This is a genomic window from Bremerella sp. JC817, from assembly GCF_040718835.1.
GTDB lineage: Bacteria > Planctomycetota > Planctomycetia > Pirellulales > Pirellulaceae > Bremerella.
On record NZ_JBFEFG010000281.1, the window covers coordinates 692,060 to 749,730 of the forward strand.

Below are 57,671 nucleotides of genomic sequence, written 5' to 3' on the forward strand. Positions count from 1 at the left end.
GCACTTCGAACCATGAACACATTCGGAGCGTTCAAAACCGAGTCCGGTCCATCGAGCCGCCCTTCCGACAAGTCGAAGTCCTCCGCAAAGTCGCGGAAGATTTCAGTCGCATCGACCGCCATCGGGCTGTCGAGATAGATAGGAATCTCAGGGATCCGGCCGGAGTGCATCAACACCCGCAGCAGATAAATCAACTGCTGAGCGCGACCAACCGCGAACGACGCCATCAGCACAACGCCGCCTCGTTCGATCGCTTCGTTCATGGTGATTTCCAGCATATCGAGCACGTCTCCATCCGGATGGTCTCGATTGCCGTAGGTACTTTCGCAAATCAGAAAGTCACAGCGAGGCGGTTCGTGCGGGTCATGGTAAAGCGGAGAGTCGTAACGGCCGACATCGCCAGAGAACAGAAGCCGCAGCGGCGGGTCCTGGTTGCGGATCTCGACTTCAATCATGTTCGAGCCCAGCAAGTGGCCGGCGTCATGAAAGCGAATCCAGATCGGTCCGGCGGCGTGATGCCATTCGCTGCGAGGCTTCGCCGTGAGCTGCTTGATCGCTTTGCGGGCATCCTTCGGATCGTACAGCGGCAAGGCGGGCTTATGCTTCGAAAGCCCTTTGTAGTTGAAGTACTCGGCGTCCCGTTCCTGGTTCTCGGCCGAGTCGAGCAGCAGCAATTCCGTCAGCTTTTTCGTGCCCGGCGTACAAAGGATGGGACCGTGATAGCCATCTTTGACGATCCGAGGCAGGTAGCCGGTATGATCAATATGGGCGTGGGTCAGAACGATTCTATCGATGGAATCGGCGGTAAAGGGCAACCGATCCCAATTGCGGAGCCGAAGTTCTTTCAGCCCTTGAAAAAGGCCACAATCGATGAGTACCCTGGCATCGTCTGCCTCGAGCAAGTATTTCGATCCCGTGACCGTTTCCGCCGCCCCATGAAACGTCAAACGTGTCATTCGACTACCTCGTGTGCCTGAGTTGCCTGGCTTCCTGTTATCCTAATCTGAACCAACGGACATCCGTTGACAATGGGCCCTATCCCCTCCGAGAACCCCACGGCATGTTTCGCGACAAAGACTATCTGCTGACCAGCGATGGGTTAATTTTCAATGTCCTCGGCGATCAGCACGACGACGAGCATGTGACCGCAGGCCTGAAATATGCCCATGGCGACAAGTGGCTCGACAGCTATGCCGATGCGGTCGCGTTCCTACAGGAATCATTCCCTGAATACGTCGATGGGCGAATACGTGTTCCGCTGAATAAGGTCGAAAAGCACCTGAAACCACTGGAACGTACGAGACAGTTATTAAACGAGCCGACACCATCGAACCCTCGTTTGGCACTCGCAATCGACCTGCTGCACATCCTGGCCGACCACTGCGAGGTCCCGTCGTCCGAAGTTGGAATCACCGATTCACTGCTGTGGGGAGACGGTAACGAGAACTCCGACATCGACCTGGTGATCTATGGAAGCGAAGTGGTCACGCGGTTTCTTTCCACTTCCCATGAACTGTTCCAATTCGACGATATCAACCATATCGAACCCGAATTTGTGCAGCGACCGCCGGACATCGACGACGCAACGTTCCAAAAGATGCTCGGCCGGAAAGAAAACCAGGGATTCTATCGCGGCACTCGGTTTAGCATTCGTGGAGTGCTGACCGACCAAGAGGTATTATGGTGCCCTGAGCGGATCAAGCCGTTTCAACCAGAAGGCCCGCACCAGTGCGAACTGACCATCAGCGATCGCGAAGACAGTTTGCTTTACCCAGTCGGTTACGAAACAGAAGAAGGCATCTCGCTGGTCAGTTACCACATCGGCTACGAAATGGGCTTGAAGCCTGGCGATCGCGTCCGGGTCAGTGGCACCCTGGAAAAAGCCAACGACATGCAGCGACTTATCGTTGGCTCGACGGGTGGTTCGGCAGAATCGATCACGATCGTTCCGGCGACTTAGTTTTACGACGTGACTTCGTTGTCGGCCTCGATCCACGCACGAAGTTCACGGTAGTTTGTCTTGCCGGTTCCCAGCACGGGAATCGCATCGATCTGGCGAACTTCGTCCAGACGCATGATTCCCTGGAAGCCGGCCTGCTTGAGGCAATCGTTTGCTTCACGCAGCGTGATCTCTTCGGTGGTGAACAGCACGATGCAGCGGCCACCATCTTGCTCGATCCCTTCGACGGCGACTTTCGGGCCCTCTTCGTCGGCCGGAAACTTCTCGGCCAATGGACCTTCCAGCGCCGGCAGGCTCACCATTTCACCGCCGATCTTCAGGAAGCGTTTCATACGACCACGGAAGGTGATGAAGTCGTCTTCATCCTTCGAGCACAAGTCGCCGGAGTTGTACCAGCGATGCCCTTCGACTTCGAGGAATGGTTGCGGAGCATCGTGGCGGTAGTATCCGTTGAAGACCGAATCGCCGCGGATCAGCAGCAGGCCGGTTTCTCCTTGTGGCAGTGGCTCGTGCGACTCGGGATGGACGACGATCGTTTCGACGCAGTTGATCGAAAGCCCGATCGTCCCAGGCTTGTTGTTCCCAGGGCGGTTGCCAGATACGACAGGGCTGCACTCAGTAATGCCGTAACCTTCCAGCAGATCGAGTTCCGGCAGAATCTCCATCGTTCGCTGGTACAAAGCTGGCGGGCACTTCTCGGCACCAACCAGGACCAAGCGTAACGAGTTCAGTTCGCCAGGCTCGCTACTGCTGACGATATATTGCAGGAAGGTCGGCGTCGCGAACATCAAGGTCGGCTTGTAAGCCGCAATCACGCGGGCCAGCATTCGCGAGTCGGTCGGGTCGGCATGATGCACGACGCGAATTCCCGCGAGCAATGGCATCAGCGAGGTAGCCGTCAGACCAAAGCTATGGAACGGCGGCAGGAAGCCGAGCAGCGTATCGCCGCGATGGAAGTTCATATGATCGCAGCCAGCCCGCATGTTGGCGATCAGGTTCTTATGTGACAAAGGAACCGCCTTGGGCAAGCTTTCCGAACCGGAGGTGAACAGAATCACCGCCGGATCGTCCGGGTTGGGCTGTGGCAAGCCTCGCAGGAACGACCAGGGCGCGATGTAAGTAGCCATCAGCGACATCAGTTTCTCGAAGGTCGAGATCTGATCGCGGACGTCTTCCAGGTAGAACATCTCGACGCCTTCCATTTCGATCCCCAAGCGATCCATGAAACGCTTCGAGGTAATCACGCGGCGCACTTCCAGCTTCTCGGTCGCATGACGCAGCCCGGCGGGGCCAGTCGTCCAGTTGAGCATCACCGGCAGCTTGCCAGCCAGTTGCGTGGCCAGCAGCACCGAGTCGGCCGCCACCGACGCCGGCAGCATGATACCGACGGCTTCCCCTTCCAGCTTGGCAATTCGCTTCGAGAGGAGCGTGGCCCCGATCAACAGCTTGCGATAGCTCAAGCAGCCCGAAAGCGTATCGGCCACTGCCGGACGATTGGCACTCGACAATGCCCGGAGGACGAAAGCTTCGGCGATCGTTTCGGCCAACACCTCTGGATGCTCTTTCCCCTTTTTCCGCGACTGATTCCATTCCTCCGGAACTTCCAACGGTTTCTCGTCGCTCGAAGCCTTCCCTGCCGCCAGCAAACAAAGCTCGCCCACGGTCGAGGGGACCGAGTCACTCCGGAAACCGAAGTGCTGTTCCAGTTCGAGTGCCAGGTCCATCCGCTCCAAACTGTCGAGTCCCAACAGGTCGAGGGTGGTGCCTGGTTCTTTTTCCGAATCATCCAGTTTCCGATCGAGTCGATGCTCGAGGATCTCGTGCACCTCTTGAATGACTTGATCTGGAATCTGGCTAACGTCGACATCGGCATTGCTTTTCACGGCATCGAAGTCGAAGTCGCGGGCCCCGAAGCAATAGCTGTACGGAACGAACTTGGCGTCTTCACCACCATCGGCGTTATAGAATGCTTCGAGGTGGCGGTTGAGGGCCGTCTTGCTTTCCAGCGGCAGCGAATCGCGATCGACGGGCACCACTTCGATCGAGACCTTCCGTTTCGGCAGAAAGAAGATCGCCCCGGCCAGAATCCACAACAGCGAGACCAAGGCGTTGCGACCAAGTGTCGGCACGCCCCCCTCTTGAGCACAACCGAATCGGCTGCCCCATAATCCACGCGTCCTCACGAGGACCACGTTCACGTTCTCGACGCGTTCCATCAGTTCGTGGGCAATTCGGGAGCCACCCACGATTTCATATCCCTGCCGCTGCAGGCGTCCACTGGGATAGATCAGAAAGTTCTGACCGCTGTTCAGTTCGCCCGCGACATGTTCAATCAACTGGGTTGTCTTGACGTGGGCATCGCGGCTGTGCGACTGCAGGTTCGGCACTTCATACGCGTCGATCACTTTCATCAACGGATAAAAGAGCGGGCTGCGATAGGTATCGGTGAAGACCAGCGGACGCAGTGACTTGCCACAACGCAGATGGCTTAACACGATCGGCGGGTCGACATAAGCAGGATGATTTGGCAGAACCAGAAGTGGGCCTTCCAGACCTTCCAATTTCTCGAGCCCCTGCACCTCTACCTGGTAGCGGCGATGCAGGAGACATCGAAGACAAAAATACAGAAGGGATTGAATCCACTTTCCCATGGCAACGGCTACCTGTTCTCGTAGAAACTTGAATGGCGTCTACGATTTACGCGACAAAAGAACCTCGGTGGGTCAATGCAATACGGCGACCGCACTTTATGGCCCCAATTTACGCCGAAATGGGGGGCGATTTAAAGGTCGATCCACCAACTAACCTCCTTCGATTTCCGATATCGAGGCCGTATGATAGGAACTGGATCTATCCCCGATCCCTCTGCCGGCACTTGATGGAAATGACGAACGAGTATGCCTCTGCCTACTGACCGAATCGAAATAAATGTTATCGACTCCCATACGGGGGGTGAACCCACACGAACAATCATCGGTGGTGCTCCTGAACTAGTTTCGACGACACTGGCCGATCAAATCCAGGAACTCAAGACAAACTACGATTGGGTGAGGACCTCCCTGACCCATGAGCCACGTGGTTTCGAGGCCATGGTCGGCGCTTTGTTGCTGCGTCCAGCCAATCCCGAAGCGGTCGCTCGGGTCGTTTTCTTCAACAACGTGGGCTACCTCGGCATGTGCGGCCACGGCACCATCGGTGTCGCGGCAACGCTCTGTTACCTTGGCAAGATCTCTCCGGGTGAACATCTACTGGAAACAATCGCCGGCGACGTGGTCTTTACCCTTCATGAAGACAATCGTGTCTCATTCGTGAATGTCCCCAGTTATCGTTACCAAACGGCTGTCCCGGTCGAGACCGAAAACTTCGGCACCGTGACCGGCGACATTGCCTGGGGAGGCAACTGGTTCTATTTATGTGCCGATCATGGCCTCGAGATTTCGATGGGCAATTTGGATCAGCTTGATCGCTGCTGCCGCGAGATTCGCAATTCGCTCGACCGCAATGGAATCACCGGCGAGAATGGCGGCATCATCGATCATGTCGAGCTCTTCGGACCGCCACGACGTGACGATGCCCAGTCGATGAACTACGTCGATTGCCCAGGCGGTGAGTACGACCGATCGCCTTGCGGTACTGGTACCAGTGCCAAGATTGCCTGCCTGGCGGCCGCTGGTAAGCTTGAACCAGGGCAAGCATGGGGGCAAGAGTCGGTCACCGGCAGCTTGTTCGAGGGTTCGTACGAGTGGCAAGGCGACAAAGTCCTGCCGCGGATTATTGGCGAAGCGTTCGTAACGGCCGAAACCAAAGTGGTAATCGATCCGATCGATCCGCTGACATTTGGTTTCAGCCAACAGAAGTAGACACTTCGCGACCTCTTCTGCCTTGGGATCCTTCCCAAGGCACACGTGCATTGGAAGGTTATCGCAGTTGAGTACGTCGACATTGATCGTTGGCGGAGGTGTCGTTGGAACGGCAGTCGCTTACTATCTGGCAAAAGCAGCTCATCAAGTCACCATCGTCGATCAAGGACGGCACGGGGGCGCGTGTTCGCATGCCAATTGCGGTTACGTCTCGCCAAGCCATATTCCGCCGATCCCACAGCCTGGTTTGATCGGCCCCACCATGCGGTCGATGCTGAGCAGCAGTTCTCCGTTCTATATCCGTCCGCGATTCTCGCCGGCCCTGTTCAGCTTTCTGACGCGGTTCTGGTGGAACTGCAACGCCAAGCAGATGCAACATGCCGCCACCGGCAAGCACGCACTGCTGCATAGTTCGCGGCAGCTTTACCAGGAACTGATCGAAGGACAAGGTCTCGACTGCAACTGGGAGAAACGTGGCTTGCTGTTTGTGTTCTACGAAGAGAAGCACTTCGAGGAATTTCAGAAGCTGAACGACTGGCTTGCTCGCGACTTCCAAACTCCGGCAACGCCTTATTGCAACGGCGAACTTCAAAAGCTGGAGCCTGCCCTGAAGGACGAAGTGTACGGCGCCTGGCATTACCCCGAGGATGCCCACCTACGACCAGACCGGCTGCTCAGTTCGTGGCGCGGAATTCTCGAACGCATGGGGGTGAAGATCCTCGAGCAGCACAAAGTCACGCGGTTTATCGGCGAGGGGAATCGCCTGCGAGCGGTTCAATGTGGTGACCAGGAAATCTCAGCCGATCGGTTTGTTGTCGCAACCGGCTCGTGGAGCCCCTTCTTCAATCGAGAACTGGGCTGCACGCTGCGGATCCAGCCTGGCAAAGGGTACTCGATCACGATGGCTCGCCCGACCATCTGCCCGCAGATTCCGATGCTGCTGGAGGAGCGGCGCGTCGGCGTCACGCCGTTTGAAGATGGCTACCGCCTAGGATCGACCATGGAGTTCGGCGGGTACGATTCCAGCGTCAATAAGAAGCGACTCGCCCTGTTGAAAAGTGGAGCGTCGCAATATCTCAAAGAGCCATTCACCGACGAAACGTACGAGGAATGGTATGGCTGGCGACCGATGACGCCAGACGACATGCCGTATATCGACTTCGCTCCGAAGTATGGCAATGTGCTGATCACCGCCGGGCACAACATGCTGGGGCTTTCAATGGGGGCCGGAACCGGCAAGCTGGCCTGGCAAATGCTCGACAAACTGACTCCCCACGTCGATCCTTCGCCCTATCGGCTGCGTTAGTTTGACGCGGCCTTGCGATTGAACCACAATAAATCGTCCCCTTCGATTTCCCACCTCAATCACTCCTCGTAGAAGAAGGGAATCAGCATGCGCTGTCTCGCTTTTTTGTTGTGTGCTTGCCTGCTCGCTGGGTTAACTTCGCCTGCTTCCGCTGCCGAGCGTTCGCCAAACTTCGTGTTCATTTTGGTCGATGACCTGGGCTGGACCGACCTGGGCTGCTTCGGCAGTTCGTTCTACGAAACCCCCAACGTCGACAAGCTGGCCAAGAGCGGAATTCGTTTTACCAACGCGTATGCTGCCTGCCAGGTCTGTAGCCCGACCCGAGCCAGCATCATGACCGGTCGTTATCCCACACGGACCGGCATTACCGACTACATCGGCGCCGCTCAGCCAGACAAATGGAACCGCAAGACTCCGCTGCTGCCAGCTCCTTACGAAACGAAACTCGCCCTCGACGAAGTCACCATCGCCGAAGCCTTAAAGCAGAAAGGTTACGCGACCTTCTTTGCCGGCAAGTGGCACCTCGGCTCGGAAGCGTTTTTCCCCGAGCACCAAGGCTTTGACGTCAACCAAGGGGGCATCGACCGCGGTGGCCCTTACGGCGGCAAGAAGTATTTCTCGCCTTACGGCAATCCACGTTTGAAAGACGGCCCTGACGGCGAGCATCTGCCTGACCGACTGGCGACTGAAACGGTCAAATTCATGGAGGCTCATAAGGACGAGCCATTCCTGGCATACCTTTCTTTCTATTCAGTGCATACTCCGCTCATGTCGCGCGAAAACCTGAAGCAGAAGTACGAAGAGAAGAAGAAAACGCTGAAGCATGGCGAGATCTGGGGGCAAGAGGGAGCCCGGAAGGTTCGCCTCGTGCAAGAACACGCCGTTTACGCTGGCATGGTCGAAGCGATGGATCAGGCCGTCGGCAAGGTGCTCGATGGCATCGACTCCCTTGGTCTCGCCGACAACACGGTCGTGATGTTCATGTCCGACAACGGTGGGCTTTCAACGTCAGAAGGTCACCCGACCAGCAACCTTCCGCTGCGAGGCGGCAAAGGCTGGATCTACGAAGGTGGGATCCGCGAACCGATGATCGTTCGTTGGCCTGGCGTGACGAAAGCTGGCAGTGTTTCCGAGCAGTACGTCAGCAGCGTCGACTTCTTCCCGACGATTCTAGAGATGGCCGGCGTCGAACTGCCGCAGCAAGTGACGCTCGACGGGATGAGCTTTGCTCCGGTCCTGAAAGGACAAACGATCGATCGTGGGGCGATCTATTGGCACTACCCACACTACGGCAACCAGGGAGGTTCTCCGACGGCTGCCGTACGGGAAGGTGACTGGAAGCTGATTGAGTTCTACGAGGATGGCCACCTCGAGCTTTACAATCTGGCGGACGATCCTGGCGAGACCAATAATCTCGCCGAGAAGAAGCCAGAACTCGCATCCAAGATGCACGCTCAACTGAAAGCATGGCGTCAGGAAACCGGGGCCAAGATGCCGACCCCGCGTGCCGCCAACTAGTCGCTCGCTTTCTTCAATTCCGCCTGCCACTGGATCAGCTTTTGAAAGGCGTCCAGTGGCGTCATCGTGCTGAGATCGGCAGTCCGAATTTCTTCGACCACCGGCGGTTCGCTCGGACCAAAGAAAGTGAGCTGCAAGTCTGCTTTCGGATGGCGTTCTCGCTTCGGTCGAATTTTCGACTGGCCATCCAGGTCGAGATGCTCTTGCTCAAGCTGGGCCAGAATCTGCTTGGCCCGCTCGTTGACGTCGTTGGGAATCCCGGCCAGGCGAGCAACATAAATCCCGTAACTCTTGTCGGCGGCACCACTGACGATCTTGTGCAGGAAGATGATCTTGTCGTCCCACTCTTTCACGGCCACGTTCAAGTTCATCACGTGATCGAGCGACTGCGAAAGGTCTGCCAGTTCATGATAGTGGGTCGCGAACAATGTGCGGCAACCGATGCGGTCGTGAATGTATTCCACGATCGACCATGCCAGCGAGACGCCGTCGTAGGTGCTCGTCCCACGCCCGATCTCGTCCAGAATCACGAGACTACGGTCGGTCGCCGTGTTCAAGATGCGTGCCGTCTCGGTCATTTCGACCATGAAGGTACTTTGACCACGTGACAACTCGTCGCTCGCCCCCACGCGGGCAAACACGCGATCGACCACGCCTATCCGAGCTTCCTTCGCCGGCACAAAGCTGCCGAGCTGAGCCATGATCGCGATCAGGCCGACCTGGCGAATGTAAGTACTTTTACCGGCCATGTTCGGACCGGTGATGATCGCCACGAAGTCGTCAATCTCGCCGCCGAGCATGGTATCGTTCGGGATGAACGTGCCGGCTTCCTCGGTCACATCGAGCACTGGATGCCGGCCATCGACGATCGCCAGTTCTTTGCCGTCGTCCATCTTCGGGCGGCAATAGTTACGATCGCGAGCGAGGTTCCCCAGCGAGACCAACGCGTCGAGCTGAGCCAAAGCCAGCGCTGTCAAACGAAGTCGATCGGCGGCGGCTTGCACCAGGTCGCGTAGTTCCGAGAACAGATCGTACTCGAGGGTCTTCGCCTTCTCGTCGGCGCTCAGAACCTTCTCTTCGTACTCTTTCAGCTCCGGCGTGATGTATCGCTCGGCGTTTTTCAGCGTCTGCTTCCGGTGGAAGTAGGTCGGAACTTTATCTTTGTGCGTGTTCGTGATTTCGATGTAGTAGCCGAACACCTTGTTGAAGCCAACCTTCATGTTGGCGATGCCCGACTTCTTGCTCTCTTCGGCCTGATAGTTGGCGATCCACTGCTTGCCGCCCGCTGCCAAACCACGCAGCTCGTCGAGTCGTTCGTTGTAGCCATCTTGAATGTAGCCACCGTCGGCGGTGGTCAGTGGGCAATCTTCGACCAGGGCCGCGGCCAACTTGTCGTGAACCTCGGGGCAAAGATCGATCTGCGCTTCGATCTCCCCCAGCAGCTTGCTCTTGCGGGAAGTCACCTTCGCTTTGATCCGCGGCAACTTGCCGAGCGTTCGCCCGACGAAGTTCAAATCGCGAGGACTGGCTCGACCGGTCGTCACGCGGGTCAGCAGTCGCTGAAGGTCGTAGACGCCTGCCAACGCTTCGCCGAGTGCTTCAGAAAGTGGGAGATCGTTTTTCAGTTCTTCGACTGAATCGTGCCGTTCGCAAATCTGCTGAACGTCGGCAAGCGGACTGGCCAGCCAATCCGCCATCAAACGGCTGCCCATCGGAGTCCGACAGCGGTCGAGCACCGAAATGAGCGTTCCTTCGCGGCGCTGATCGCGAATGGTCCGCGTCAGTTCGAGCGAACGTCGCGTCGACTCGTCAATTTCAACCGCGTTCGCATTGCGGTAGGCAACCAGCGACTGCAGGTGTTCAAGCGAACCTCGCTGCGTCTCTTGCAGATAATCGAGAATTGCCCCTGCGGCTCGAATGGCCGGGCGGTCGGTGTCGTCGAAGCCGAAGCCATCGAGGCTTTTCACCTCGAAGTGCTTGGTCAATTTCTCTTCGGCCGACTTGCCTCCGAAGGCCCACGCAGGTCGGCGCGTTTGCAAGAACTGTCCGTTGAAGTGCTTCGGCAGTTCGTCGGTACCTTCGGAAAGGAGACATTCTGAAGGTGCGATCCGCGCGAGCTCGTCGGCGAGGCGCCCAGCCGCGAAAACGCCTGCCATGAATCGTCCGGTCGAAAGCTCGATCCAACTGATACCGGCTTCGTTACCTTCGCAGACGACAGCGGCGAGGTAGTTGCTTTCTTTCGGGCTCAGCAGCGAGTCGTCGGTCAGTGTGCCTGGCGAGAGGATTCGCGTGATCTCGCGTTTGACGATCCCCTTGGCCTGCTTCGGATCTTCGACCTGATCGCAGATACCAACGCGGTACCCTTGCTGGATCAACTTGGCGAGATAGGAGTCCAACTGATGGTGAGGGAAGCCAGCCATCGGCGTGGCGTTTTCCCCTTTGTCGCGACTGGTGAGGGTCATCCCCAGCACACGGGAAGCGGTGATCGCGTCGTCGTTGAACAACTCGTAGAAGTCACCCATGCGAAACAGCAGGATCGCGTCGCCACAAGCATTTTTTGCTTCGTGGTACTGCTGCATCATTGGGGTCATCGCCATGGTTCCACCCTATCGTTTGCGGCTCAAATCGTCTCGGCCGTGGAAAGATCAACTCATCTATCGGAAGGCGGGCCAGGCAGGGACAACCTTCCACAAAATTAACATAACAGGCTTCCGCCATGCGCTGCAGGTGGGCAGTGCGACGAGATCGATCGGCTGATTGTGAAGAATTGATAATCCTTCACCAATTTCACTCGTTTCCCTCGAACAGGAACCGCGAACCACTCGTTTGGCTAATGGTGCCATCTATACTCACACGCTGCATGGCGGCGACATATCCGCAGGGAAAAGCCCCACGGATTGGCGATATTCCACCGATAGGGAGCCGGAGAGGCAAGCAATGCCGGACGACCTGATTCGCTTCAAATGCAAGAAGTGCAAAAACACGATCAAAGCCAAACCGAAATACGCCGGCAAGAAAATCGCTTGCCCTGGCTGCGAGGCGCCGATCCGTGTGCCTTCTCCAGAGACCACCACCGAAAAGCCGTCGGAAAAGAAACCCAAGAAGGAACGGGGCAACTCGACGGTGATCTTGCGAAACGCGCCTTCCGCGACCGAAAGCCAAAAGCGGGAAGCGACGAAGTTGGGGATTCAGTTCAACGATTCGATCACGGCTCGCGAACTTTCCGAGCTGATCGAGTGGGAAAAGAAGAACCGGGCCAAACGAATCAAACAGGCTCAGAACAAGCTCGAAGCAATGCTTGCCGAGCTGACGCCGATGGAATTCATGGAAGAGATGCTCGTGCGGCGAAAAACGGGCGTGCTGGTCCTGATCGATTCGGACGAATTTGTCGGTGATGTCGAAAACCTGGCTCAATGCTCGGCCAAGATTCTCGCGACCGACGATCTGCCCCCCGGCAGCTTACCGGCACTGTTGCAGCACGCCTTGGCTCAACTGCATGCGGGCGAAGAAGTACCGCATACGCGGCAGCAGTACAATCTGGAAGACGACGACTAGCCGCAGAGCGAACGATTGCTCTGCGGCGTCGTGTGATTCTGGAACCGGAAGATGCTTAGTCTTTGGAGACCATCCGGTTGTAGAGTTCGGCCATCAGTTCGCTGACTTTGACCGCCATTTCGTACGCTTCCGCATCTAGCAAAATGGCCGGGTGGCTGGAGATATGCTCGCTCCAGGTCGCCTCGGACATGTAGATCCGGTCGACAGCTTCGTGATTCCCGAAACTTTCGGGACCGTACTGCTCGGTCAACTCTTCCATCGAGATCGAGTTTTCTTCGCAGGCGGCACTCAACAATTCTTCGCGTTCGTCCATGTTCGAATATCCTTACTCACACAAACAGCGCATAGAAAGACCCGTAACTCACTAAGAACTACGGGTTTAGAAAAGTGGGCGATGAGGGGCTCGAACCCCCGACATCTTGCTTGTAAGGCAAGCGCTCTAGCCAACTGAGCTAATCGCCCGGGAATCCCACAATTTAACAATCGGCCATTCGATGCGTCAACATGGCCCCGAAGTTGTTGGATTAAAGCGATTTGAAGGGCCAATCGGGGTAATTCCCGATATTGGGGAGATGGGGGTCGAACGCTCCCAGTCGCTGTCGAATGTGATGAAACTGGTCGGATGCCACGGCCATCTCTTTGCGTTTGAGCCGACTATATAGAGTAATTAGCCTTCCCAAGCGACCTCGCCGTATGGATTCTCGCCTTGATACTGCTGCGGATCATCACCCTTTCGATTCACCTGCTGCTGATGAATCTGGCTTCGGTCGGACCTCTTCTGGCGGTCTGGCTCGACGTACGAGCGACACGTCGACAAAGTCCTGAGATTTCAAAAATTGGCCAGAAAATCGGCTGGTGGTCGGTGGCCGCCCTGATCGTGGGGATCCTCGTCGGCCTGATTCAGGGCCTTTTGATCTGGATGGAAGGGAATCCGCAGTACTTCGAGGCCCTCGATGGCCTTTGGGCGTCGAAGGTAACGTTCGGCTTCTGGGAGATCGGATTCTCGCTGATCTGCACCGGCGGGTACCTGGCCTGGTGGAAATATGGATCGCGAGCCGCACTTTGGCAGCGGTTGCTGTCCCGGTTTCTGGCGATCTTGTCGGCGACGAACCTGCTGTATCACTTTCCGACGCTGTTCACGATTCTGGGGCTGATTGCCCGAGGTGAGGTCTCGGTCGACGCTCCGGTCGACTCGGGCGAATTCCGCACGCTGCTGATTCAAGGCGAAGTGATCTGGTTCACGCTTCACTTCTGGTTCGCTTCGTTCGCCGTCAGCGGCATGGTAGCCGGCATGATCGCTCTGGCCAAATTGCCCGAAGATCAACGGGAAGGCACCGCCGGCGCGGCGTTCACAATCGCTTTGATTGCTACGCTACTCCAGATTCCTGTCGGATTTGTACTAACTACCACCTTGAATTCCACTCAGCAATCGCGTTTGATGGGCGAAGACCCCGTGTGTACCGCCATGTTCGCCGTGAGCTTGTTTCTGGCTCTCTGGCTGATGCATCTGCTGGCGAGCCTCGCCTTTTTCGACCGCAGCTGGCGGAAGGTGTACATGGCGTCGGCCACCCTGGGCGGAACGATTTTGTTGATGACAGCCACCATGCTGCTTAGCCGCGGTTAAAGTCGGCTTCTGAATCGTTTCCCCGTACCAACCAGTACATCTCCCATTCATCACGAAGTAGTTTCCCATGGGTTTGGAAGTCGTTGAGATCCGCGACGAAGCCACCGGCTCGTTCGCCAAGATTGCCCCCGGATTTGGATTCAACTGTTTTCAGTTCGTCGCCAACGTCGACGGACAGGAAGTTGATGTCCTATGGAAGACAGAAGACTTCGAGAACGGCACCGCTCGACCTTCCAGCAGCGGGATTCCGATCTTGTTCCCCTTCCCTGGCCGACTGAAGGGAACGAAGCTGATCTGGGAAGATCGCGAGTTTCAGCTTCCTGAAGGGGATGGCCGCGGCAATGCGATCCATGGTTTCGTGCTCCGCCGTGCATGGCGCGTGCTGGAAAAGACCGAATCGAAAGTGACCGCCGAGTTCCAGGCCTCGAAAGACGATGCCACCCTGCTGGAACAATGGCCGACCGACTTTAAGATTCAGGCCACCTACGAGATTTCAGGCGCGACCCTGACCGGCACCTACCGGATCGAAAACCCTTCCAGCAAGCCGATGCCATTCGGTTTGGGGACGCACCCTTACTTCAACGTGCCCGTCGGCGGCGAATCGGCCGATGCATGCGAGATCGTCGTGCCGTTTACGTTTGCCTGGGAATTCAAAGACCAGCTTGCCAGCGGCAACCAGTTCAACCGCGACAGCGATCCTTTCAAGCCAATGCTGTTCAAAGACACGCAGTACGACAACGGTTTTGGTGGACTGGAATGTGAAGATGGTCTGTGCACGACCTCGATCCACGATCCTGCCTCTGGCCGAACGATCGTGCAGCAGTTCGACGATCAGTTTGACTCGGTCGTGCTGTACAACCCAGGCCACCGCGAGGCCTTCTGCATCGAACCTTACACCTGCATTCCAGATGCCTTCCAACTCCGCCGCCAGGGATACGATGGTGGCTTGCGAGTGCTGGCCAGCGGCGATGTCTTCGAGACCGCCATCCGAATCAAAGTGCAATAAGCTCGCCGGTTTAACCCAACCGCGCATGAAAAAAGCCTTGCTCTATGGAGCAAGGCTTTTTTTGATTCTTGCCGAATCGAAGGAGCGACTAACCTTCGGTGTCGGTGCCTTCAGCAGCAGGCAGCTTGCCGGCTTTGATCTTTTCGCCGAACGTTTCGCCCGACTTCGACTTGGTCATTTCGACCTTTTCCAAAGCGGCGAACAGTTCTTCTTGAACCTTTTCTGGTTCTTCCTTACGACGCGAAGCACTGTAATCGGCCTTGTCCAGCAGCTCGCCCAGGGCAACGCCGTATTCGTTACGAACCTTCTTGCTCTTGGCACCGTGGCAAAGGGCGCACTTGGCTTCCTTCACGGAAGCGGCGAGTTCTTTTTCAGCGTCGGTCTTAGGATCCGCCAGGTTGTACTTTTCTACAAAAGCATCGGCGAAAGGCTTAATGGCGTAGGCAGACTGAGCGTAAAACGAGGAGGCAGCCACAACGGCCACCAGACACAACGCGATCTTCTTCATTAATTATCTCTCCAAGCAAAGTATTCCCGCCGAGGAATCCGTGGGATTTCAAACCGTCGCAGGTGGGATGGTCGACGGCGGGAGGGTGTAACATGTAGACCCTAAAGCTACTCTTCTAGTTAAGCTCGCCACTATTACGGTGTCAAGCAAGCGAGCGGATGAATGGAACAAACGGCACCATTCCAGGAATTTCGTCGCCAATTCTTCTTAAATTACCGACGATTTTTACGTCTCTTCTATGATAACGGTTCGCGATATCGCGAGAAAACGTCCCACGATGCCAGCAACATCCGCCCCTAGAAGCTACGGCTACGGCGGCTGAAAAATTCCCGCAGACCGTCGCCAAACAGGTTGAAACCGAGGATCGTCAGCGAAATTGCAATCCCCGGAGCGAGTGCCGGCCAGATGGTCGCGTGCAAATACTCCTTCGCTTCGACCAGCATCGCCCCCCACTCGGCGTGGGACGGATCGCCTGCGATTCCGAGGAACGACAGCCCAGCGACTTCCAGAATGGCATGCCCCAGCCCTAGCGTTGCCAGCACCCAGATCGTTCCGCTGACCGCTGGCAGAAAAACGAAGATTACCAGGTACGAAGGCTTCGCTCCGGCGGCGATGGCGGCTTCGACGTAAGCGGCATGTTTCAAGGAAAGCATTTCGGCCCGAACCTGGCGGACGAAGACCGGTACGTTAATCAGTGCGACCGCCAGAATCACCGCCGGCCAACCAGGCCGGAGCGCGGCAATCACCAGAAACGCGATCAGCAGGCTCGGAAACGAAAGCCAGATATCGATCAGTCGCATTACGAACATATCGGTTCGGCCCCCTCGATATCCAGCCAGCATCCCCAGTCCGACGCCAACCACCACAGCGCAGCTGATCGAGGCGATACTGGCGACCAGAGACAACCGCGAGCCATAGATGACACGGGTCAGCACATCTTTTTCGTTGGAGTCGGTCCCTAACCAATGGGCGGCACTCGGAGGTTCGTTCTGTCCGAAGCGTTCATCCGGCGAATAAGGAGCGATCACGCTGGCGAACAACGCGGTGAAGGCAAACGCAAAGATCAACGCGCCGCCAATCCATAGCCCCGGTACCTTGGTAAGGCGAGACTTGATCGACGAAACAGGACGAGCCGGGTCCAGACTTACCGTACTCAACTTCGGCTCCCTTCCCGCAATCGCGGATCGAGCAACAGGAACAAGACATCCAAGGTCAGGTTCAACGTGACAAAGATGCCCGCCATGATCAGGGCACATGCCTGAACGACCGAGTAGTCATAATCGCGGATCGCATCGATGACATACCGTCCGAGGCCTGGCCAATTGAAAACGGTCTCGGTCAGAATCGCCCCTGTCAAAAGCATGCCCAGCTGAAAGCCGACGATATTCATCACCGACAACGAAGCATTCGGAAACGCATGCCGAGCAATCATGCGTGTCACGCTGGCTCCCTTGGCGCGAGCGGTTCGCAGATAGTCGGAGTCGAGCACCTCCATCATGCTGTTCCGCGTGATACGAGAAATCACCGCTAGAGGAATCGTCGACAGAGCGATCGCCGGCAACGCTAAGTGGCGAGCACTGAGCATTGCCAGGTGAAATTGCCCCGTCAGTAATGATTCAAAAAAATAGAACTCGCTCCGCAGATCATGCTGGGTGCCCGGTGGCAGGCGAAATCCACTCGGCATCGCAGGGAACGACACGACTAGGCAAATTGCCAGGAAGAAAACTGGGACGCTGACGCCCAACAGGGCCAGGCCCATCGAGAACCAATCAGGCCACGAGTTTCGCCACAGCGCCGCGACCGTTCCCATGAAGATCCCCACCGGGATCGCAATCAACATCGCGGCCAATGCCAGTTCAATCGTTGCCGGGACGGCCTGACTCAGCCGGGTGCTGATCCGCTCGCCAGGTCGGGCAAACGATTCTCCCATGTCGCCGGTGGCGAGTTGGCCGAGAAAGGCGGCGGCTTGTTGCCACAGCGGTTTGTTCCAACCGCGAGCCTCCATCTCTTTCTCGATCTTTTCAGGCACCGCATGTTGGCCGAACTGGGCGATTACCGGGTTCGCCGGCAAGGCTCGTACAGCGACAAAGATCGCCAGCACAGCAATAAGCATCGTCACGGCTGCTTGGGCCAGCCGTTGAATTACCATCCCCCACACCATTAAGGCTCCGCAAACCTGGCAGTTTTGAGTCGAGTCTGCGAAGAAGGATGGAGTTTGTATCCTTCGACGATATCACGTTCCGCAATCCGAACCGGCACATGCACCAGAGGCAGCACCGGCGAATCTTCGTAGATCAGCATCTGAGCTTTCTCGTACAACTCGGCCCGCTTGTCTTGTTCCAGTTCAAACTGAGCCGCATCGAGTAGCTCGTCGACTTGCTCGTTCTTGTATTGGCTGAGGTTGTTGCCGCCGATCTCGTTGATGTTGGTCGAGTGTAGCAGCGTATGCAGAAAGTTGTGCGGATCGGCGATGTCGGCACTCCAGCCGCTGAGACCAAGTTGGTGCTCGCCGCGCGTCATCCGTTGAAAGTGCTGGCCGATATCGTTGGTGATGATCTCGATATCGAAGCCAATCTTCTCCAACGCATCTTTGATGAAGATCGCCGTTTGTCGTGGCTGCTGCATGTAAGGCCGGGGCTGGTCCATCACAAACAGTTCCAGCTTGACCGGCAGTTTGAAGCCATTCTCTTGGGCGGCTTCTTCCAGCAAGGCCTTCGCTTTCGCGACATCGAATGGCCGCTCTGGCACGTTCTCGCCATGGCCCCACAAGGTTGGCGGCACCATCGTTTTGGCCTTCTCAGCATGACCGGCATAGGCAACTTCGATCAGACGATCGCGGTCGATTGCCATCGCAATCGCCTGACGAACCTTTGGCTGATCGAGTGGCGGCTTGCGGGTTTGCATCGTCAGGTAACCGACGTTAATGCCCGGCGTCGACTGAATCACAATCCCTGGCACCTTCTCCAGGCTATCGACTTCCGCCGGTGGCAAGTTGTCGGCAATGTGGATCTCGCCTCGCTTCAACTGCGTGACACGAATCGAGCTCTCTTCGCTCGGAACCATCACCAGGCGAGCGACGCCTGCCTTTTCACCCCAGTAGTCGTCGAATCGCGACATCAAGATCTCTTGCTTCGGCTTCCAATGCTCGAACTTGAAAGGGCCCGTCCCTACCGGATGGCGTGTAAAGTCGGCACCATACTTTTTAACAGCCGTCGGGCTGACAATCCCGGAAGAGAACATCGCCACGGCTGAAAGGAAGGTGGCCTGGGGCTGTTTCAGCGTGAACTTGACCGTCAGGTCATCGACTGCTTCGACCTTTTCGATCTCGGTATAGCTGGCGTAATACGGAATGATGTTGTTGAAGACGTAAGGGTGATCGGCATCGATAATCCGCTCGAAGGTAAATACCACTGCTTCGGCATTCAGCGGCGTTCCATCGTGGAACTTGACGTTCTCGCGCAACTTGAAGGTCCACTCGCGACCATCTTCGCTCGTCTCCCACGATTCGGCGACGCCGGGCACCAGGTCGACCGTCTCGGTGTCGTAGGCGACCAACGGCTCGAAGATATTGACGATCACTTTGACCGACTCGCCTATATCGGTGTGGATCGGATCGAGAGCGTTCGCATCCCCGCCGCGGCCGTAGATTAAGGTGTCGGTCGCCACGGGCGAACCGCCGCCACACCCAGTTAGAAGAACAACGCCCAATAGCAAACTAAAAAACTTCAAAGCTCTCAATAATTCCATGGGGCCATTCATGTTGTAGCTGGCGAGAAGAAGTGCGACTGCCCGATTTTAACGATCGAGCATGGCGGGCGGCAACCTGAAGCAACGGAGAACGTCGATCAATTTGTGGCCGCTGAAGCGTCTGAGGTGGCCCCTGCGAGGGGCGAAGCCACGAACGGCAGCAGCGAGAAGTCGACACCAGCGTTTCGTTCGTCGGGTCGCAATGCCGGATTGCCACTCAAATCGTTGAGTAGAACGTAGTCCTGTGGTACCCGCGAAGAATAAAGGCGACTGGCCAGTGGCAAATTCGCCCAGATCGAATCGCTTGGCTGCGAAAACAAGTCGTCCCAGGCCATCCGCCAGGTCGCCAGGTCGTACTCGACTTTTGCCGCCGGAGCCACGGTGGACTCAATCAGCAGCATCACGCGATTCGATGTATTGGTCGCGTACGCGTTGTCTTCGAGTGAAAAATCGAGCGACTTCGTGATTTCTTCGGGGGTCTTGGTGGTGCTTCGCTGAACCACCATCGGAAGGCTCGCCCCCCAGGTCGCGGCACAATTGGCCATCGTTACCCGCAAAGGAATCGACGTCGCACCTTCGCGGCGAATGAGACTGCCAGCCGTATCGATCGTGCAGAAGTCGAGCTTCATTCGCACGAAGCCATTCATTTTGTCGTCGCTGGTGGTCGAGACCGAACTCAGCAGGTTGCCTGACAGAGCCAACAAACAGTTGTCGCAGGTCACCTTTAAGGCCTGCTGGCCGTTCGTCCGCAGTAAACTCGCTTCGCCATGTACCATCGAGTTCCGTACGTCAATGACCGCATAGCGAGCGGTGCTCAGCGCGAAGGGACTAACCTCTTCGACCGGAGTCGCTCGGACAGAAATCACCGAGGTCGAACGGCGAAGGGCCTCTGGCACCATCATCTCGTCTTCGCGCTGGACGACAACCTGGCAACCATCGAGTGAAAGCTCGTTGGCGTTCTCGAGCCCAAACAGCGACCAGGTCCGCATCGACGCAGGCGGCAACGCCATCTTCACTTGCACTTGCTTCAAGCTAAGACTGGCCGAATTGATTTGAATCATCCGGCTTAGCGGTTCGAACTCTTGCGGGCGGAAGACAATCGTCGGTGAATATCCGGTGGCGGCGCGAATCGTCAGACTGCCACTGTCGATCAAGAGGGGGCGTTCGTCTTTCTCGCCATCGTAGCGAAGCTCAATGGTGTCGAGCGTCGGATCGGCCTGGGCTCGGGTAATCGCTTCGTACAATGTCGGAGAATCGCCTGGCACAACGATCACATTCTTCGCCACGTCCGCAGCCGGAGGCTTTGGTTTGTTGGTGCCTGTCATGTCGGCCGGAGCGGTCATCGGCATCGGCGTTTCCGCAGCGATGGTTGCCTCAGGCGTTGGCTTTGGCTGGGCGATGTTCATTACCGGAGGCATCTCGGACATCGTCCGCGAAGTCTCTGTCGCCGGCTTGGTGTCTTGGATCGGGGTGACCGGTTGGCCATTATTGGCCGGGGGTGGACTTCCAGAGTTGGTCTCGGTCGGCCCGTCGTCGGTCGGTGTCAGCGGGGTCATCAACTGCGAGGCGTTGGTATAACTGACGCCAGAGATCATGCTGTCGTCCTGGGCCGTCCAGATCGTGTCGACGACGAACACCAACACCAGCAAACTGATCGTCGGCAAGACCCACGGCAGATGTCGCTCGATGACGGTGCTTCGCTGCTCGGTCGTCGGCACGTAGACCGAGGCGGTGACATGCGGGGCGGCGAGGTTCAACTCGTCGATCACCATCAAGGCGGCGGCAATCAGTTCGCCTGGCTTCTGAAAACGATCGTTCGGGTTCTTCGCCATCAAACGGCTGAGAATATGAACGACTTCATCTGGCACATCGGCCCGGAACTCGCGAGGATCAGGCGGCTCTTCCCCACTATGGCTCAGCAGTTTCTGCAGCACAGTCCCTTCCGGAAAGGGAGGACGACCGGTGAGCATGAAGAAAAACGTGCAGCCCAGCGAGTAAAGATCGCTACGAACGTCGGCGCTGCGTGGGTCGCGGGCTTGTTCGGGCGAAATGTAGTCGAACGTTCCGAGCGTCATACCGGAAGCGGTCAGGTCGCTGTCTTGCGAGTTGACCTGATGCAAACGGGCCAGCCCCATATCGACCAGCTTCGCACGATGCTGCGAGTCGACCAGGATGTTCGACGGCTTGATGTCGCGGTGCACCACTTCGCGGATTTGAGCGTGGTCGAGTGCCTCGGCAACTTGAACGAGGTAGCTGATCGCCAGTTCGATCTCAAGAGGACCACTTCGCTCGACTTCGTCGCGAATGTTGGTCCCGTCGATGTACTCGAAGACGATATAGTTCCATCCCTTGTCTTCGCCAACGAAATAAACGCGGGCAATGTTGGGATGGTCGAGCCGGGCCGCACTCTGGGCTTCGTTGCGGAAGCGACGGACCGTTTCTTCTTTGGTGTTGTGCTCGCCCGAGAGCACCTTCACGGCGACGCGTCGGTTGAGCTGGGTGTCGTGACCGCGGAAGACCGCGCCCATGCCCCCTGCTCCGACAAAGGCATCGAGTTGGAAGTGCCCCAGCGTTTGTCCAACCAGTTCGCGACCGACGGTCAGTTCCGCCAGCGAATACGAGCGACTGTTTCCCTCGGTGACGTGCCCCTTCTTGGTCGAGATAACCGTTGGAGGCTCTTCCAAAAAGTTGCGGCCGTCGGGCAAATGGTCGGTGGTGGCTGAATCGCTACCACGAAGATCGGGCAAACTCCCCGCCGACGACGTCGTTAGATCGTCGCCGCTCGACTGCGGTCGGTCGGTATCTTTCGGGGAATCAGGCATCAGACTGGCTGCAAAATGAAGGTTCGCGTCGCGGGAAAAGGAACGTCAACGCGCACGGCTGGGGTGACAAGAAGCCGTATCTATTCAGTTTTATTGTATCCGAGAGCAGCGAAGGCTCCACAATAACTTCTCTAGATAACCCAACTGGCAGGGGTCATCTGGCGTGTATTTTCTGTAATATCGGCCTAATCGACCAATCCCCCACAGCGGACTTTTGGCATTCACCAATGGCAGGTGAAATGACTCTAGGCCGCATCACCGGCATGAATCTGGCAGTAACTCTCGTATCGCCGCGTATCAAGAATGCCATCGGCGACGGCATCCTTCACCGCACAATCCGTCTCGTGCGTGTGGGTGCAATTCGGAAATTTGCAGCGATTGATAAAGGGACGAATATCTCGGAACAGGCCGGCCACTTCTTCCGGGATGATGTCCCACAGCTGAAACTGACGGATCCCAGGCGTGTCGATCACGTGCCCTTCCGTCGCCAGCGGAATGAGCGTGGCGGTGGTGGTGGTGTGCTTTCCCTTGTCGTTTTCACGACTGACGGCGTTCACCCGCAGGTTCAGCCCTGGCTCGATCGCGTTCAGCAGCGACGACTTCCCCACCCCGCTCTGCCCCGACAGGACCGTGTCTTTGCCATGCAGTGCCTGCCGCAGACGTTCAATCCCGGTCCCTTCTTTGGCCGATACCAGGTGGACTTCGTACCCGATGCTGCCATAGACGCCGACAATCGTTTGCAGCGCAGCGGGATCGAGAAGGTCGACCTTGTTGATGCAGATGATTGGACGAATCCGCGCGTACTCGGCCGTGATCAAGTAGCGATCGATCAGATTCGGCTTCAGGCCTGGTTCGGCGGCACTGCCAACAATGATTAGCTGATCGACGTTGGCGACGATAATGTGCTGCCGGCCGCGACTCGTTCGGCTCAGCACTCCGTAGCGAGGATCGACGCTTTCGATGATTCCTTCGCTGGGACCGCTCGGGCGAAACCAGACATGGTCGCCAGCCGCCACCACGTGCCGTACGTCGGTCGACATCGTTTTCAGCAATCGCCGCGTGGCACACTGAAAAACCGACTTGTCCGGGGCTTCGACTTCGCTGATCAGGCCCTGAACGCGTAGCACTCTGCCTTCCAGACAGGTCTCGGTGTCGACGTGAATGGACAACGTTTCGGTATCGGTGCCATCCTCTTGATCGTGGCTAACGATGGTACGTTTGCGAGTCAGGTCTCCTTTGCCGGAGATCCGTTCCCGCTGCACCGCTTTGTCGGCGTCGAATTCATCACGATTGAAATGCTTGGTGATGTCCCCTTGCCGCACCTTTTGCGTGCGGTTCTTCCGGAACTCGACGCGACGCTTCTGCTGCCCCTTGCCTTTTTTCGCCATGAAAGCTCTCGTCCCCTCTCTCCCTGACTGGGGAGAGGAAGCCTAGTTCGTTTCTTCTGCCTGAACGTCTTCGGTCGTCAGGTCAGATGCAGGGGCGGGGTGCCCGTTCGAGGCAATTTCCATCTCCGAGTTCAACTTGCTCGCCTTCGAGCGATGAACCGATGGGCCAATCAGCTGTTCGACTTCGTGGTCGGACAGTTCCTCGTGTTCGCACAGCGAGTTCGTCAGCTTGACCAATTTATCCTTGTTGGTCGTCAGCACTTCAATCGCCTTGTCGTGCGCTTCGTGCAGAATTCGAGCGACTTCGTCGTCGATGATCTGCATGGTGTGCTCGCTGAAGTGACGATTTTCGTGGATCTCGCGTCCCAGGAACGGATCTTCGTCGGTGATCTTGTAATTCACCGGACCAAGCCGCTCGCTCATGCCCCACTGGGTTACCATGCGGCGTGCCATCTTGGTGGCCCGTTCCAGGTCGTTTTCCGCCCCGGCACTCAGTTCGTTGTAGGCAATTCTTTCGGCAGCCCGACCACCCAGGATGAAGGCCAACTGATCGTACAGTTCGCTTTCGCTGATGTTCATCCGGTCTTCTTCGGGCAGTGTCTGGGTGACACCCAAAGCACGTCCGCGTGGAATCACCGTTACCTTATGCAGGCGGTCGACCCCGGGCAGAAGCCATGACAACAGCGCATGGCCAGCTTCGTGGTAGGCAGTCTTTTCTTTCTCGCGAGCCACCAGCGATTCTTCGCGACGGGCACCCATCAAGATTTTGTCTCGGGCGTACTCAAAATCTTCCATCGTGACCGCATCGCGATTTTGACGGGTCGCCCATAAGGCTGCTTCGTTGATCAAGTTCCGAATGTCGGCACCCGTCAAGCCAACGGCCCCGGCAGCTAAGCGTTCGATGTTCACGTCGTCCGACAGTGGCACGTCGCGGACATGCACCTTGAAGATTTCGACACGTCCCTTGAAGGTTGGTCGATCGACGGTGATATGTCGGTCGAATCGGCCTGGTCGCAAGAGCGCCGGATCGAGCACGTCGGGCCGGTTGGTGGCCGCGATCACGATTACCGTTTCGCCTTGGACAAAGCCGTCCATTTCGCTGAGGATCTGATTGAGCGTTTGTTCGCGTTCATCATGACCGCCACCCAGGCCAGCACCACGCTGACGACCCACAGCATCGATTTCGTCGATGAAGATGATCGCAGGGCTGTTGTCTTTGGCCGTCTTGAACAAGTCGCGGACGCGGCTGGCACCGACACCAACGAACATCTGGATGAACTCGGAACCGTTGATGGCATAGAACGGCACGCCTGCTTCGCCTGCGATCGCTCGGGCCAGCAAGGTCTTACCGGTACCCGGAGGGCCGACCAGCAGTACCCCCTTGGGGATCTGCCCGCCGAGCCGTTCAAACTTTTCCGGAGTCCGCAGGAAGTCGACGATCTCCATCAGGTCGCTCTTCACGCCTTCCAGACCGGCAACATCTTTGAACGTGATTGCTTTGCGGCTGGCTTCGTAGCGTTTGGCGGGACTCTTGCTAAAGCCCGACAGGAAGCCTCCCCCCATGATCTGATCGCGGCTGCGGCGGAAACTGTTCCAGATGATGAACAGGAACACCAGCGGCAACAGCATCACCACAATCCAGATCACCGACTGGAGGGCTCGGCTATCGGTGTCGTAATCCCAAGTTAGACCGGGCTGCTTGGTCTTTTGCTCTTTGAGCATCGCCACCAGGGCCTCGAATGCCGGCGAATTTTGCGGCGCAATTCGAGTGCGGAACGCCTTGGGGCGTTGGATCGGCAGGTTATCCGAGTCGTACTTGGTGACCTGTTCGCCATCCTTTTCCTCGGTAACGTTCAGTGGAACTTTCAGTTCGCCCGTAGCAACCATGTCGCCCAGGACGACGTTCTGCACGTTACCTTTACGAATCTGCTCTTCAAACTCCGACGTTTTCAGCGTGGTATAGGGAGGTTCAGCGGTCGAAATCAGCATCAGGACGACGGCTGCAAGAAACACCCCCAGCGCAATGACGGTAAAATTAGGCCGCATGCCGCCACCACTTCCGGGGCGTTCATTTGGCTGTTCTTCGTTACGCGGGTTTTCCGCCATGCAATTATCCTCTGCAGTCGGACAAGTTCACGGTTCTTTAACGATTTATACGCCGCTACATTGTAGCAGTTAATGGGGGCCTTGGCGTGACGGGAGCGAATAATCGCCTGCCACGCTAGATACCGCCCGTAATTATTACGAGAGAACAACTTAAGGACAAAGCCACCGGCTGCCCAGTTATGTCCCAACCGCACAACATTCCCATTCGAAAACGCGCCGTTGTCGGGGTCATTCTGCGGCAGAATTGCTTCCTAACCATACGTCGCAGCCAGACTGTCGTCGCCCCTGGGAAGGTTTGTTTCCCCGGCGGAGGGATCCAGTCCGGAGAAACCGAGGCCGAGGCTCTGGTTCGAGAAATTCAGGAAGAACTGGGCATCGAATCGATCGCCGGAGAGCGACTCTTCGAGACGGTCACCCCGTGGGGGACCTCGGTCGCCTGGTGGTATGCGACCATTCAGGAAGATGCCCAGGTCGTGATCAACCTGGAGGAAGTCGCCGAATCGTTCTGGCGACAGCCGCACGAACTGATGCGGGATCCCGATTTGCTGACCAGCAATCGAGACTTCTTGTCGGCCTGGGGTCAGGCCACCTTCGCTATCCCGGGAATAACTGTTCCTCACGATTGGGATGATATTTCCGGTTGAAGAGCTCCGGATCGAATTCGTCCCGTACCTCTGGGGCCTCTTTTACCGGGGCACCTTTCTGCGGCATCGACCGAAACGGACGCTGCAACCCGCCCTGCGATGCGTTAGCGTTGCCACCAAAGATCGGGTTCACCGGTGCCGAGGGCAAAGGCTTGACGGGCGTTTGATTGGGCTGCATCAGGGCTTTTGGCGTTTCGGCCGGAGCGTTGAAAGAAGCCGGCATCACCGACGAATCGATGGCAGTACGCGTCGGGCGAGGCCCCCGAGAGACCGCCACGACCCAGTTCCGAATCGAGGTAAACTGCTCCGGCGAAAGATTCGGCGACTGACCATCGCCATGCCGGCTCGAGCTGTGCGTCACCATTTTGCTTTGCAGCGGCTGATCGTAATTGATGTAGTCGAGCACCGCGTTCATGTTGCGGATGGTCATTCGACGGGGAATCGAGCGGACATTCTCGAACTGGACCAGCTTGAACTCGTTCTCTGAGTTCGACGCATGGCAGAGGCTGGCGGAACAGCTGTTGAGCAGAATCGGCTGGACCGTGCTTGTGTAATAACGAACCACATCGGGAGAAAGCGTTGGTTCCATTTCCTCCGAGGCGCTGGCTTGCTCGACATGCATGTCGACCTCGGGCCGAGCGACTGGCTGGGTGAAATGAACCTGTTCGACCTTGTTCGGGTTCTGACGTTCTTCGAGTTTGACTTGATACCGGCGATCGAGACGGACCACATCGGGATGGTTCGGGCCAGAACGCAAGGCGATCTCGTGGTGATAGGTCGCTTCTTCCCACATATCGAGACCCAGACACCAGTTGGCCAACTCGACATGATGTCGCAGCGCGGTCGTTCCGACGCGGGCTTTTTGACGTAAATAGGCTTCTTCCATCGACTTACACGCGAACGCGACTCGTTCCGCCGGCAGGCGAATGATCGAATCCTCGTTGATCGCCAGGGAATAGAACTCCCCTTCCTGCGTGATCAACCCTCGCATGGCATTGCCATTATTCAGCACGAGGACTCCCTCGTACGGGGCAGCCAGCGGTTCCTGACCCTGCAAAGAAGTGACGCAGACCAACAGCACGAACAGACTTTGGGCGATGTTTTTCATAGTGGGCAGACGCTACCAACGAACGCCATCGAGCGTCAATTGCAGATTTCCACCGCTATCGTTCCACCCTGTCGAGCGGGAAACTTAGTCTCGAAACCCCGTAAAATTGGGGCAATCAGAATAATCGTGATGAAGATAGCTTCATGGAGCGATCCATCCAACATCTTGCCACGTTTAGAGTTTCTGTATCTGGATGATTGCCCCTTGGTGAACTATGATGAGTGCTTGCTTTTGCTATCGCATCGTTCCTAGTGGGTGGTGACATGACGGATGAGTCAACCCGAATGCACGTCGTCTTTTCCGGACATGTGCAAGGTGTCGGATTTCGACAAACGACCACTCAGATTGCAAAGTCATTCCCGGTAACCGGATGGGTCAAGAATGTCCCCAATGGCAACGTGGAAATGATCGCAGAGGGAACCAAGGCAGCCTGTGGCGATTTCCTGGCAGCGATCCGAGATCGGATGTTTGAGTACATCAACGACCTGGATTGCCACTGGAGCAATGCGACTCACGAGTTCGAGCACTTCGAGATCCACTACTAATCCATCCCTGGCGAGGTGGGATTCCCTGCTTCGTCGCTGGCACTTCGTAATTATTCTATGATCCCGAACACCTCCTCCCTTCTCGGCTTCTTTTTCTACATCGACGAAATCAACCTCCGGCACCTGGCGACTTCGGTCTGGCTGTTTGCTGTGGGCGTGGTGCTGGGGCTGTTAGCCACGGCCCTGCTCTGGGCATTACTGCTGGCCATCTCACCGAAAAAGCTGGGGGCGCGCTGCACGGCAGCATTGACAGGCCCGGCCCTGATGCCGATTTCGGTAGTCATGGGCATCTGGGCGTTCCTCGCGTTGGCCTTGCTTCCGATGGTCCCCAACTCGATGGAGATCCTCAACTCGCTGAAGCAGATCCCGACGACCGGTGAATCGACTTATGAAGTGATCGTTCCGATCGCCTCAGGCGATGTCGACAAACGAGGTAATGTTCCAGCAACTCCACTCGACATCGTCCTGCTGACCGATCAGATGCGAACGATGAAAATCAACAGCACTGGTAAGGTCGAGTTGGTCGCCCGCCTGGCCGACTCGGACGATGACGTCGTCACCTACGACATCGGTGGTGGTGAACTGTTTGAATGGCGCCGAGGAGACCGCGGTACCCTGCTCCGCAAGATTCCTAACGGTGAAACGATCGAACTTTACGCTCGTAACATCACCAACTCGGACATCAAGCTCGAAGTTTCGCTGCTGACCGAACCGGAACACATCGAAGCGGAATCGATCTTCTTCATCGGTACGCTCGTGTTCCTGCTGTATGGCACCTACTTCGCCATGGTCTGCGTCTTCCCAAAGATGTCGGCCATCGCCGAAGCGACCGTCCGCAGCGAAATCTACCAGCTGCTGTTCCTGATCTGTGCGATCGTCGGCTGCTTGTTCATGGTCGCTTCGATCTACATTCCGTACCAAACCTTCGGCGAAGATATCAAGGTCCTCAAGCATACCTGCCTCCAGGCGATGATGGTGCTGGGAATCGTGGTCGCCATCTGGGCCGCCAGCCGTAGTGTTTCCGAAGAAATCGAAGGCCGCACGGCGTTGACCCTGCTCTCGAAGCCGGTTAGCCGTCGCCAGTTCGTGCTGGGCAAGTTCTTTGGTATCGCCTGGCTGGTGAGCGTGCTGTTCGTGATGATCAGCTCGGTCTTCGTGGTCTCGGTTGCCCAAAAGCCGATCTTCGACAAACGCGAAGGTGCCACCATGGAATTCGAAGGCGAAAAGGGGATCACCTGGCAACTGCTGCATCACGAAGCCATGAGCGTCACGCCAGGCGTGCTGCTGGTTTACATGGAAACCCTGGTGCTCGCTGGTGTCTCGGTCGCGATTTCGACGCGTCTGCCAATGGTCGCCAACTTCATGCTGACCTTTGGTATCTGGGCCTTGGGACACTTAACGCCTTCGATTATGGAGGCGTCGGTAGAGGGCTTTGAACCGGTGCAATTTGTGGCGGGGTTCGTGGCGACAATATTACCGGTGTTAAAGAACTTCGAGATCTATGGGGCAATCTCCGCCGGCCGCGAGATCCCGCTGACCTACATCGCCGGGACCGCTCTCTACACCATCCTGTATGGTGCGATGACGATGTTCCTGGCCTTGATCCTGTTCGAGGATCGCGACCTCGCCTAATCTCTGACAGGTTCCATTCGACCAAAAAGAAAGCCACCGCAACGAATTGCGGTGGCTTTTTTGTTTCTTAATGCAAGCGATCGATTAAGCAGCTTTACGCGGCTTGGCGACACGCTTGGGCTCTGGCCGCATCGATGGGCCAACCAGGTTGAACTTGCCACCATCCCAGCGATGCTGAGCGAGCGAGTCACCAACCTGCAGTGCGACCGAAAGGGCTTCGCGAGCCGCCTTACCGGTCACGGTCGGGGTGAGGCCACGCTGAATACAATCGGCGAACTCTTTCAGTTCCGCTTCGATCGCATTGCCTGGGGCGACTTCAATCTCTTGCAGCGGCAGAACGGCCGAGAACAAGTTGTCTCGCACGTAGCCCTTACCTTCGGCCGAAAGCTCATGAACTTCTGAGACACCTTGCCTGACGATATCGTCCGAGACGATCGACTTCACCTTTCGCGTGGTGAAATCAACGCCCACAAAGCCGGCATCGCTGAAGACTTCCATATGACGCGACGGAGCGAAACTGGCTCGCGAGGCAGTCAGATTGGCGACACAACCGTTGGCGAACGTGAGTCGCGTTTCGACGATATCTTCGTGCGGACCGAAGACCGTCAGACCGGTTGCCTGGACATCGACGACGGGACTGCGAACCAGCGACAAGACCAGGTCGATATCGTGAATCATCAGGTCGAGCGTCACACCGACGTCGATCGAGCGGAAGGTATATCCGCTGGAACGCTCGGCACGGATGAATCGTGGCGATTCAATCTTCTTGACCGCTTCGCGGAAGGCAGGATTGAAACGTTCGACATGCCCCACCTGCAGCACACAGCGATGATGCTCGGCCAGATCGATCAGCTCGTCCGCTTCCTCGGTATCAAGCGTGATCGGCTTTTCGATCAGCACATGCTTGCCCATCTCCAGCAGCGGAGCGGCAACTTGCTTGTGATAGAGCGTGGGGGTGGCGATGACGGCGGCGTCGATCTTCTTCGCAATTTCGCTGACGTCGTCATAGCCCTTGATCTTGTGCTCTTGGCAGAACGCATCTCGCGATTCTTTGACTGGATCGACAACGCCGACCAGTTTGAATGCCGAAATCCCTTTCGCCAGCTTGGCGTGAATCTTGCCCAGATGACCGGTCCCAATGACCGCGAGTCTTACCTGACGCATTGCCAACTTCCTCTGCAATAGGTCGCACGGCGTTACGAAGCGTTTGGGGGGAGGGAGAAAATCAGGCGGTCCGCCGTGACGTATAGGCAACCTGATTTTCTTTGAGCAATTGCTTCACCAACTCGGCGTTCAAGCGATGACCGCTACGGTTGGCGATAATGGTGCCCTGGATATCGCAACCGGCCAACGCCAGATCACCCACCAGGTCCAAGACTTTGTGCCGGACACATTCGTCTTCAAAACGAAGTTCGTTGTCGATGGGGCCTTCTTCTCCGAAGACCAGCAGTTCACTGAAATCGACATGGGTGCCCAGGCCTTGCTGGCGAAGCCATTCGGCCTCTTGCAACAGCAGGAATGTACGAGCAGGGGCCAGTTCGTTCTGGAAGTATTCAGCGGTCAGCTTGTCTTCGAGAGTCTCGCGACCGATCATGCCGTCGCTGCCGAAGTCGAGGCGGTATTTGAATTTCATCCGCTTCGAGCCATTGGGGCGAGCTTCGACCCAACATTCGTCGTCGCCGACGCGAACCACTTCCGAGATTGCCAAAACCGCGCGAGGTGCCTCTTGCGTTTCGATGCCGGCAGCCAGGATTTGCTCGACATAGTCTTTGGCCGAACCGTCCATCCCCGGCATCTCGGCCGAGTTGACGCAGACAAAGCAGTTGTCGACCTGCAAACCAGCCAGGGCAGCCAAGACATGTTCGACCATCTCGACCGAAACGCCTTGCGACACCAGGTTGGTGCGACGAGGGACTTCGATCCGGTTGTCGACATGAGCCGCGATTTGCGGAGCACCTTCCAGATCTTCACGCACAAACACCACACCGGTATCTTCCGGGGCTGGCTCGAACCGGACGGTAATTTCTTTACCGCTCCAGTAGCCGCGTCCCGAGACGGATGCGGAGGCCTTCAAGGTCTGTTGAAAACGTGCGATCGGTTCGCCACCAGGGACGATGGATGCGGAATTCATAGAGGCAGTATCTAGCCCAACAAGGCAATTAGGATCTTAGAGAATGACAAAAGGCGAGACCAACCTTGCGGCCTCGCCTTTGTTCTTGGTTTCCATTAACGCAAGCGAGTCCGGCTTAGAAGCGGGGCTGCGGAACCTGGCTGCCACCACCGACCTGTGGACGGGTAGCGACACCATTGTTCAGGATGTTCAAAATGTCGTAGGTGATGTCGATCTGGTTCTGATAGATCACCGGACGATTGACACCTTCCAAAACCGACTGGCGGTTGGTTGGGTCGATTTCGTTGCTGTTGTAACGCAAGACCAGCGTGATGTTGTGACGCTGAGCGAAGGTTGCAACGGTCTGGGTGACCTGGTTGTAGGTGTTGAAGTAGATGCGGGCTTCACGTTCCATGAAGTCCTTCTTCTGCATCCCAACTTTGACCTGCAGGTCGGCCTGAACCTTGGCCATCTTTTCTTCGAGCTGCTTGTATTCTGGGGTTCCAGCCTTGTAGGACTGCAACTGCTCGACCATGGCTTTCATCGCATCGCGATCCTGGGTCAGAGCTTGTTCGGCCGAATCAACCGAGCCCTTCAGTTCATCCATCTGTTTCTTGAACAGAGCGTGATTCTTGAAGATGACCGGGATGTCGATCACAGCGATGTTGCCGGCACCAGCCTGCTGGGCCGAGGCAGTGCTGACTTGACAGAAACCGGCCAATGCGACCGCGACACAGAAACACGAGAGAAATCGCTTCACTTTCAGCACTCCTTGCTGGACAAAACAGGTCATCGTGACCGTCACGTGGATCAGCCCATGGCGGGTGGCTGCCACGGAACATTTAAACGATTGCGTAAACGCCGTCTGAACGGGAAAGTCGCGACATTTTGCCGACTACTTCCATTCAGGTAAAGTGCAATCTGAGTAAATTCTTCCCCCGCACTTTACTGGCCCAGACGGACCGTTGCGAGGTTACTACGCCCTATCGGCAAACAGGGTTCGCTGTTGTCCAGCAAAAAGGACTTTCCCCCCGCGATTCAAGCCTGAATCGCACAGCTAGCGGCCACCCTGGATCTTCCCAGGATCGCGAGTTTTCCCAGTGTGAAAATCAGCTTACCGGGGCGGTGCCAGCGTGACGGTTAGTTTCACTTCCTTGTCATCACGAAGCACCACGACTTCCACCTTGTCTCCGGCCTTGAATTTGCGGAGAGCCGCGTCGAAGTCTTCCAGACCACCAATTCGATTGCCGCCGAGGTCGATCAAGATATCGCCTCCCTTGATGCCCGCTTCCGCGGCGGGACTTCCAGGGCTGGAACCTTGAATCCCATATCCTTTGCCCACCACGGTGAAATCCGGGATGCTACCGAAGTAAGGTCGCGAACCACCTCGCATCTCGGGCTGGGTTGATTCAACAGCAACGTAGGCCGGGGGCTGGTCCGCCTTGTCGATCGCCAGCAGGAAGTCGACCGCGAAGTCGATGATCCGGGCCATCCCTTCGTAGTTGATCTTGTCGGCGTCATCGCTAGGCCGATGGTAGTCGTTGTGCGTTCCGGTGAAGAATGCCAGCACTGGCAACTGCTTGGCATAGAACGACGAATGATCGCTCGGGCCAAAGCCGCCGGGATCTTTGGTCAACGCGAACTTGTGCTTCTCGTTCAACTGATCAAGCAGAGGCTCGAACATCGCGGCCGTCCCGCTCCCCATGGCAATCAGCTTGTTCTCGTCCAACCGCCCGACCATGTCCATGTTGAACATCATCAACGTCTTGTCGATCGGGATGACAGGCTCTTTCACATACTGAGCACTTCCCAGCAAACCTTCTTCTTCGCCAGAGAACGCCACGATCAACACGCGATGCTGAAGCTGGTCGGCCTTGGCTTGCAGTCGCCGGGCAACTGCCAGCAGTGCCGTCGTTCCCGAAGCATTGTCGTCGGCACCATTATGAATTTCGTGAGTCAGGGGCGCGAGCGAGTTCGATCCCCCCATGCCGAGGTGATCGTAGTGAGCCCCGACGATAATCACCTTGTCGGAGGTCGCGTTCGGCGCTTCGATCAGGCCAACAACATTGTGAATGGTCGCTTTTTCTCGGACGATATCGGTCTGACCGACTGCCTTCCAGCTTCCGATTTCGCCGACGATTGGCTTCAGCGATTCGTCAATCGACTGCTCGATTTCCAGCAGCGACTGGCCAAACTCTTTCTTCAGCAGCGGCTCGAAAACGGAACGCTTCGCGAACATCACCGGGAAATCGGTCCGCGACGATTCATCGCCAGCCCCGGTCAGTGGAATCAATTCGTCGACGCCGTCCCCCAACATTTCGCCATACTCGGCGATCTTGGCGCCGAGCGATGTCACGGTACTGATGTGAGCGGCAACTTCGTCAGCCGTGTGGTTATCTTTCTCCTTGTAGGCGTTCTGGACTTTCACCAGGTCGGCAACCGCGACATCGAACGCCGGTTGGATATGGGCTTTGATTCCTTCGAGTCCCACGGCATCGTTGATGAAGATCACGCCTGCCGCACCCTTCTGATAGGCATTCGAAATCTTCCGGCTGAAGAGCGCGTGCTGCGTCGTCTTGCTGCCGTCGAAGACGCTATGCGGATTGTTCTGCTGCGGTTCTTTCCGCAGGATCACGAGCATCTTTCCTTTGACATCGAGATCGGCGAACTCGTCGTATTCGAGCTTCGGGGCCGAGATTCCATAGCCAACGAAGACCAGCGGCACGTCAAACTTGGCCGATCCACCCACCGCCAGGGGCGTGAACGTTTCCCCTAGTTTCAGCTCGATCGTTTCCTCTCCAGAAACAAGCTCCAGACGATTTTGCTCCTCAGGGCCTAGTTCGGACGAGACAACAACATCGAAGCTTTGGAATGGCTTGCCGTTGACCAGGTCGGTCTTCAGGCCCATCGCTTCAAACTGCTTCGCCAAGTATTGGGCGGCCTCTTCCAGTCCTTCCGTTCCGATGCCACGCCCCTCGAGCTTATCGGAGGCGAGGTATTCCAGCGTCTCCTTCAGGGAATTGGCGGAATTGGCCGTGGCTGCCTCTTGGGCGTGAATCAGGCCGGCGGCCGAGAAGACGACACCCAGTCCCAGGCAAAGAAAGAGCGTGCGGCTGCGGAAGTGGCGGTTGTTCATCGGCAGACATTCCGAATGGGAAGGATGGTGAAACTTCGAGAAGTTAGGCAACCTTCGATTCTTTTCCGTCAGACTCGGTGCGTCAACCGGCAAGCCGCCTCATTGCCACACCTGGGCAAAACGTCGTAAAATCAAATCCTGGTTGAGATTGAATCTTACACGCACGTTGACTGGACCATCCCGAGAGTTCCGTTTGGCTTCACTATTTGTCATTCAAGGCGACGACCAAGGACGCCGATACGAATTGGCCCGCGACATGATCTCGATCGGTCGTGATCGGGGCAACGAGATCGTCTTGCACGACACCGAGATCTCGCGCCGGCATGCTGAAATTCGCATGAAGGACGGGCAGTTCACGTTGGTCGACCTGCAAAGCTCGAACGGATGCTTCGTCAACCAGAAGCGTGTAATGGAATGCCCCCTGACGCATGGCGATCGCCTGCAACTAGGGCACACGCTAATGATCTTCACGCACACCGCCGCCGCGCCAACCACGCGGCCGATCAGTGTGAGCCTGCAAGAGAAACATCGGGAAGGTTCGCGAATCATTCACTCGATTCGCCACGAAGAAGGAAGCCAGATCTTCCTCCCTTCCGAACTCCGCGAAGCAGGCCAATCGCAGAATCTGCAAAACAACCTGCAGTTGATCTACGACACCGCGCTGGCAGTCAGCCGTACGCTGGACATCGAACAACTGCTGGACTACCTGCTCGGCTTGATCTTCGACTGGGTCGAAGCAGACCGGGCCTGTATCGTGCTGATCGATTCGCACACCAAAATGCCCGAGGCCAAAGCTCAGCGGGTCCGCGAAGGGAAACAAGGGGTCGAAGAAGCGATCACCATCAGCCGTACCATTCTCGAATACGTGCTGACCAATCGCGAAGGTGTCCTGACAACCGACGCCCAGGACGATCAACGCTGGTCGCCGGAAGGCAGTATTATCAGCAGTGGTGTGAGCGAAGCGATTTGCGTTCCGATGCAAGGCCGATACGGCATCGTCGGGGCGATTTATATCGATACCTACACGCCGCCTGATATGACGGCCTCGCCGCTACGGGCCCGATTTACGGAAGAACACTTAAAACTGATGATTGCGATCGCCCATCAAGCGGCGTTGGCGGTCGAAGACACGCACTACTATTCCGCGGTGGTCCGGACCGAGCGTCTGGCCGCCATGGGGCAAGCAGTCGCTGCCATTTCACACCACGTGAAGAATATCCTGCAAGGGATTCACGGCGGTAGCTACATCCTCGAAGAAGGCATCAAGTCTGGCAAAATGGATGTTGTCCAGCATGGCTGGGGGATCGTCAAACGGAACCAGGATCGCATCGCCCACCTGGTGATGGACATGCTTTCGTTCAGCAAAGAACGAGAGCCAGACCGCAGCAATGCCTCGCTGAACGACGTGGTCGAAGATGTGGTCAACTTGATGCGCAACCGGGCGAAAGAGAACAACGTTGTCCTCGAATTCCGCCCTGACATCGATCTGCCGATGGGATTGTTCGACGATGAAGGGATTCACCGGGCCGCGCTGAATGTGGTGACCAACGCGATCGATGCCGTCCTGGAAGTCGAGAACCCGCGTGTGGTCGTTTCGACCGAGTTTCGTGAAGCCGAACGTGAACTGGTTTGCACGGTCGAAGACAACGGCCATGGCATTCCGCCCGAGATGCTCGAGAAAGTTTTCTCGGCCTTTGAGTCGACCAAAGGCAACCGCGGCACCGGGCTAGGACTTCCGGTCAGTCAGAAGGTGCTGCAAGAGCATGGCGGCGACGTCGATGTCAGCAGCGAGCCCGGCAAGGGAACCCGCTTCACGCTACGATTCCCATGGGTCCACGTGCCAACCGACGATACCCGGTACTAACCTTTGTAGCCGGCCGGCTTGCCCACGAAGGGATTCCCTTCGATTTCTTCTTCGACGGTCGTGGCGGGGCCATGCCCCGGCAAAATGATCGACTCACCCGGCAAGGTGAACAGCTTGGTCTCGATGGCCTGCTTCAAATCGGCAAAGCTGCCGTCGGGGAAATCGGTTCGCCCGATGCTCCCTTTAAATAGGACGTCCCCCCCAAGAACCACCGTGCGATCGCCGTCTCGTACAATGAATACAACGTGGCCGCTGCTATGGCCTGGGGTTTCGCGAACCTCGAAGTCGATCCCCCCTGCCTGGTAGGTATCCCCTTCTTTAACCGTCAGGTCTTGCTCGGGGCTGATCAGGGGCAGGCCGAAAGGTCCGCTTAAATTCTTTTCTGGATCGGTCAGTTTTTCCGCGTCGCCATGCCCAATCACCAGAGGGGCATTAGGCCACATTTGCTTCATCGTTCCGTTGCCAGCAATGTGGTCACTATGGCCATGCGTGTTCAAGATGGCGCAGACCTGAAGTTTCCTCTCGGCAAGTGCGTCGACAATTTTTTCAGGCTCTAAACCGGGATCGACGACAATACATTCCGCAAGTCCTTCCTTGAAAAGGACATACGTGTTTTCGTCGAACGGCATACTGACGATACGTAAAATGTTGATCTCAGCCATTCAGGGCAGATCGCACTCCACTTTGCTGACAAAATTGGATACAGTGATTGCGCATGATAAACCATCTGACGAGATCTTGGTAATCTGTAAAACTTTGACGCTCGTCACGAAGGTATTCATCTTGTGGCCACAGACATCGCGATAAGACGCTCTAGGGCATAAATTCGCTAAGGTGACGACGACGGCTTGCTAGCGGATCGCCACCACTCACATGCACAGATACCGGACGTTCGTACTTGTCGCTCTTGCACGGAACGCGAGAGATTACGGACCGGAACATTAACGGAGATTGATCATGACCAAGTCCCTCATTTCTCGCCGAACGCTGCTGGCTGGCAGCACGGCCTTGGCCTGCGGGCTGACCCGGGCGACTTTCGGTGAGGATCAACGTCAGGGCTTGCGGGAACCGGTCTACCGCGTTTCCAACCGCACCGGCAACCCCGTCCAGAACGTGGCTGCCGAGCATCCACTGGCTCCGGCGCTGCGTATCGCCGAAAACGGCCTGGTGAGCATCGAAAACAACATTCACGACTACGAATGCACGCTGGTCAAACGCGAGCAGATCAACGGTAAGCTGAACGATCAAGAGTTCATCTACACCAAGATCCGCCACGAAAAGAAAGACCAGAACGGCAACATCGTCTCGCCATTCGGCGTGTACATGTACTTTCTGAAGCCTTCCAGCGTGAAGGGCCGTGAAGTTCTGTACGTGAAGGGTCATAACAACGGCAACCTGATGGCTCACGAAGGGGGTGCCCTTCTGAAGCACATCACCGTTTCGCTTGACCCGCTGGGTGCGATGGCCATGCGTGGTCAGCGTTATCCGATTACCGACGTCGGCATCAAGAACCTGGTGACCCGTCTGATCGAAGTCGCTCAGCAGGACATGCAGTTCGGCGAATGCGAAGTGAAGTTCTACAACGGTGCCAAGATCAACGGCCGCGTTTGCACCGTGATCGAAGTGGTTCACCCAGTGCCACGTAAGAACTTCCGCTTCCACAAGGCTCACGTCTTCATCGACGACGAAATGCAAGTGCCGATCCGCTTCGCTTCTTGGGACTGGCCTTCGTCGCAAGGTGCCGAACCAGCCATGCTGGAAGAGTACACCTACATGAACCTGAAGCTGAACAATGGTTTCACCGACGCCGACTTCAATCCTCGCAACGAAAAGTACGGCTTCAACGTCTAAGCCGGAAGCGAGCGTCGCTTAAGAATCTAAACACCCGGTCGAAGTTTTCGACCGGGTGTTTTTTTGTGCGCGGAGCGAAAGTATTTATTCGCTTGGCTCAACCTCAGCCGGTTCGGTCTCGAACGACTGGTAGACCCAGCGGATGGTCAGGGCCATCAAGCCGATCACAATCACGGCCGTGATCAGGAACACCCAAAATCCTTCCACCTTGCCTGCTTCCGCCTGGCCGGCGAGGGTCGCGGCGTAGTCGATCGATGCCACGTGAATCAGTTCGCGGACAACCGCTCCGCAGAACAGCATGCCGGGGAGCAGCACCAATCGCGGAACGATCCACCGGCGCGATGTTGCCTGGGAGTCGCTGTGCCAAAGGTAGATCTGCCCCGCCCAGAACAAAATGCCCAGCACCAACCACAGCGTTCCACTTAGATTGGCCACGGCGCCGAAGCCTGGCTGCGAGAACGCGATCGCCGCAAGCGAGGCCACGCCGAACGTTCCTAGCCCGGCCATCGCAAACCATCGCAGCCAACCGACCGTGGGCAAATCGTCATCCGTCGCCGTGCCCTCTCTCAGGTAGGCAAGCTGAGCCGTCAGCAGCGTGGCCATCGATACGAATGCCACGCTCAGCCAAACAAGCGAGCGAGAGACCACCGGCAGAACTTTCAGCGGCAACTCGCCACTGGCGAACGCTTCGGTCCAGGCCGACGGTTCGCTTGAGACCAAGTGGTTTGCCGTCCAGCAGAAGCCAATGAAGACGAACAGACCGGCATTCAAACCAGCGACTAAGGCCCGTTGCCACCAGCGAAGTCGCTCGAACCAGGTACTCTTCAGCACATACAGCAGATAAAACGCCGCCATCAGCGCCGGGATGACCACCATCCACCGCCAGCCGAGCAATAGGTTGGCCGTGTAAAAGTGGAGCGGTACAAGGATCTGCACGAATAAAAGCGGCGCCACGCCGAAGGTAATCGCAGCACTGAGCGCGAACGGCATCCAGTCTCGCAGTACCCGGACAATCGGATTGTGGAGCAAAGCCCCTTCATCTTGGCGATACCAAAAACTGAAGCCAACAATCGACAGGCAGCCCGCGACCACGTAGTGCATGGCCAGATGATGCGTGACGAAGGTGATCAGATACAGCAGCATGTACGTCAACGACGTCAGCGGCAGATTAAAAGGGAATGGGGCATCCATTACGACTCTCCCTCGCTGCTCGCAGCTTCACGACCTGGCGGCTTCGAGGCGGGCTCGGTTCCGGCTTGATCTAACCACTTGTTGATGTCGGCCAGCGCCGCCTCTTCCATCGGAGCTTCGGCCTGCTCATCGTTTCGCTCGTTAAACCACTTGAGATAACGAACCAGCGACTCCAGATCTTCCGCATTGCCGGCAAACGGTGGCATGAACGGTTTGGTGTGCTGCAACTTGGCGATGTTCATCCGCATCTGATCTTCGTCCCATGACGCGGTCAGCTCGGTCACACCATTCAACCCCGAGACCGTATGGCAGACCGCACATTGCCGCCGGAACACCTTGGCACCGCGCGTGGTGATCTCGCCGGCGACTTCGGTTCCGTTGACCAGCGGATAAGGATCGTGCACGAGGCAGCCTTCCTTCCGCATCTGAGCGACCTGGTCTGGGTGAATTCCGTTGGAATACATCCAGTAGCGAATCGAGTAGGGCTTACGCGAACCTTCCCGTACAAATTCGCCGCCTGCCGTCGCGCCAAAGGCGAGCATCAGCAGCAGCGTGGCGGTGGCTCCGTTGATATAGAGCCGCTGCAGATAGAGGCCAATCAACGCGTAGCCTCCGATCGCCATCGATGCCCCCACCGAGATATTCAGGAAGAGGTTCATCGTGGGACTGCCCCCCAATACCCAGCCACGGCTATCGGCCGGCATCGCCAGCAAAAACCAGCCACCTAAAATCGGCATCAGCACCATCGGCACCAACAGATGGGCCGCGTAGTTGATCAGCTTGCGTTTCGCTTCCTGATCGAGGCTTTGCATCGTATTCACGACGATACACGCGACCAGCCCCGCCAGTGTCAAAGCAACAATCGTTCGAAAGAACAAGCTCGGCCAGAAGGTCGGGTTGAAGAACCCTTCCAGGATCGAGTGGTTCTCGATCCATCCGCCCGGCGTCAGTTGCCAGCTGATGATGCCATTAATCAAGAACAGGCTCATCCACGCCGCGAAAGCGTACATCACCAGCAACTTCATGCAGGCCGCATCGCTGATCTTCTGGTGATAGCGATAGAACATGTACCCGGCGAAGACTTCCAGCAGAAAGAACAGGTACTCTGTCGCCCAGATCCAATGAAAGTTGCGAATCATGCCACCGATCGTGAACGCACTGACCTGGATCGATGTGAACCAGATTCCGACGCCTGTGACCGCACCGGCGACAAAGCTGATCAGCACCAGCCATTTGAAATAGCCATGCACAAACAGCCGAGCGTTGGCGGAACGACCGGTCATCGCCAGCCATTGAAAGTAGCACAGCAGCATGCCGCCCCCGACGGCGAACTGGGCGAGGAACACATGGACGACCGCGACGATCGCAATCATGATTCCCGGCATCAGGGGGTCATACTGGTTGACCGGATAGACATCCATGGCCCTCTCTCTTCCCCGTACTTGGTGTCAATCGAAAGTTGTCACCTTACAGTCTACGCGCCGGACCTCGACCAATTCGTGCGGCAATTTGTCGCACGTCCTCCAAGAGACCATCGCGAGCAGAGCTTTCCCGTTGCGACTCTGCGTCACCATAAACGTTTTGCGCGACCGTTGGAAGTTATGGCTCTTAAGTTTACTTGCTCTCTTGAATCCAGCCTCGCGACCTTCGAGGGCTGCCGCGCGGCCCATCCAATGCCGCGTCGACTTTGTGCAATTAGCATTGGCGAAGATCCGCATGACCGAAGCCAATCTCGATTTGCAGTCGCTATTCCCACTACTGACGAAAAAACAAAACACCACGGCAGAATTCGGTTGCCGTGGTGTTTTAATGCGCGGTGCATTCGCCCTCAGGTCATTTCCATTCGACGACGATCACGATCTCCTCGAATTGATCCCCTTTCATCCGACCGACTTCGGTCAGCACTACCGGCTTGCCTGGGCGAAGCTGTACCGAGCCAGCGGCCGTCAGCGTGGCGATCGAGTCAGGAACGAAATTAGGATCGGGCGTTCCACCGAAACCACGGCCGCCTCGGATCGCTTGCTCGAATTCCTCGCGTGTGGTTGCCGGTCGCCTTTCCTCGGTCTTGGGCTCATCGGTTGGTTCTTCTTTTTCGACTTTTTGACCAGGCACGATATACGACTTCTCGTAGTCGACATGCACCAAGATCGACTCCTCACCAATCGGCTTGGCCAGGACGCTTATCAGTGTGCCAACGTTCAGTAATGAATAGTTCGCCCCGCGACCACTGGACGACGTTTGCGAGGGTTCGCGACTACCTTGTTGAATTTGAATTTGCTCGCCGGCGGTTGCTTTCACCTGGAAATAATCGGACAGACCAATGGCTTCGTGCCCCGGTTTTTCCATCCATTTCACCATTCGAGTAGGAATCGATGGCCCATCCATTTTGAGCATCGGCTCGATTTCCTCGGTCAGTGTTTTGTAGGGTAAACCAGATGTTACCGTGCGTTTCAGCAGGACAACATCTACCGCCATGACCGCAGAGGCCGCCTCTTTCTCTGCCGCAGGTGGTGCCCGCCGAACGCGTGGCACTTCGACCACATCGGACTTCGGCTCGTCCGGGGCTTTCACTGCGTCGGCGATCTCCTTCACCGCTTCCCCTTCCGGGAGCAACGACATCAGGTGATCGGTATAGCGCTGCTCTTCCTGCTGCTTCTTTCTGGTAAGCTTCAGCCCTTCGCGGCGTTCCTCCCAAAACTGGTGAAATTCAGCGAGCGTGACTCCTTTGCGGCTCCACGCCACGGGATAACGTCGCGATAGATTTTCGGTCATGCGGGGCGAGAGAACTTTCAGTTCCTCTCCTTGAAGCAAGCCATTGCCATCGCTGTCGAGGTCGCGAAAATAGTCGCGGTGTGGGCTTTCCTGCAGATCAACGGCGACGTCCTCTTCAGGTAGCTGACTCCTCTGCTGAATGTAATCGCGGAACTGTCGCTCGCGATCGGCTTCTGCCTGCGACTCTTTTTCTTGTCGCTCTCGCTCTGCTCGGAACCGCGCCTCATGGTCACGCAGCAATTCCAGAAAGTCGTGAAATTGCTCGAACGAAATTGACGCTTCTTCGCCGATCCTCGGTTCAAACTGTCGACGGACTGGATTGGGGAGCCGTTCAAACTCTTCACCGGAAAGCTTGCCGTCACCATTGGTATCGAATGTCGCGAAGTAATCGCGATGCGGATTATCTTGAAGCACGGACACGGCCGGTTCCTTCTCCGAAGTTTCCGCTTCCGTGGTGCCCGCTTCAGCGACCTTCGCCTGGGCGGCCGGTTGGTCGTACTGCGTTAGCTGAGCAAGTCGACTCTTCAGCAGATCGATATCGGCTGGAAACATTCGGGTCCGCGACGTTTCGAGAGCTCGACGAATCTCGGTGATCCGGATGAAATCGCCAAACGCTTCCATGAACTGATCGAACGGAACGCCATCGGGGTTCGCGGCCAGTTTCGTCTTCTTCACGATCTCGCGCAGATCAGGCGGCCCCATCTGCTCGACCTCTTCCGCATCGAGCTTGCCATCCTGGTTGGCGTCGTAGCGTTTCTCGAAAGCGATTCGGTAGGCGATGCTTGCCCGCGGATCGTAGCCGATTTGCTTCTTCGTCAGCGTGGCAGCGTCCAGCAGATCGGCCAAAGTAACCTTGGTTTCTCCTGGTCGTGCTTTCAGCTTCTGAAACAGAATCGTCTTTATCTCGGCCGGAAACGGAACCAGATAGGTCTCGACCTCGGCCTGGTCGAGGACGCCATTCTCGTCGGCGTCGGACTTGAAGAAGTCCTCTTGGTACTTGCGAACCGAGTTCGAGCTCAATTCGCCGACGCCACCGACCTGGGCGTGAACGATTCCGGCACTCAGCAAGATCAGCAGACTTGCCATTAATCGGCGGAAGAACATGGGGGATCTCCAAGCAAGAGAGCTATTCGCGCCCCTTCAAGTTACCCCCCTGGCAACGGACCTGCAAACAATTCGCTCAAACCAGGCACGCTGCCGATTTTTCTCTCGAAAGGCATGTACGCCCGGCGTTACTTCCACTCGACCAGAATCACCAGTTCTTCAAAGCCTTCGCTGGTCAGTCGGCTGGTCGAATTGAAAACGACTGGCTTTCCCTGCGACAGTTCCATGATGCCGCTGATGTCGAGTGTCGACACGCCATCGATCTCTGGTGTCGCGTCGCCGGATGCTTCCTCATCCTCTGCCTCTTTCCCCAAGGTAATTTTGCCAGGGATCATGGCCGACTTCTCGAATTTCAGGCTCAAAACCAAGGTCTTCGAGGATGAAAGATGGCCTGCGGTGCCACTGACCAGGGTTCCCAAGTTCATCAACTGATGGGCAACTTGACGACCACGCGTCGTGACCGAAGTTCCGCTGACGGCTGGCTTACGGCTTCCTTGCTGAAGAACAAATGGCTGATCGACCAAGGTTTTTGCCTCGAAGTAGTCGACCAGCTTCACCTCGGCATTCTCGGCGTCGGCCAGCCACGGAACCAACCGAGTTGGGATCGATGGCCCTGGCGACTTCAGGACGCCACTCACTGCTTCCGCCAACGTTTGCTGCGGCATTTCCGCGCTGACGCGGGTCAGCAGAACGATATCAAACGCAAGCGATTCCGACTCCGGCGTTGTCGTCGTTTCTGTCTTCGGCTCGGCAGCCACCGCGACCGCTTCGACCGGCTCGGCCGGGGCGACTTCTTCCGTCGTGTCCCCGACTTCCGCGGCAAGCTCCTGCTTGTATTCGATCCATTTGCCAAGCAGCTTCTTCGACTCGGCGTAGCTCTGACGACTTCCTCGATAACTTTCAAAGTAGTTGTGAAACTCAGAAAACGTAACCGGCAACTCTCGCCAGGAAGTCGGCAATTGGGAAGCACCATCGCGGAAGCGCGTAATACCACGAATCGGCTTCAACTCTTCTTCGTTCAGGACGCCATCGCCGTTCAAATCGAACTGGCGAAAGAATGCCGCGTGCGGACTTGTTTCAAGCGAAGCGGGCTCCTCATCCCCTTCATCGGAACCCTTCTGCTCGCCACTTTGCAATTGTTCGGCCATGTACTGGTCCAGCACTTTTTGCAATTGGGCCTCGCGATGGCGAGCCTCTTGCTGAGCGACTTTTTGCTGGGCGAGATTCTCGAGCGAGGTACGAAAAGTCTCGCGAGAGATTCGGACCTTCACGTCCCCAGAAGGGAGAAACAGCCCCATCGACTGCAATAGGTGACGTGAGATATTGGCGAGTTCGCCTTCATTCAGGTTGCCATCGCCGTTGGCATCCAGCGTCGCAAACAATTCGTCGAACTTGCTATCGGGCGTGGAGGAATCGGCAGCCTTCTCGGGCGATTGACACCAACAAGCAGAAGCAAAGATACCGAGCATCGCGACAGCGACGAGAAAACGAGAGAGAGGCATAGCAAAGACCTGGATGGGATAGCCAACGAAAAGCGCACCCTTGGAATCTACCCCACCAGCGAATGCCCCTCAAGCATCTTAACGCAAACTACATACAAGAGGTATCCTTTAGGGGCGTAACGTCGCGGGCGATTCGATCAAGTGTGCCCGGAAGATGAAAACGGCCTTCGTGGTCAACGGCTCTCCTTGATGTTCCATGCTCGTCAGCAAGCCTCCCATCACGAAAGGCTCGTCAGGCGTCAGCAACAGTTCTGGCGTGATACCCAGCGTCGCGATCCCAGGGACGGCGTCAGCCTCGCCCACTTTCTTCGGAGGGAGTTCGAGCCGGACTCGCCGCGAGAAATGCGACTTCAGCAGTAACTTGCCTTCGTCCGCTTGTTGGACCTTCAATCGCACGTCGATGCCATCGAGGATCTTCAGCAGTTCCATGTTCTTCAGTTCTGGCGGATTCGGAATTCCAGGGACGTAGAACTCGGACGAGGTCACCTCGATCTCGGCATCCAATGGCAACTTGACCCGGACCACGTTAAACCGAGCCGGCACCGGACTGGTCTGCTGCGGTTTCCAGCGGGCAAGTGTCCCAGCTAACGAGAACTCGGGATCGGAATGAGCCGCCAGAAACTCCTTCAGCTCGGTCTCGATGGGATTGGCGGTTGTCGGCGGCATGGCGCGTTCGACCATCGCGATTTCGACCAGAACCATCGGCGGATTTGCCAAGCTTTTTTCTGTCAGAATCAAGCAAAACAGCAAGCTGACTGTAAATCCCAGGTCGATGCGCATCGAATTTCTCCCGTCGAAGAAAGATGGAGTCGGGCATCAAGCCCCCCGCAAGGTCCCACACTGTATCGAAATGATTCTCAGCGATACAATACGAGGTTAAGGGCAGGCAGCCTTGCGCAAATAATCAGACCGTTTTAAAGAGACAAAGCTGATGAAGGTCACGGGTACCGATAACAAGATCGCTGATTTCTCGGGCGACGTCATCGTAGTTGGGGTTTACGAAGACGCGCTCTCGCCACCAGCCGATCAATTAGACAACTTGATCGGTGGTTCGATTACCCGTTTAGTGGAATCGGGCGATATCACGGGCAAACCAAACGAAGTCACGACGATCCTGGCACCCAGCGGACTGCCAATTCTCCGCGTGCTGGCCATCGGTCTTGGTAAGAAAGAAGACCTGAATCTGCGACGTGCGTACGAGGCTTCGGCCACCGCAGCTGTGGCGTTGTCTTCCAAGAAGGTCGAGAAGGCTGGCATCTATCTTGATGACTTCTGGCCTGCGGAAATGATCGAACAAGCGATCGCCGGCGCCTTGGTAGGCGTGACTGGTCAGGACTTATACCGCAAAGAAAAGAAACAGACCGCTCCGGCCGAATTGGTTTGGAGTTCCGCCACGGAAGAAGTGCTCGAAAAGGGCATCGCTCTGGGCAACGCGATCAACCTGACGCGCAGCCTGGTGAACCGCTGTGCGAATGACATCTATCCGGCGACCTTCGCCGAAGAAGCAGCCGTCGTTGCCGAAAACCACGACTTGAACATCGAAGTCTGGGACAAAGCGAAGCTGACCGAAGAAAATTGCGGAAGCTTGCTGGCCGTGGCCCGTGGTTCGGTCAAAGATCCACGCCTGGTCATCCTGCGATACAACGGCGGCAAGAAGGGTGAACCACCTTTGGCCCTGGTCGGCAAGGGTGTGACCTTCGACAGTGGTGGTCTCTCGCTGAAGCCTTCCGATAGCATGATCACCATGAAGTGTGACATGGCGGGGGCCGCGACCGTTCTGGGTGCGATCAAAGCGATTGCTTCCTGGAAATTGCCGATCAACGTCGTCGCTTTGTGCGGGTGCGTTGAAAACATGATCTCGGGCGACAGCTATAAGCTGGGGGACATCCTGACTTCGCGCAGTGGCAAAACGATCGAAGTGTTGAACACCGATGCCGAAGGGCGCCTGGTGCTGGCCGACGTGCTGAACGTCGCCCTTGATGAAAAGCCGATGGCGATCGTCGACCTCGCCACGCTGACCGGTGCTTGCGTGGTGGCTTTGGGTACCGATACGGCAGGCTTGATGACCAACGAACCTGACTGGTGCCACGAGATCGAACAGGCTTCGCTGGCGACCGGCGAAAAGATGTGGCAGTTGCCGATGTACCCAGAGTTCGGCGAACAAGTCAAAAGCCAGATTGCCGACGTGAAGAACGTGGGCGACGGCCGCTGGGGTGGTGCGATTACCGCAGCCAAGTTCCTGGAAGAATTCATCGACGATACTCCTTGGACCCATATCGACATTGCCGGCCCTTCCTTCGCCGAAAAACCGAAGCCATACTGCAGTGGTGGCGCCACCGGTTTTGCGGTTCGAACGTTGCTGGAATTGGCGCGACGCCAGGCAACAAGCTAAAAAGTTACGTACCTGATCCTCCCCCCGCATCCCAGGGGGAGGATCGTGCGGTACCATGACAACGCACGTTTGCCTGCCGGCCTCGACTGCTTAGCCAACAAACGTGTAGGACCGCACGCCCCAAGATCGCTGCAGTTCTGAGAACTCTCTTTCATTCACCTTCAGTTTGGATCGACCCTAGCTATGCCTTGGATTTCCGAGACCGCAAAAGAAATCAAAAAGCCAGAGATGCTTGCCATCCTTGACCGAGCGATTGAAGAGGCTCGGAAACGAATTTGTGGCACCCCCAAACGCGTCTTGCTGCTTCCTCCCGACATCACTCGTATGCACTCCGGTTCCGGCTGGATCACCGAGTACTTCTGGCAGCAACTGAAGGACGAAGCCGAGATCCACGTGATCCCAACGCTTGGTCAGCACGAACCCCATACCCCCGAACAGAACAAGCAGATGTTCGGCGAGATCCCCAACGAAATCATTCACCCGCACGACTGGCGCGATGGCTGCGTGAAGGTGGGCGAGATCTCGGCCGAGTTCGTCAAGGAAATCAGCGACGGCGCCGCCGACTGGGCCATTCCGATCTGGCTCAACAAGATGCTGATGGAAGAAAAGTGGGACCTGATCATCAACATCGGTCACGTCGTTCCACACGAAGTGCTTGGTTTCGCCAACCACAACAAGAACTACTTCATCGGCCTGGCCGGTAAAGACCTGATCTGCACCAGCCACATGATGGCCGCCAGTTGCGGGATCGAAAACAACCTCGGCAACCTGATCACGCCGGTTCGTGCCGTCTTCAATAAGGCGGAAGACGAGATGCTCGGCGACCTGCCAGACTTCTACGTTCAGGTCGTTCTGGCTCGGAACGAAGCAGGCGAACTGGTTCATACCGGCGTCCACATCGGCGACGATCTGGAAACCTATTTGAATGCCGCCAAGCAGTCGCGTGCGGAAAACATCACCGTCTTCGACAAGCCGATCCAGAAGATCGTCTGCGTGATGCAGGGGGACGAGTTCTTCAGCACCTGGGTCGCCAACAAGAGCGTCTATCGTACGCGCATGGCTTTGGCCGACGGCGGCGAACTGCTGGTGATCGCCCCAGGCCTGAAGCGTTTCGGCGAGCAGCCAGACGTCGACGCACTGATCCGTAAGTATGGCTATCAGCCAACGCCCAAGATTCTGGAGCTTTACAAGGAGAACGAAGACATGCAGGACCTGGCCCACGGCACGGCTCACTTGATGCATGGTACTTCGGAAGATCGCTTCACCATTCGTTATGCCCCTGGTCACTTGACCAAGGAAGAAGTCGAACAGGTCAATTTCGCTTACGCCGACTACGAAGAAACACTGAAGCGTTACCCGATCGATACCATGAAGGAAGGCTTCAACACGATGCCCGACGGCGAAGAGATCTTCTTCATCGCGACGCCATCGGCAGGTCTCTGGAGCACCAAAGACAAGCTGTACAATCGCAAGTCAGGCTTCGCCAAAGACGAAGCCTAGTCATTGGCGACATGACCTACCGTTCCATGAAAAGGGCCGCATTCTTTCGGAAGTGGCCCTTTCTTTTTGCATGGGTTGAAACGGCGTGGTACAAAACCTCGACCTTCTCATAACTCGTTTGCAGGAACTTTCCTGATGCCACGTCTGTTGCTTACCGCTATCGTCACGTTCGGCCTACTAGGCGTTTCCCATGGGCTCTTTGCTGAAGAGCCTGCCGCCGAGGCACCGCTGACGGAAACGGAAAAACGGCTTCAGAAAGATATACAAACATTGGACATGGCGATGTTAGAAGCTGACAGCGAAACAGCTTTAAAGCTTCTTCATCCCAAGCCATTCGATCGGCGGATCGGATCACGCGAGGAGTTCAGTAAGGGGCTGAAGCAAGCGAAAAAAGCGTTAGGCGGCCTCAAAATGTTCAAGCCAGAATTCAGCTTCGCATTTCCCAATCGGCCTATTTTCGTCGAGGGTAAGCAGCATCAGTTTGCGATCGTACCCGTCGAAACTCAGATCAGGATGGTGGGCGGTATCGTGAAGTCCGAGTCGTTCTACATTGGCATTCGCGAGGAGAACGACGACACCTGGCGTTACCTCGACGGCACGAAGCTCGAACAGGAAGATATCCAGAAACTCTTTTCCGACTTCCCGGTCGAGCAACCACTTCCTTTGGTCAAGAATTCCACCCAGATCAAGGAAGAAGAATTCGAGAGCCTGCTGCCCAAGATGCCGACCCCTCCTGAAGATTTGAAACTGCCAAAGTAACACCCCGCCTCCAACATGGTGTGAAGTCGCCGATGCTCAAGGTCTATGCGGGAGCTCTGTTGTTGGTGATCGTCTTGATCGTTTGTAGCCTGGGACGATTCAATCCTGCTTCCAGGGTGATCGATTCGCGGTGGGTCGCCAAAGAGAACTCCTCGGTTGACTCTGACACGGCCGTTATTTTCACAGCCCTTCAGCAAAAGGATTTTGGCATCGTCCGATCGATGCTTCCGCTTGAGGTCACCTCGGCAGAAAGTGATCGCAACTACTACGACCGATATCAAGATATCCTCAACGATCTAGAATCCGATTCGGTTCGTATCCAGCAGATGGTCGTCGCTTCGAATGCCGAGTTCTATCAGTCTCGCCAGCACGACTGGGTTGTCGTTCCGACCGAGGCGGTCGTTGCTTACGCCGATGGCCAGGTCTTGCAGCGAGGCTTTTTGCTGGGTGTGCGGGCCAAGGACGAAACGGCGTGGAGCTATCTCGACTTCACTATCAATTGGCAACATTCACGGCAGTTTATCGAACTGCTCTTCCCTGAAATTCCCAAGAACATTCCCCTGCCAGAATGCACCGCCACCTATCACGATCCGTAGATTGGTCGATCCGCGGGATGGAATTGTGGACGAGAGACTCGTTTCGATTGGCTCGCATGCCGATCGGGAGGTAAACTGTCGGTGCCCCGATCTCTTTCTATTTCATGCCAGGGTTCGTTATGTTGCTTTTCCATCGCCTGGAAGTTTCTGCCGTTCTGCTCGTTGCCTCGTTTTTGCTAACTGTTGGTTGCCAGCAGAAACCGAAGGCTGAACCGATCACCGCTCCCGATTACGTTTCGGCCGAGTCGGAAAAGGTCTTGAGCGATACCAAACGCTTGATCGACGCGACCTTGAACCAAGAGATCGATCCACTGCTGGAACTGACGCATCCCAACACATTGAAGATGATGGGTGGCAAGGAAAAGGCTCGCGAGTTGATGCAGTTGATCTTCGATCAGGTTACAGCCCTGCAACTGAACTACGACCGGTTTGTTCCTGTCGGGGAACCGAAGTTCTATCGCACTCCGCAATATGAGTTCGCCGTCATTGCGACCGAGGCCCATGCCACGTTTCCCGATGACTCACTCGACCAGAAGGGGGCGATGGTTGGCATGCGAAAGGTCGGATCGGATAAGTGGACCTACGTCGATTACAACGACCAGACGAAGGACCAGATTTATACGATTCTGCCTGAGCTTCCCCGCAACATCGAGTTGCCGGAAACGTTGAGCAAACTTGGCTCTCAGTAAGCATTTACCCCCTCGACTAGCTTGGCTTTGCCGGGGATTTTCGTTGACGGGTCCCAGGCCGTACCCCAAGATACGAGCAGAAGCCTAACCCCGGTCGCAAAACCCGAAATTGCTACCAATATTCCCGCAGCCGCGGCGAATACCCGGGTGATACTACTAGTTTGAACTGCTCGTCTTTGTGGAAAGGTCGGTCCAATGTCCTTGTACTGGGTGTTTTTCGGCTGTGCCGTTGTGGCTGGAACGATTTTCGTCCTCCAGTTTCTGCTGGCGGTCGTGGGCATCGGGCTGGAAGGAACCGACCTGCCGGACGAGATCCCCGACGACATTCCGGATGACTACACCGGCGATGCGCATGGCTCGACTGCTTTGTTCGGGGTGATTTCGTTCAAGACGCTCGTGACCGCGTTCACCTTCTTCGGCCTTGCCGGTCTGGCCTGTCTTTCTGCCGGCTTGAATGAACCGGTTTCGTTCGCCATCGCCGTCGCATTTGGCATCGCGGCCATGTATGCCGTGCACTGGCTGATGTTGGTGATGCTGCGACTGGCTCAGGACGGCACCGTTCGCATTGCCAACTCGGTGGGCGAAAACGGTACCGTCTACATCCCGATCCCTCCGCATCAGGAAGGGGTCGGCAAGATTCAGATCCGCGTTCAGGATCAGATTGTCGAATACGCGGCTCAAACGACGGCCGAGACCAGGCTGACGACCGGAACTCCGGTTCAGGTCGTCGAAGTGCTCAGCCCGACCATCGTGCTGGTGGTGCCGCTGGTGACCGAAGTGGAAGTTCGGCCTGGTTCCGCGCAACCGGAACAACCGGCACAAACCACCTAGAAAATACGCTTCGACTTCTATCGATTTCCCCAGGTTGGGGTCTTCGTAACCTACACATATCTAGATGCCGCTGCGCGCGGACCGTACCGGCACCGAGCCCTGTCACCAAGGAATTCATCTCATGCAAACCGTATCAATGCTTGCCCAAGGCGAAGGAATGTTCAGTTTCTTCGGCACGACCATGGGGATCATCTCGATCATTGCCATTCTGGCGGTGATGGGTTTCGTCACGTTTCTGATGATCTTGAAGAGCCAGTACAAGCGTTGCCCGAGCAACCGTGTGCTGGTTGTTTATGGTCGCACCGGCGGTGGCAAGTCGGCTCAAACGGTGCATGGTGGTGCGAAGTTTGTGATCCCGCTGATCCAGGACTACGCCTACCTGAGCCTGGAACCGATTCAAATTGAAATCCCGCTGCGTGGTGCCCTGTCGTCGGAAAACATCCGCGTCAATGTGCCCAGCTGCTTCACGGTCGCCATCGGTACCACCCCCGGCGTCATGGATAACGCCGCCGTCCGTCTGCTCGGTTTGACCACCAACGAAATTCGCAAGCAGGCAGAAGAACTGATCTTCGGCCAACTGCGTCAGGTGATCGCCTCGATGCGGATCGAAGAAATCAACCGCGACCGCGATACGTTCCTGGAACACATCCAACGCAGCTTGGAACCTGAACTCAACAAGATCGGCCTCTGCCTGATCAACGTGAACATCACCGACATCACCGACGAGTCGGGCTACATCGACGCCATCGGCCAGAAGGCTGCCTCGCTCGCCATTCAACAGGCCCGTGGTGACGTTGCCGAAAACGAAAAGATGGGTGAAATTCGCGTCGCTCAAGCCCAGCGCGAACGAGAAGTGGAAGTCGCCAACGCGACCAAGGCCCGAATGATTGGCACGCGTGAAGCGGAACGAGAACAAGCGATCCGCATCGCCGAACTCGACAAAGAACAAACCGTCGGTGAACGCGCCGCCGAGTACGAACGAGAAGCCCAGGTCAAACACGCGGAGCGTGAAAAGCGTATTCGTATCGCCGATGCCGATGCCGCGGCCATCATTGGTGAACGTAACGCCGAGTTCGAGCGGGAAGCTGCGGTCAAAGACGCCGAACGTCAAAAGCGTATCAAGATCGCCGAAGCGGATGCCTCGGCCATCGAAGGGGAAAACCACTCGGAAGCCAAAGTCGCTGCCTCGAAGGCCGAACTGGCCGTCAAACGTGCCGAAGCGTACGAGCTGGGTGAAATCCGCCGTAAGGAAGCCGAAGGTGCGGTGAAAGAAGCCGAGAACCGTGCGTTGGCGAAGGCAGCCATTGCCGAAGCCGAACGTGTGGAAGCGGAAAAGCGTGCCTTGCTCGAAGCACCGGCTAAAGCCGAAAAGGCCAAGATCGAAGTCGATTCGGCCGCCGAAGCTGCCCGTCGCCGTATCCTGGCGGAAGCTGAAGCCGACGCCATCTTCGCCAAGTTGGAAGCGGAAGCTCGCGGTGAATACGAAAAGCTCGCCAAGAAGGGTGCCGGTTTGAAGGCAATCGTCGAAGCTTGCGGTGGCAGCAAAGAAGCGTTCCAACTCATGCTGCTGGAACACCTCGACAACCTGGCCGAATCGAGTGCCAAGGCAATCTCGAACATCAAGTTCGACAAGGTCGTCGTCTGGGAAGGTGGCAATCAGAATGGCCGCTCGAACACCGCTGACTGGCTCAGCGGCATGGCCAAGACGCTGCCTCCGATGATGCAAGTCATGAAAGACATCGGTGGCATCGAACTGCCGGAAGCGTTGATTCGCTATGCGGAAGATCCCGAATCGCTCGCCAACGGCAAGAGCAGCCCAACCGAAACGGAACCTTCGGCCAACTAACGCCGAAGTCCTTAGTCCGCGTCCAAATAAGAAAAGCCCAGGTACATTGCCTGGGCTTTTTTCGTGGTGGCACTAACGACGAGGATCGCCCAGCGGGTTCTCGAGCACGTCGTTGATCTGGCCAATATAGAAGCCGAAGAGGCGGAAGATCACCATGATGATCAACCCGGAAACGATCAGCCCCACTAGCATCCCGCCCAAAACTGTCAGCGTATGCAGGGCAGCCTTCGCTTTCTCTTGATAGAGCGACGCCAGCTTGTCCATCGATTCGGCCAACATGCCTGAGATCTCGCCCGTTTCGACGACATCGAGAAAGTCGACCGGAAAGCTTCCGGTACGGCGAAGGATGTCGTGAATCTCTTCCCCCGCCAACAGTTCTCGATCAACCTGATCGGCGAATCGCATGTAATACCGACTATGGGTCGCTTCCAGCGAAAGCCGCATCGCCCGGCGAATCTCCATGCCGCCACCGATCGTGATCGCCATCGCCCACGACATCCGCTGCAGACACAACGTCCGGATCGGGCTGCCGAGGACCGGGATACTCATCGCGACTCGATCAAGCTGCAGGAAGCTCAAATTGCCACGAGTCCACAATATGTAGGTCCATAAGATGAAGAAGATGAACATCCCGATGACCGAGAAATAGATCGCCAGGCCTTCCATCCCGATCAGCCCGAGACCCAGTACATCGATCGGTTTGCCATTGACCTTCGGCAGAAAACCGAGCACCAGAATTAATGCCCCCACAATCAAGATGGCGACAATCAATTGCAGTAGAGGCCACGTCACCCCTTTGACGAATGTCCGTCGCATGGTGACTTGTTGTTCGTACTGATCGGCCATTTCCAGGAAGACCGTTCCAAGCTTGCCCGTTTCGTCACCCAGGCGAACCATCTGGCGGAATAGCTTTGGGAAGTATTTCCCGGTGCAGTCGATCGCGTCTGGCAGAGCGGTGCCTTCGTTGATCAGTTCCAGGATGTCGAGCATCATGCGTCGCTGCGTACCGCTGGCTCGTTCTCCTTCGCGCTGGAAGATGCGTCGCACGTCGACGCCGGCCTGGAATTGATTGCCAATCCGGCGACAAAATCGAACCAGGTTGTCCGTGCTGATGCGAGGCGAAAAGAGCATGTCGGTTTTCCAGCGTTGTCGGCGATGGTTTCCATCATCGATAAGACCTCGGTGCAAAGCAACAGGGCGGAACGATTCGCAATCCCCCCGCAAAACGTTCAGTTCGTGCGATTTGCACTGATTTTGCCAGCCATGCTTGTCGCGCAGTTGCCACCCGTTACGGAATCACTAATTCGAGATCTTTTATTAAAGAGACCTGAAACCCTCCATCTTACGGGCGAGTTAGTCCTATGGTTGTGGAAAGAATCGTCGACCATCGTCGACTGCATTCTCGTCATCATTGCTCGCTATCGATCTGGGAAGACCATCATGAAAAGCCCGACGCTGTTTGGAATCGTCGCCGTAGCCACGTTGGCTATGTTTGTTGCGGAAACTCAAGCCGGACCACGTGGTGGCGGTGGGCGTCGCGGTGGTGGAGGTGGTGGTGCCGATCTGGGTGGCAGTCGCCTTACAGGCGGAAGCCGCCCTTCCCCTAATATCAGCCCTGGCGTCAACTTGGGTGGCAACATCGGCTCAGGCAATTTCAGCTCTGGCAGCCGTGACCTTTCCGGCCGTGCTGGTGGCGACCTTTCGGGCCGATTGAACTCAGGCGGAGGCGATCTCGGCAACCTTCGTCCGCAAGGGCAAGACAAGCTGTCGAACCTGCTGGAAGGAAAGTCGTTCCAGCCTGGTTCCGGCAACTTCCAACGTGGTGATGCCGTTTCGCAAGACAAGCTGCAAAACTTCCTCGGTCTGTCCGACGGAACACGCGAGCCCACCGGCGATCACCAGCAGCAGATCCAAGACAAAAAGAACGAATTGCAGCCGAAGATCGACGAAACGAAGCAGAACGTTTCGGATCGCTCGAACGAGATCTACAACAACGTGAATCAGCACCTGGCCAATCAGCCAGAACCATTCTCGCCACAGTGGTACGCGGCTCATCCAAATGCGTTCCACTATCAGTACCCACATGCCGATGCCTGGGCGGCGGCCAGTTGGGGTGCGGTGACCGGCTGGGTCGTCGGCATGTCGACAACTCCGGTTAGCTATACCTACAACAACAATACGGTGGTCTACTCAACCGACAGCACGGCAGCGACTCCGGTCAATGCCGAAGCCACACTGCAGTTGTCGCAGCCGGGCCCTGCCCCGTCGGACGAAGAGTGGATGCCACTGGGCGTGTACGCGTTGGTGGAAGGAGACCAGACTCAGGCCCAGATGCTGATGCAACTCGCCGTCAGCAAGAGTGGTCAGATCGGTGGCTCGTATTACAACGTGCTGTCCGACAATAGCCAGCCGCTGACGGGTTCGGTCAACAAGCAAACCCAGGAAGTTGCCTGGCACGTGGCCAAGAATGACAAAGTGGTCTTCCAAACCGACGTAAAGAGCCTGACCGAAGCAGAAACCCCAGTCGTCGTGCATTATGGCGACGGCACGACCCATCCGATGACGCTGGTTCGCATGCCGAACAAGCAGTAATCGAAAACGACACAGTCGTATCAAACAATTCCAATAGCCTGGCTGGCGCGTCCATCCAGGCTCTTGTCGTTTTCCGGGGGGCATGGCAGGCGATAAGTTCCCCCGAAATCGCCAGGACTGGTCGTCCTAAGCGGTGGATTCTTGCTATAATCTCGGCTCCATCTTGTTTGCCTGGTTCCCCTTAAATTCCCCACACATGCCTGAATTCCAACAAATCGCGATTTTCGGCGTTGGGCTGATTGGTGGCTCGATTGGCTTAGCCGCGCGAAAACATAACGTCGCTGCCAAAGTCGTCGGGATTGGTCGTAGCCAAGAGAAGCTCTCGCGGGCCCAACGGCTCGGCTGCATCACCGAGGGAACGACCGACTGGCAAGCAGGCATTCGTGGAGCCGACCTGGTGGTGGTCTGCTCTCCCGTCGAATCGATCGTTCCGATGATCGAACAGATGGTCCCCTTCTGCCAGCCTGGCACCATCATTACCGATGCCGGCAGCACCAAGCAGGAGATTGTCGACACCCTCCATTCGAGCGAGTCGATTCGAGGCCGGAAAGATGTTTACTTCGTCGGCAGCCACCCCATGGCCGGCAGTGACAAAAGCGGGGCGGAACATGCCGTGGCCAATCTGTTTCAAGATCGGGTCACAATTGTTACGCCAGTCGCTGAAACCGATCGAACCGCCCAGGCGACTGTCCGCAAATTTTGGGAATCTCTCGGTTCGACCGTCATGGAAATGAGCCCGGCCCAGCACGATGCTTCGGTCGCGGTTACGAGCCACATGCCCCACGTTATTGCCGCATTGCTGGCGGCATCGACCCCAGAATCGATGCTTCCGCTAACAAGTACCGGTTGGGGCGATACCACGCGAATTGCCGCTGGCGACATCGATTTGTGGCGTCAGATCCTCACCACCAATCGGGGCCACGTCTTGCAGTCGCTAGCGAACTTTGAGAAATTGCTGACTGCCTTCCGGGCATCGCTGGAAGCGGGTCAGGACGAGCACTGGATCAAGCTCTTAAAACAGGGAAAGCACCACCGTGACATTGTGGGAAGTTGATATCTATCCCGCTTCGGGACATGTGGATCGATTGGCTGCCGCCATCGTTGCCGACGCCGAAGACCTGCAAATTGCCACCCACCTCGAAATTGCCACGGCCCACGGATTTCTCGTCCAAGCCGATTTCGATGCGGATCACATCAAGCTGCTGGCGGACCAACTGCTGGTCGATAACGTCGTGGAACGGGGCGTCGTCGCCCAGGCCGGCGAGGCGATCCTGGCAGAAGCACCGGCGAAAAACTACGACCGACTGATTCATGTCATGCCCAAGTCTGGCGTGATGGATCCGGTCGCCCAAAGTACCCAGGCCGCAATCGCCGACTTTGGAAAACCAGCCGAAGCGGTTCGCACATTCCGTAAGTACTGGATTGGCGGTCTCGACGATGCCCAGACCGAGCGTCTGGTCACCAAGCTTTTGGCGAACGATTCGGTCGAACAGGTCATCCAAGGCCCGATCGATCTCGATCGCCTCTCGTTTGGCAAGTCGCAGCCGTTCGAGCTGAAGACGGTCGGTATCCGTGCTTTGGACGATGCTGGGCTGGAACGCCTGAGC

General features: G+C 56.6%; 45 protein-coding genes and 1 tRNA gene (2 of these 46 running past the window's edge). 22 read left to right on the plus strand and 24 right to left on the minus strand.

Annotation, left to right across the window (positions count from 1 at the left end; genetic code table 11):
* A protein-coding gene (locus AB1L30_RS25760) for an MBL fold metallo-hydrolase (RefSeq protein WP_367017321.1) crosses the window boundary here: on the minus strand, positions 1-956 show its 5' portion. Its footprint begins 439 nt before the window's first position; only the first 956 of its 1,395 coding nucleotides appear in the window; the start codon lies at positions 954-956; its stop codon lies beyond the left edge, outside the window.
* A 104-nt stretch (positions 957-1,060) separates the two neighbouring features.
* Between AB1L30_RS25760 and AB1L30_RS25765 the strand changes: the two genes are divergently transcribed.
* Complete coding sequence (locus AB1L30_RS25765; protein ID WP_367017322.1) at positions 1,061-1,960, plus strand: hypothetical protein; 900 nt, start codon at positions 1,061-1,063, stop codon at positions 1,958-1,960.
* A gap of 2 nt (positions 1,961-1,962) precedes the next feature.
* Here AB1L30_RS25765 and AB1L30_RS25770 read toward each other — a convergent pair whose 3' ends face one another.
* Positions 1,963-4,611 carry an AMP-binding protein gene (locus AB1L30_RS25770; protein WP_367017324.1) on the minus strand — a complete coding sequence of 883 codons (2,649 nt, stop codon included), beginning with the start codon at positions 4,609-4,611 and terminating at the stop codon, positions 1,963-1,965.
* 246 nt (positions 4,612-4,857) lie between these two features.
* Here AB1L30_RS25770 and AB1L30_RS25775 point away from each other — a divergent pair, with 246 nt between their 5' ends.
* The 3 genes from AB1L30_RS25775 to AB1L30_RS25785 all read left to right on the plus strand — a co-directional run bounded on the left by AB1L30_RS25775 (position 4,858) and on the right by AB1L30_RS25785 (position 8,644).
* Entirely contained in the window at positions 4,858-5,820 is a 963-nt protein-coding gene (locus AB1L30_RS25775) for a proline racemase family protein (protein ID WP_367017326.1), read from the plus strand.
* 67 nt (positions 5,821-5,887) lie between these two features.
* The gene (locus AB1L30_RS25780; RefSeq protein WP_367017328.1) at positions 5,888-7,126 is read left to right on the plus strand and encodes an FAD-dependent oxidoreductase; all 1,239 of its coding nucleotides are present in this window, start codon (positions 5,888-5,890) and stop codon (positions 7,124-7,126) included.
* An 87-nt stretch (positions 7,127-7,213) separates the two neighbouring features.
* Complete coding sequence (locus AB1L30_RS25785; protein WP_367017330.1) at positions 7,214-8,644, plus strand: sulfatase; 1,431 nt, start codon at positions 7,214-7,216, stop codon at positions 8,642-8,644.
* Here AB1L30_RS25785 and mutS read toward each other — a convergent pair.
* Complete coding sequence (mutS, locus tag AB1L30_RS25790; RefSeq protein WP_367017885.1) at positions 8,641-11,235, minus strand: DNA mismatch repair protein MutS; 2,595 nt, start codon at positions 11,233-11,235, stop codon at positions 8,641-8,643. The genes AB1L30_RS25785 and mutS overlap by 4 nt on opposite strands.
* A 346-nt stretch (positions 11,236-11,581) precedes the next feature.
* Between mutS and AB1L30_RS25795 the strand changes: the two genes are divergently transcribed.
* Positions 11,582-12,199: a hypothetical protein gene (locus AB1L30_RS25795; RefSeq protein ID WP_367017332.1), complete on the plus strand. Its 618-nt coding sequence runs from the start codon at positions 11,582-11,584 to the stop codon at positions 12,197-12,199.
* Between the two features lie 55 nt (positions 12,200-12,254).
* Here the strand turns inward: AB1L30_RS25795 and AB1L30_RS25800 are convergent, their stop codons facing one another.
* On the minus strand, positions 12,255-12,512 hold the full coding sequence (locus AB1L30_RS25800; RefSeq protein ID WP_367017334.1) for a hypothetical protein: 258 nt from the start codon (positions 12,510-12,512) through the stop codon (positions 12,255-12,257).
* Positions 12,513-12,587: 75 nt separating this feature from the next.
* Positions 12,588-12,661, minus strand: a tRNA-Val gene (locus AB1L30_RS25805).
* 244 nt (positions 12,662-12,905) lie between these two features.
* Between AB1L30_RS25805 and AB1L30_RS25810 the strand changes: the two genes are divergently transcribed.
* Both AB1L30_RS25810 and AB1L30_RS25815 read left to right on the plus strand, forming a co-directional pair.
* Positions 12,906-13,823, plus strand: coding sequence for a hypothetical protein (locus AB1L30_RS25810; protein WP_367017336.1), 918 nt, complete (start codon positions 12,906-12,908; stop codon positions 13,821-13,823).
* A gap of 67 nt (positions 13,824-13,890) precedes the next feature.
* Complete coding sequence (locus AB1L30_RS25815; RefSeq protein WP_367017337.1) at positions 13,891-14,829, plus strand: aldose 1-epimerase; 939 nt, start codon at positions 13,891-13,893, stop codon at positions 14,827-14,829.
* Between the two features lie 88 nt (positions 14,830-14,917).
* Here AB1L30_RS25815 and AB1L30_RS25820 read toward each other — a convergent pair whose 3' ends face one another.
* The 7 genes from AB1L30_RS25820 to ftsH form a co-directional block, all read right to left on the minus strand.
* The gene (locus AB1L30_RS25820; RefSeq protein ID WP_367017339.1) at positions 14,918-15,337 is read right to left on the minus strand and encodes a hypothetical protein; all 420 of its coding nucleotides are present in this window, start codon (positions 15,335-15,337) and stop codon (positions 14,918-14,920) included.
* 296 nt (positions 15,338-15,633) lie between these two features.
* Positions 15,634-16,494 (minus strand): ABC transporter permease, encoded by an 861-nt coding sequence (locus AB1L30_RS25825; protein ID WP_367017340.1) that lies wholly within the window; start codon positions 16,492-16,494, stop codon positions 15,634-15,636.
* Complete coding sequence (locus tag AB1L30_RS25830) at positions 16,491-17,486, minus strand: ABC transporter permease (protein ID WP_367017341.1); 996 nt, start codon at positions 17,484-17,486, stop codon at positions 16,491-16,493. Before AB1L30_RS25830 ends, AB1L30_RS25825 begins: the two co-directional genes overlap by 4 nt.
* An 11-nt stretch (positions 17,487-17,497) precedes the next feature.
* Complete coding sequence (locus AB1L30_RS25835) at positions 17,498-19,084, minus strand: ABC transporter substrate-binding protein (protein WP_367017343.1); 1,587 nt, start codon at positions 19,082-19,084, stop codon at positions 17,498-17,500.
* 98 nt (positions 19,085-19,182) lie between these two features.
* Entirely contained in the window at positions 19,183-21,906 is a 2,724-nt protein-coding gene (locus AB1L30_RS25840; protein ID WP_367017345.1) for a protein kinase, read from the minus strand.
* 245 nt (positions 21,907-22,151) lie between these two features.
* Entirely contained in the window at positions 22,152-23,294 is a 1,143-nt protein-coding gene (gene rsgA, locus AB1L30_RS25845; protein ID WP_367017347.1) for a ribosome small subunit-dependent GTPase A, read from the minus strand.
* 42 nt (positions 23,295-23,336) lie between these two features.
* Positions 23,337-25,400: an ATP-dependent zinc metalloprotease FtsH gene (ftsH, locus tag AB1L30_RS25850; RefSeq protein WP_367017349.1), complete on the minus strand. Its 2,064-nt coding sequence runs from the start codon at positions 25,398-25,400 to the stop codon at positions 23,337-23,339.
* 179 nt (positions 25,401-25,579) lie between these two features.
* On the opposite strand from ftsH, the gene AB1L30_RS25855 reads away from it, so the two are divergent.
* Entirely contained in the window at positions 25,580-26,044 is a 465-nt protein-coding gene (locus tag AB1L30_RS25855; RefSeq protein WP_367017351.1) for an NUDIX domain-containing protein, read from the plus strand.
* Here the strand turns inward: AB1L30_RS25855 and AB1L30_RS25860 are convergent.
* Positions 25,995-27,152, minus strand: coding sequence for a hypothetical protein (locus tag AB1L30_RS25860; RefSeq protein ID WP_367017353.1), 1,158 nt, complete (start codon positions 27,150-27,152; stop codon positions 25,995-25,997). The genes AB1L30_RS25855 and AB1L30_RS25860 overlap by 50 nt on opposite strands.
* Before the next feature lie 263 nt (positions 27,153-27,415).
* On the opposite strand from AB1L30_RS25860, the gene AB1L30_RS25865 reads away from it, so the two are divergent.
* On the plus strand, positions 27,416-27,697 hold the full coding sequence (locus tag AB1L30_RS25865; RefSeq protein WP_367017355.1) for an acylphosphatase: 282 nt from the start codon (positions 27,416-27,418) through the stop codon (positions 27,695-27,697).
* A gap of 57 nt (positions 27,698-27,754) precedes the next feature.
* On the plus strand, positions 27,755-29,329 hold the full coding sequence (locus AB1L30_RS25870; RefSeq protein WP_367017357.1) for an ABC transporter permease subunit: 1,575 nt from the start codon (positions 27,755-27,757) through the stop codon (positions 29,327-29,329).
* An 84-nt stretch (positions 29,330-29,413) separates the two neighbouring features.
* Here the strand turns inward: AB1L30_RS25870 and AB1L30_RS25875 are convergent, their stop codons facing one another.
* The 4 genes from AB1L30_RS25875 to AB1L30_RS25890 form a co-directional block, all read right to left on the minus strand.
* Positions 29,414-30,493 (minus strand): Gfo/Idh/MocA family oxidoreductase, encoded by a 1,080-nt coding sequence (locus tag AB1L30_RS25875; protein WP_367017359.1) that lies wholly within the window; start codon positions 30,491-30,493, stop codon positions 29,414-29,416.
* Positions 30,494-30,554: 61 nt separating this feature from the next.
* On the minus strand, positions 30,555-31,460 hold the full coding sequence (lpxC, locus tag AB1L30_RS25880) for a UDP-3-O-acyl-N-acetylglucosamine deacetylase (RefSeq protein ID WP_345094134.1): 906 nt from the start codon (positions 31,458-31,460) through the stop codon (positions 30,555-30,557).
* 115 nt (positions 31,461-31,575) lie between these two features.
* A complete protein-coding gene (locus AB1L30_RS25885; protein ID WP_345094136.1) occupies positions 31,576-32,274 on the minus strand; it encodes an OmpH family outer membrane protein in 699 nt (232 codons plus the stop codon).
* Positions 32,275-32,553: 279 nt separating this feature from the next.
* Positions 32,554-34,575 (minus strand): M28 family peptidase, encoded by a 2,022-nt coding sequence (locus AB1L30_RS25890; RefSeq protein ID WP_367017362.1) that lies wholly within the window; start codon positions 34,573-34,575, stop codon positions 32,554-32,556.
* 193 nt (positions 34,576-34,768) lie between these two features.
* On the opposite strand from AB1L30_RS25890, the gene AB1L30_RS25895 reads away from it, so the two are divergent.
* Positions 34,769-36,439 carry an ATP-binding protein gene (locus tag AB1L30_RS25895; RefSeq protein WP_367017364.1) on the plus strand — a complete coding sequence of 557 codons (1,671 nt, stop codon included), beginning with the start codon at positions 34,769-34,771 and terminating at the stop codon, positions 36,437-36,439.
* Here the strand turns inward: AB1L30_RS25895 and AB1L30_RS25900 are convergent.
* Positions 36,436-37,101 carry an MBL fold metallo-hydrolase gene (locus AB1L30_RS25900; RefSeq protein ID WP_367017366.1) on the minus strand — a complete coding sequence of 222 codons (666 nt, stop codon included), beginning with the start codon at positions 37,099-37,101 and terminating at the stop codon, positions 36,436-36,438. The two genes, AB1L30_RS25895 and AB1L30_RS25900, sit on opposite strands and share 4 nt — an antisense overlap.
* Before the next feature lie 295 nt (positions 37,102-37,396).
* On the opposite strand from AB1L30_RS25900, the gene AB1L30_RS25905 reads away from it, so the two are divergent.
* A complete protein-coding gene (locus tag AB1L30_RS25905; RefSeq protein ID WP_345094143.1) occupies positions 37,397-38,290 on the plus strand; it encodes a DUF1571 domain-containing protein in 894 nt (297 codons plus the stop codon).
* An 84-nt stretch (positions 38,291-38,374) separates the two neighbouring features.
* Here the strand turns inward: AB1L30_RS25905 and AB1L30_RS25910 are convergent, their stop codons facing one another.
* The 5 genes from AB1L30_RS25910 to AB1L30_RS25930 all read right to left on the minus strand — a co-directional run bounded on the left by AB1L30_RS25910 (position 38,375) and on the right by AB1L30_RS25930 (position 45,639).
* Positions 38,375-39,481, minus strand: coding sequence for a hypothetical protein (locus AB1L30_RS25910; protein WP_367017368.1), 1,107 nt, complete (start codon positions 39,479-39,481; stop codon positions 38,375-38,377).
* A complete protein-coding gene (locus AB1L30_RS25915; RefSeq protein ID WP_367017370.1) occupies positions 39,481-40,902 on the minus strand; it encodes a c-type cytochrome in 1,422 nt (473 codons plus the stop codon). The genes AB1L30_RS25910 and AB1L30_RS25915 overlap by 1 nt, the downstream gene beginning before the upstream one ends.
* 412 nt (positions 40,903-41,314) lie before the next feature.
* Positions 41,315-43,357, minus strand: a complete 2,043-nt coding sequence (locus tag AB1L30_RS25920; RefSeq protein ID WP_367017372.1) for a hypothetical protein — start codon at positions 43,355-43,357, stop codon at positions 41,315-41,317.
* A gap of 128 nt (positions 43,358-43,485) precedes the next feature.
* Entirely contained in the window at positions 43,486-44,859 is a 1,374-nt protein-coding gene (locus tag AB1L30_RS25925; protein WP_367017374.1) for a hypothetical protein, read from the minus strand.
* Between the two features lie 108 nt (positions 44,860-44,967).
* Positions 44,968-45,639, minus strand: a complete 672-nt coding sequence (locus AB1L30_RS25930) for a hypothetical protein (RefSeq protein WP_367017376.1) — start codon at positions 45,637-45,639, stop codon at positions 44,968-44,970.
* Positions 45,640-45,790: 151 nt separating this feature from the next.
* Here AB1L30_RS25930 and AB1L30_RS25935 point away from each other — a divergent pair, with 151 nt between their 5' ends.
* From AB1L30_RS25935 to AB1L30_RS25965, 7 genes are all read left to right on the plus strand, one after another.
* Complete coding sequence (locus tag AB1L30_RS25935) at positions 45,791-47,251, plus strand: leucyl aminopeptidase (RefSeq protein ID WP_367017378.1); 1,461 nt, start codon at positions 45,791-45,793, stop codon at positions 47,249-47,251.
* 183 nt (positions 47,252-47,434) lie between these two features.
* The gene (locus AB1L30_RS25940) at positions 47,435-48,751 is read left to right on the plus strand and encodes a lactate racemase domain-containing protein (protein WP_367017380.1); all 1,317 of its coding nucleotides are present in this window, start codon (positions 47,435-47,437) and stop codon (positions 48,749-48,751) included.
* Positions 48,752-48,817: 66 nt separating this feature from the next.
* Complete coding sequence (locus AB1L30_RS25945; RefSeq protein WP_367017382.1) at positions 48,818-49,510, plus strand: hypothetical protein; 693 nt, start codon at positions 48,818-48,820, stop codon at positions 49,508-49,510.
* 32 nt (positions 49,511-49,542) lie between these two features.
* On the plus strand, positions 49,543-50,106 hold the full coding sequence (locus AB1L30_RS25950) for a hypothetical protein (RefSeq protein ID WP_367017383.1): 564 nt from the start codon (positions 49,543-49,545) through the stop codon (positions 50,104-50,106).
* A 119-nt stretch (positions 50,107-50,225) separates the two neighbouring features.
* Entirely contained in the window at positions 50,226-50,795 is a 570-nt protein-coding gene (locus AB1L30_RS25955; protein ID WP_367017385.1) for a hypothetical protein, read from the plus strand.
* A 195-nt stretch (positions 50,796-50,990) separates the two neighbouring features.
* Positions 50,991-51,626: a hypothetical protein gene (locus AB1L30_RS25960; RefSeq protein WP_367017387.1), complete on the plus strand. Its 636-nt coding sequence runs from the start codon at positions 50,991-50,993 to the stop codon at positions 51,624-51,626.
* 121 nt (positions 51,627-51,747) lie between these two features.
* Complete coding sequence (locus AB1L30_RS25965) at positions 51,748-53,472, plus strand: SPFH domain-containing protein (RefSeq protein WP_367017389.1); 1,725 nt, start codon at positions 51,748-51,750, stop codon at positions 53,470-53,472.
* A gap of 72 nt (positions 53,473-53,544) precedes the next feature.
* On the opposite strand, the gene AB1L30_RS25970 is transcribed toward AB1L30_RS25965, so the two are convergent.
* Complete coding sequence (locus AB1L30_RS25970; RefSeq protein ID WP_367017391.1) at positions 53,545-54,603, minus strand: type II secretion system F family protein; 1,059 nt, start codon at positions 54,601-54,603, stop codon at positions 53,545-53,547.
* Between the two features lie 309 nt (positions 54,604-54,912).
* Here AB1L30_RS25970 and AB1L30_RS25975 point away from each other — a divergent pair, with 309 nt between their 5' ends.
* The 3 genes from AB1L30_RS25975 to purL form a co-directional block, all read left to right on the plus strand.
* Positions 54,913-56,064 (plus strand): hypothetical protein, encoded by a 1,152-nt coding sequence (locus tag AB1L30_RS25975; RefSeq protein ID WP_367017393.1) that lies wholly within the window; start codon positions 54,913-54,915, stop codon positions 56,062-56,064.
* A gap of 196 nt (positions 56,065-56,260) precedes the next feature.
* On the plus strand, positions 56,261-57,118 hold the full coding sequence (locus AB1L30_RS25980; RefSeq protein WP_367017395.1) for a prephenate dehydrogenase/arogenate dehydrogenase family protein: 858 nt from the start codon (positions 56,261-56,263) through the stop codon (positions 57,116-57,118).
* On the plus strand, positions 57,099-57,671 hold the 5' portion of the coding sequence (gene purL / locus AB1L30_RS25985; RefSeq protein ID WP_367017397.1) for a phosphoribosylformylglycinamidine synthase subunit PurL. The gene runs 2,352 nt beyond the window's last position; 573 of the gene's 2,925 nt are visible here — the first part of the coding sequence; it begins with the start codon at positions 57,099-57,101; its stop codon lies off the right edge, out of view. The genes AB1L30_RS25980 and purL overlap by 20 nt, the downstream gene beginning before the upstream one ends.

Coding starts and splice junctions, on each gene's coding strand:
- AB1L30_RS25870 (WP_367017357.1), top strand. CDS start 27,755: ATGATCCCGAACACCTCCTCCCTTCTCGGCTTCTTTTTCTACATCGAC.
- AB1L30_RS25910 (WP_367017368.1), bottom strand. CDS start 39,481: ATGGATGCCCCATTCCCTTTTAATCTGCCGCTGACGTCGTTGACGTAC.
- AB1L30_RS25970 (WP_367017391.1), bottom strand. CDS start 54,603: ATGCTCTTTTCGCCTCGCATCAGCACGGACAACCTGGTTCGATTTTGT.
- AB1L30_RS25820 (WP_367017339.1), bottom strand. CDS start 15,337: ATGAAGAAGATCGCGTTGTGTCTGGTGGCCGTTGTGGCTGCCTCCTCG.
- AB1L30_RS25980 (WP_367017395.1), top strand. CDS start 56,261: ATGCCTGAATTCCAACAAATCGCGATTTTCGGCGTTGGGCTGATTGGT.
- AB1L30_RS25890 (WP_367017362.1), bottom strand. CDS start 34,575: ATGAACAACCGCCACTTCCGCAGCCGCACGCTCTTTCTTTGCCTGGGA.
- AB1L30_RS25775 (WP_367017326.1), top strand. CDS start 4,858: ATGCCTCTGCCTACTGACCGAATCGAAATAAATGTTATCGACTCCCAT.
- AB1L30_RS25875 (WP_367017359.1), bottom strand. CDS start 30,493: ATGCGTCAGGTAAGACTCGCGGTCATTGGGACCGGTCATCTGGGCAAG.
- AB1L30_RS25975 (WP_367017393.1), top strand. CDS start 54,913: ATGAAAAGCCCGACGCTGTTTGGAATCGTCGCCGTAGCCACGTTGGCT.
- AB1L30_RS25830 (WP_367017341.1), bottom strand. CDS start 17,486: ATGGTAATTCAACGGCTGGCCCAAGCAGCCGTGACGATGCTTATTGCT.
- AB1L30_RS25860 (WP_367017353.1), bottom strand. CDS start 27,152: ATGAAAAACATCGCCCAAAGTCTGTTCGTGCTGTTGGTCTGCGTCACT.
- AB1L30_RS25925 (WP_367017374.1), bottom strand. CDS start 44,859: ATGCCTCTCTCTCGTTTTCTCGTCGCTGTCGCGATGCTCGGTATCTTT.
- lpxC (WP_345094134.1), bottom strand. CDS start 31,460: ATGAATTCCGCATCCATCGTCCCTGGTGGCGAACCGATCGCACGTTTT.
- rsgA (WP_367017347.1), bottom strand. CDS start 23,294: ATGGCGAAAAAAGGCAAGGGGCAGCAGAAGCGTCGCGTCGAGTTCCGG.
- AB1L30_RS25840 (WP_367017345.1), bottom strand. CDS start 21,906: ATGCCTGATTCCCCGAAAGATACCGACCGACCGCAGTCGAGCGGCGAC.
- AB1L30_RS25855 (WP_367017351.1), top strand. CDS start 25,580: ATGTCCCAACCGCACAACATTCCCATTCGAAAACGCGCCGTTGTCGGG.
- AB1L30_RS25935 (WP_367017378.1), top strand. CDS start 45,791: ATGAAGGTCACGGGTACCGATAACAAGATCGCTGATTTCTCGGGCGAC.
- AB1L30_RS25900 (WP_367017366.1), bottom strand. CDS start 37,101: ATGGCTGAGATCAACATTTTACGTATCGTCAGTATGCCGTTCGACGAA.
- AB1L30_RS25770 (WP_367017324.1), bottom strand. CDS start 4,611: ATGGGAAAGTGGATTCAATCCCTTCTGTATTTTTGTCTTCGATGTCTC.
- AB1L30_RS25800 (WP_367017334.1), bottom strand. CDS start 12,512: ATGGACGAACGCGAAGAATTGTTGAGTGCCGCCTGCGAAGAAAACTCG.
- AB1L30_RS25960 (WP_367017387.1), top strand. CDS start 50,991: ATGTCCTTGTACTGGGTGTTTTTCGGCTGTGCCGTTGTGGCTGGAACG.
- ftsH (WP_367017349.1), bottom strand. CDS start 25,400: ATGGCGGAAAACCCGCGTAACGAAGAACAGCCAAATGAACGCCCCGGA.
- AB1L30_RS25835 (WP_367017343.1), bottom strand. CDS start 19,084: ATGGAATTATTGAGAGCTTTGAAGTTTTTTAGTTTGCTATTGGGCGTT.
- AB1L30_RS25955 (WP_367017385.1), top strand. CDS start 50,226: ATGTTGCTTTTCCATCGCCTGGAAGTTTCTGCCGTTCTGCTCGTTGCC.
- AB1L30_RS25905 (WP_345094143.1), top strand. CDS start 37,397: ATGACCAAGTCCCTCATTTCTCGCCGAACGCTGCTGGCTGGCAGCACG.
- AB1L30_RS25865 (WP_367017355.1), top strand. CDS start 27,416: ATGACGGATGAGTCAACCCGAATGCACGTCGTCTTTTCCGGACATGTG.
- mutS (WP_367017885.1), bottom strand. CDS start 11,235: ATGACCCCAATGATGCAGCAGTACCACGAAGCAAAAAATGCTTGTGGC.
- AB1L30_RS25950 (WP_367017383.1), top strand. CDS start 49,543: ATGCTCAAGGTCTATGCGGGAGCTCTGTTGTTGGTGATCGTCTTGATC.
- AB1L30_RS25920 (WP_367017372.1), bottom strand. CDS start 43,357: ATGTTCTTCCGCCGATTAATGGCAAGTCTGCTGATCTTGCTGAGTGCC.
- AB1L30_RS25795 (WP_367017332.1), top strand. CDS start 11,582: ATGCCGGACGACCTGATTCGCTTCAAATGCAAGAAGTGCAAAAACACG.
- AB1L30_RS25930 (WP_367017376.1), bottom strand. CDS start 45,639: ATGCGCATCGACCTGGGATTTACAGTCAGCTTGCTGTTTTGCTTGATT.
- AB1L30_RS25785 (WP_367017330.1), top strand. CDS start 7,214: ATGCGCTGTCTCGCTTTTTTGTTGTGTGCTTGCCTGCTCGCTGGGTTA.
- AB1L30_RS25815 (WP_367017337.1), top strand. CDS start 13,891: ATGGGTTTGGAAGTCGTTGAGATCCGCGACGAAGCCACCGGCTCGTTC.
- AB1L30_RS25965 (WP_367017389.1), top strand. CDS start 51,748: ATGCAAACCGTATCAATGCTTGCCCAAGGCGAAGGAATGTTCAGTTTC.
- AB1L30_RS25915 (WP_367017370.1), bottom strand. CDS start 40,902: ATGGATGTCTATCCGGTCAACCAGTATGACCCCCTGATGCCGGGAATC.
- AB1L30_RS25940 (WP_367017380.1), top strand. CDS start 47,435: ATGCCTTGGATTTCCGAGACCGCAAAAGAAATCAAAAAGCCAGAGATG.
- AB1L30_RS25765 (WP_367017322.1), top strand. CDS start 1,061: ATGTTTCGCGACAAAGACTATCTGCTGACCAGCGATGGGTTAATTTTC.